A 57,671-nucleotide genomic window follows, 5' to 3' on the forward strand; every position below is an offset into this window, starting at 1 on the left:
TAACCGGCGGCGACCTGCTCGGTGCCTGGCTGCAGGAAGGCATTTTCGTTCAGGCTTTCGTTCTGGCTCAGGTACTGGTTAGGGCAACGCAGTACCGAGAAGATGGTGCCGACCGAAACGTTGACGTCGATGTTCGACGAGCCGTCCAGCGGGTCGAAGACCAGCAGGTAGGCGCCTTTCGGGTATTTGCCCGGGATCTGGTAGGCGTTGTCCATTTCCTCGGACGCCATGCCGGCCAGGTGGCCGCCCCACTCGTTGGCCTCGAGCAGGATGTCGTTGGAGATCACGTCGAGCTTCTTCTGCACTTCGCCCTGCACGTTTTCGGTGCCCATGCTGCCCAGCACGCCGCCGAGGGCGCCCTTGGACACGTGGTGGCTGATCTCCTTGCACGCACGCGCCACCACCTCGATCAGGAAGCGCAGATCGGCAGGGGTATTGTTGCTGCGGGTCTGCTCAATCAGATAGCGACTCAGGGTAACGCGGGACATGTATGGCTCCGAAAGGAATAGGGGGAGAAAAACCCCCGCAGTTTACAGGGAGAGTTGCGGGCTAGCGAGCAAAGAGACTCGACTTCGACCCTTGAGTTCATCCACTGCCAGGCCGGTGGTCGGCCGGGCTACCAAACATGCTGCCGCCTGCACGATCTCTGTAGGAGCGGCCTTGTGCCGCGAAAGGGCCGCTAAGCGGCCCCAGCATTTCAGTGTCAATGCGGATATTGCCGGGGCCGCAATGCGGCCCTTTCCGGCCTGTCCGACGCCTCGGCAAGGCCGCTCCTACAGCGATTACGCAGGCTGCGGCCTCAATCCAACGCCTTCCAGATCTCGGTCGCATACTCGCGAATGGTCCGGTCCGACGAGAACCAGCCCATCCGCGCGGTATTGAGCACCGCCATGCGCCACCAGTCCTGCGGCGCGTGCCACAGCTCCTCGACCCGTCGCTGGGCGTCCCAGTAGGCATCGAAGTCGGCGCATACCAGAAAGCGGTCATAGGCGATCAACCCGTCCACCAACCCCGCATAACGCGCCGGGTCGTCCGGCGAGAACACCCCGCTGCGGATCGCCTGCAGCACATCACCCAGGCGATGGGAGGCAGCGACCGCCGCGGCGGCGCCGAAATCGCCACTGCGCTTGCGTGCCTCCACCTGCTGGGCGGTCAGGCCGAAGATGAACATGTTCTCGGCGCCCACCTGCTCGCACATCTCGACATTGGCGCCATCCAGGGTACCTATGGTCAGCGCGCCATTGAGGCCGAACTTCATGTTGCTGGTACCGGACGCCTCGTAGCCGGCGGTGGAGATCTGCTCGGACAGGTCCGCCGCCGGGATGATGCTCTCGGCCAGGCTGACGTTGTAGTTGGGCAGGAACACCACCTTGAGCAGGCCACGCACCGTGGGGTCGTTGTTGACCACCCGGGCGATGTCGTTGGCCAGCTTGATGATCAGCTTGGCCTGGTGGTAACTGGCCGCCGCCTTGCCGGCGAATAGCTTCACCCTCGGCACCCAGTCGGTGCCGGGGTCGTTGCGAATGGCCTGGTACAACGCCACCGTGTGCAGCAGGTTGAGCAACTGGCGCTTGTACTCGTGGATGCGCTTGACCTGGACGTCGAACAGCGCCTCCGGATTGACCGTCACCCCCAGCCGGTCCTGGATGATGCTGGCCAGGGCGCGCTTGCTGTGCAGGCGCTGGGCGGCGAACTGCTTGCGGAAGGTGACCTTGTCGGCAAACGGCGCCAGCCCCTTGAGCTTGCCTTCCGGGTCGTCCAGCACCTCTGGCCCCAACGCCTCGATCAGCATCGCCGTGAGCTGCGGGTTGGACTGGTACAGCCAGCGACGGAAGGTGATGCCGTTGGTCTTGTTGTTGATCCGCTGCGGGTAGAGCTTGTGCAACTCGGCGAACACCGTGCTCTTCATCAGCTTGCTGTGCAGCGCCGACACGCCGTTGACGCTGTGCGAGCCGAGAAACGCCAGGTTGCCCATGCGCACCCGCCGGCCATTGTCCTCCTCGATCAGCGACACCGCGCGCAGCACGTCGAAGTCATGCAGGCCTTTGGCCCGCAGGGCATCGATATGGTAGGCGTTGATCAGGTAGATGATCTGCATGTGCCGCGGCAGCATGCGCTCCATCAGCGCCACCGGCCAGGTTTCCAGGGCCTCGGGCAGCAGGGTGTGGTTGGTGTAGGCCAAGGTACCGACGGTCAGCTCCCAGGCCTTGTCCCAGGAGATTTCGTGCTGGTCCACCAACAGTCGCATCAGTTCGGCCACGGCGATCGACGGGTGGGTGTCATTGAGCTGGATCGCCGCGGCGTCCGGCAGGTTGAGCAGATCCTTGTGCATGTTCAGGTGGCGGCGCAACAGGTCCTGCAGCGAGGCAGAGACGAAGAAATACTCCTGGCGCAGGCGCAGCTCCTGGCCGGCCTCGGTGCTGTCGGCCGGGTACAGCACCCTCGAGATGCTCTCTGCGCGGGCCACCTCGGCCACCGCGCCCAGGTGGTCGCCGGCGTTGAAGCGCTCCAGGTGCAGCTCTTCCAGGGCCCGGGCCCGCCACAGGCGCAGGGTGTTGACGCTGGAGCCGCGCCAGCCGACCACCGGTGTGTCGTAGGCCACCGCCCGCACCGTCTCGCCCGGCCACCAGACCTGGCGCTGCTGGCCATTGCCCTCATGCACGGTCTCGACGCTGCCGCCGAAGCTGATCGGGTAGATCACCTCGGCGCGCTCGAACTCCCAGGGGTTGCCGAAATCCAGCCAGTTCTCGGTCTGCTCCTGTTGCCAGCCATCGACCACCGCCTGGCGGAACAAGCCATGCTCGTAGCGGATGCCGTAGCCATGGGCGGCGATGCCCAGGGTCGACATGCTTTCCATGAAACACGCCGCCAACCGACCCAGGCCACCGTTGCCCAGCGCCGCATCGGGCTCGAGCAGGCGGATGCGCTCGAGGTCCACGTCCAGCCCCTGCAGGGCCTCGCGGGCGATCTCCAGGAAGCCGAGGTTGCTCAGGCTGTCGTACAGCAAGCGACCGATGAGGAACTCGAGGGAGAGGTAATAGACGCGCTTCTGGCTGCGTCGGTAGGCCCGCCGGGTGTGGTCCATCCAGTGATCGACCATATGGTCGCGGGCCGCCAGGGCAATGGCTTCGAACCAGTCGTGGTCGAAGGCGTGTTCCGGGTCCTTGCCGACCGCGTAGGTCAGCTTGGCCAGCACGGCGGCGCGAAAGGCCGCCACCTCTGCACTATGGTCCTTTTCGTCACGGGCTTCGGTTTCCTGGGACATGAGGCATCCTCGGGCAAATGGGCGAAAGCGCAGGGAGATTGTTCAGCCTAGACGCTCTGACACGGAGCGACAGCGACGGTTCGCGGTTTTCATCCACCGCGGGCGAAACCGGCAAAAGGTTGTTCACAAATTGAACAACTCCGGTATCATCGCGCGCCCCAAAACCGTGATTTCCCTTGCAAGAATAAAACCGCAACCATGAAACCGACCCTGATCGCCGCCGCCGAAGTCGACCGCCTGGAGACCTGGCAGCGCTACGCCAGCCACATGTGCGGTGGCTGCCACTCGACCTGCTGCACCCTGCCGGTGGAGGTGAAGATCAAGGATCTGATCCGCATCGGCGTGGTGGACGAGTTCGAGAAGGACGAGCCACCGAAGAACATCGCCAAGCGCCTGCAGAAGGACGGCATCATCGAACGCTTCAACCAGAAGTCGGGGATCTTCACCCTGACCCGGATGAGCAACGACGACTGCCTCTATCTGGACCGCAAGAGCCGGCTGTGCACCATTTATGACAAGCGTCCGGATACCTGCCGCAATCACCCGAAGATCGGGCCGCGGCCGGGGTATTGTGCGTACAAGCCCAAGATGGTTACCCGCTGATCCTGCTTTGCTTTTGAAATCCTGGGGCTGCTTTGCAGCCCATCGCGGCACAAGGCCGCTCCTACAGGGTATTGCGGCTTTCTGTAGGAGCGGCCTTGTGCCGCGAAAGGGCCGCAAAGCGGCCCCTGAATTCTGTAGGCAAACAAACAAAAACGCCCCCGGCCTTTCGACCGGGGGCGTTTTCATTCAGCCTGAACTAATGACTCAGTTCTTGGCTTTCTTGGCAGCGCGGGTACGCTCGCCTTCGTCGAGGATCTTCTTGCGCAGACGGATCGACTTCGGCGTAACTTCGCACAGCTCGTCGTCCTGGATGAATTCCAGGGCCTGCTCGAGGGTGTGGCGAACCGGCGGAACCAGGGCGATGACTTCATCCTTGCCCGAAGCACGCATGTTGTCGAGCTTCTTGCCTTTGGTCGGGTTCACGCCCAGGTCGTTGTCACGGCTGTTCAGGCCGATGATCTGACCGTTGTAGATCTCCTGGCCGTGTTCAACGAACAGCTTGCCGCGAGCCTGCAGGGTTTCCAGCGAGTAGGTCAGTGCCTTGCCGGTCTCGACCGAAACCAGGACACCGTTCAGGCGGCCGGACATCTGGCCCGACTTCATGGTGTCGTAGCGATCAAAGATCGAGGTCAGGATGCCTGCACCGTTGGTCAGGGTCAGGAACTGGTTACGGAAACCGATCAGACCACGGGCTGGAATGTTGTACTCCAGGCGAACACGGCCCTTGCCATCCGGAACCATGTTGGTCAGGTCGCCTTTACGCAGGCCCATCTCTTCCATGACCTTGCCCTGGGATTCTTCAGGGATGTCGATGGTGACGTTCTCGAACGGCTCCTGCTTGACGCCGTCGACTTCGCGGATGATCACTTCCGGACGGCCCACGGCCATCTCGAAACCTTCACGGCGCATGGTTTCGATCAGTACCGACAGGTGCAGCTCGCCACGGCCCGATACCTTGAACTTGTCAGGGGAATCGGTTTCCTGAACGCGCAGGGCAACGTTGTACAGCAGCTCTTTGTCCAGACGGTCCTTGATGTTACGGCTGGTGACGAACTTGCCTTCTTTACCGCAGAACGGCGAGTCGTTGACCTGGAAGGTCATCGAAACGGTCGGCTCGTCAACGGTCAGCGGCTTCATCGCCTCGACGGTATCCGGGGCGCACAGGGTGTCGGAGATGAACAGCTCGTCGAAACCGCTGATGCAGACGATGTCGCCAGCCTGGGCTTCTTCGACGTCGACGCGGTGCAGGCCGTGGTGGCCCATCAGCTTGAGGATACGGCCGTTGCGCTTCTTGCCTTCGGTGTCGATGGCAACAACCGGGGTGTTCGGCTTGACGCGACCACGGGCGATACGGCCAACGCCGATAACGCCGAGGAAGCTGTTGTAGTCCAGAGCGGAGATCTGCATCTGGAACGGGCCGTCACGGTCAACCGACGGTGCTGGTACGTTGTCGACGATCGACTGGTACAGCGCGGTCATGTCTTCGCCCATGGCGGTGTGGTCCAGGCCGGCGATGCCGTTCAGGGCCGAGGCGTAGACGACTTTGAAGTCCAGCTGTTCGTCGGTGGCGCCGAGGTTGTCGAACAGGTCGAAGATCTGGTCCAGAACCCAGTCAGGACGCGCGCCCGGACGGTCGACCTTGTTGATCACGACGATCGGCTTCAGGCCGGCTTCGAAGGCCTTCTTGGTCACGAAGCGGGTTTGCGGCATCGGGCCGTCTTGCGCGTCGACCAGCAGCAGCACGGAGTCGACCATCGACATTACACGCTCGACCTCGCCACCGAAGTCGGCGTGGCCGGGGGTGTCGACGATGTTGATGTGGTAGCCGTTCCAGTTGATGGCGGTGTTCTTCGCCAGAATGGTAATGCCGCGCTCTTTTTCCTGGTCGTTGGAGTCCATGACGCGCTCGTCGTTGAGCTCGTTACGCTCCAGGGTGCCGGACTGGCGCAGGAGTTTGTCGACCAGGGTGGTTTTACCATGGTCAACGTGGGCGATGATGGCGATGTTACGCAGATTTTCGATCACAACTGTATCTCGATCAGAGGATTCGGTTGCCGCCAGTGTAGGCGGCCAATATGTACTGTTTAAGGCTCAGCGGGCCCGGCGGTCGGGAGGGCGATGGCGGATGCTGCCGCCATACAGCCCCGGCGTCTTATGTCGGACGATAAACACGCACATTGGCATGTCCCTCACTGAGCAGGTGGTGTGCGTGCAGACGGCTCATCACACCCTTGTCGCAATACAGCAGGTACTGGCGCGTAGGGTCCAGGTGCTTGAACTTGCTGTTGATCGCGTAGAACGGCATGGCCTGGACTTCGATACCTTCCAGCGCCAGGGGTTCGTCTTCCTGGGCATCAGGGTGACGAATGTCGATGACGATCTGACCGGGCAGCGCCTCGGCCACTTCCTCGACTTCGATGTCCTTGCCCAGCTCATCGATCACGTGGTCGATGGAAATGAACTTGGCGCGCTCCAGGGCACGCTCCAGCACTTCCATCTCGAACTGCTTCTCTTCGTGCTCCATGCGGTGACGCTTGGCATGGGTGGTCGGGTTCACCGAGATCACGCCGCAGTACTCGGGCATGTGCTTGGCGAAATCGGCGGTGCCGATTTCGGTGGCCTGGTCGATGATGTCCTGCTTGTGGCTGGCCAGCAGCGGGCGCAACACCAGCTTGTCGGTGGCCGAGTCGATGATCGACAGGTTCGGCAGCGTCTGGCTGGAGACCTGGGAGATCGCCTCGCCGGTGACCAGGGCGTCGATCTGCAGGCGGTCGGCCATGCGAGCAGCCGCGCGCAGCATCATGCGCTTGAGCGTGACGCCCATGTAGCTGTTGTCGACCTTGTTGAGGATTTCGCCGACCACTTCCTCGAACGGCACGCTGATGAACAGCACGCGCTGGCTGCTGCCGTACTTCTTCCACAGGAAATGGGCCACTTCCATCACGCCCAGTTCGTGGGCGCGGCCACCGAGGTTGAAGAAGCAGAAGTGGGTCATCAGGCCGCGGCGCATCATCTGGTAGGCCGCCACGGTGGAGTCGAAGCCACCGGACATCAGCACCAGGGTCTGTTCCAGGGCGCCCAGCGGATAGCCGCCGATGCCATTGTGCTGATTGTGGATCACGTACAGGCGCTGGTCGCGGATCTCGATGCGCACCAGCACCTCTGGCTTCTTCAGCTCGATGCCGGCGGCGCCGCACTGCTGGCGCAACTGGCTGCCGACGTAGCGGTCGACGTCCATCGAGGTGAAGTCGTGGTGGCCGCCGCGCTTGCAGCGCACGGCGAAGTACTTGCCGGCCAGCAGGTGGCCGAAGTGCTGCTTGCACTTGGCGACGATGTCGTCGAAGTCGCCCAGCGGGTATTCCTCGACCTGCAGGAAGTGAGTGATACCCGGGGTGCAGGACAGGCGCTCGATCATCTCGCGCTGGATCTTCTCGTCCTCGACGCGGGTAACCACCTCGAGATTGTCCCAGACACCGTCAACCGCGAGCTCGGGATCCAGGTCCTTGAGCACGTTGCGGATGTTCTTGGCGAGCTGGCGGATGAAGCGCTTGCGCACCGGCCGGCTCTTGATGGTGATCTCTGGGAAGACTTTGACGATAAGTTTCATTGGTTTAACAGCGCGCGCAGGGCCTGCCGAAAATAGGGGGCGCGAATTATAGCGGAAATCGCTCAAGGTTTGAGCAACTTTTGTACAGAAGGTGCGATTTATGTTGGCCGCACCACGCCTCGTCGGCCTGCTACGTGGGAGCGGGCTTGCCCCGCGATAAGGCCAGCATCGGCACCAAAGCACCATAATGGTGCATCAACACCAAAAAACGCATCTTATGAGTGCAAGGCTACACTCCATATCTTCATGAAATGCCCGCCAACGCCCCCTTTCATCCCACTCTCGCCATTTTTGGGCACTGGCATGCAATTTGCTCCCTTGTGAGGCAGGTACGCTTGGCCGACTATCCGCGCCCAGCGACACCCTTTTTCCAGGGCAGCGGCCAACTGCGCCCTAGACCATCCGGAGGACAACATGTCGAAGTCGGTTCAACTCATCAAAGATCATGACGTCAAGTGGATTGATCTGCGTTTCACGGACACCAAGGGCGTTCAGCATCACGTGACCATGCCGGCGCGCGATGGCCTGGACGAAGACTTCTTCGAAGTCGGCAAGATGTTCGACGGTTCCTCCATCGCTGGCTGGAAAGGCATCGAAGCCTCCGACATGATCCTGATGCCGGTCGACGAAACCGCCGTGCTGGACCCGTTCACCGAAGAGCCGACCCTGATCATCACCTGCGATATCGTCGATCCGTCGAGCATGCAGGGCTATGATCGCGACCCACGCGGCATCGCCAAGCGCGCCGAAGAGTACCTGAAGAGCACCGGCATCGGTGACACCGTGTTCGCAGGCCCGGAGCCTGAGTTCTTCATCTTCGACGAAGTGAAGTTCCAGTCGGACATCTCCGGCTCGATGTTCAAGATCTTCTCCGAGCAAGGCTCGTGGATGACCGGCGCTGACGTCGAAGGCGGCAACAAAGGCCACCGTCCGGGCGTGAAAGGCGGCTACTTCCCGGTTCCGCCGTTCGACCACGACCACGAAATCCGCACCGCCATGTGCAACGCCCTGGAAGAAATGGGCCAGACCGTCGAAGTCCACCACCACGAAGTGGCGACCGCCGGCCAGAACGAAATCGGCGTCAAGTTCAACACCCTGGTGAAGAAAGCTGACGAAGTACAGGCCCTGAAGTACGTCGTGCACAACGTTGCCGACGCCTACGGCCGTACCGCCACCTTCATGCCCAAGCCTCTGTACGGCGACAACGGCTCGGGCATGCACGTGCACATGTCGATCTGGAAAGACGGCAAGAACACCTTCTCCGGTGAAGGCTATGCCGGCCTGTCCGACACCGCCCTGTACTTCATCGGCGGCATCATCAAGCACGGCAAGGCCCTGAACGGCTTCACCAACCCGTCGACCAACTCCTACAAGCGTCTGGTCCCAGGTTTCGAAGCCCCGGTAATGCTGGCCTACTCGGCGCGCAACCGTTCCGCCTCGATCCGTATTCCATACGTCGGCAGCCCGAAAGCCCGCCGTATCGAAGCACGCTTCCCGGACCCATCGGCCAACCCGTACCTGGCCTTCGCGGCCCTGCTGATGGCCGGCCTGGACGGTATCCAGAACAAGATCCACCCAGGCGATGCCGCCGACAAGAACCTGTACGACCTGCCGCCTGAAGAGGCCAAGGACATCCCGCAGGTGTGCGGCAGCCTGAAGGAAGCCCTGGAAGAGCTGGACAAGGGCCGTGCGTTCCTGACCAAAGGCGGCGTGTTCTCCGACGACTTCATCGATGCCTTCATCGAGCTGAAGAGCGAAGAGGAGATCAAGGTCCGCACCTTCGTGCACCCGCTGGAATACGAGCTGTACTACAGCTGCTGATATGGTCGGCGCCCCGCGTCGATGACATCAGGACGGCCTCCCTCGGGAGGCCGTTTCTTTTTCATACCCTCATCATCGAACAACACCTATTAGCCGCCGCAACGCCAAAGGCGACACTCGAGGCTTCATTCCCAAGGAGATCGCCATGCGTGCCACCATCCTCGCCCTCACCTGCGGCTTCGCCCTGTCCGGTTGCGCCACCTCACCGAGCGTCACGCCAACCCTGGATCAGTTGCTTGCCACCATCGACCGGCGCCTGGACCTGGCCGAAGCGGTCGCACTGCACAAGTGGGATCACCAGCAACCCGTGCAGGCCAGCGTCCGCGAGCAGCAGGTATTGCTCGGCGCACGCCAGGCCGCCGTCGCCCACCACCTGGATCCGGCACGCGTCGAGGCCTTCTTTGCCGACCAGATCGAAGCCAACAAGCTCCTGCAGTACCACCTGCTCGACACCTGGCATCGCGCCCGAAAAGCGCCAGCTCTTCCACGCCGCGACCTGGCCAGTGAAGTGCGCCCTGAACTGGACCTGCTGCAGGAACAGCTGCTGAGCGCCCTCGCCCGCTTTGACCAGACCCCGCCGGACAATTGCGCCAACCACTTGGCCGATGCCCTGCAACAACGCACCCAGGACACCACCCGCCACCTCGCCCTGGTTCGTGCCAGCGCCCAGCTGTGCAAATTGCGCTGACCGCCCTATGCTCCATATTGGTGCATGACTGCGCAAAACGCCCCATCATGCATCCCAATTTGGGTCACATGAATCGATAAACCAGGGCTTTCTGGCTCGAATTCGCGCAATTCCAGGTCTCTATCCGGAATTTCCGCTTCTTTTCGGAGCCTTGGTTTGGTTCTTGCATTTTCACTGCATCCAGCACTCTTCCGTGCGCGCCCCAGGCCTGAGCTCTTGGGCGCCACTGTGCCAAAAGAGGTCAACGACGCCTTATGACCATCAGCGATGCACAGCACCGTCTGCTTCTGGACAACCTGACCACGGCCACGCTGCTGCTCAACTCTGAACTGCGCCTGGAATACATGAACCCGGCCGCGGAGATGCTGCTGGCCGTCAGCGGCCAGCGCAGCCACGGGCAGTTCATCAGCGAGCTGTTCACCGAATCGACCGAGGCGCTCAATTCATTGCGCCAGGCGGTGGAGCAGGCGCACCCGTTCACCAAGCGTGAAGCGCAGCTGACCTCGCTGACCGGCCAGACCATCACCGTCGACTATGCCGTCACCCCCATCCTGCACCTGGGCCAGACCCTGCTGTTGCTGGAGGTGCACCCGCGTGACCGCCTGCTGCGCATCACCAAGGAAGAGGCCCAGCTGAGCAAGCAGGAGACCACCAAGATGCTGGTGCGCGGCCTGGCCCACGAGATCAAGAACCCCCTCGGCGGCATCCGCGGCGCGGCCCAGTTGCTGGCCCGCGAACTGCCGGACGAGAGCCTGCGCGACTACACCAACGTGATCATCGAAGAGGCCGACCGCCTGCGTAACCTGGTCGACCGCATGCTCGGCTCGAACAAGTTGCCGTCGCTGGCCATGACCAACATCCACGAGGTGCTCGAGCGCGTGTGCAGCCTGGTCGAGGCCGAGAGCCAGGGCTGCATCACCTTGGTGCGCGACTACGACCCGAGCCTGCCGGACGTGCTGATCGACCGCGAGCAGATGATCCAGGCCGTGCTCAACATCGTGCGCAACGCCATGCAGGCCATCGGCGGGCAGAACGAGCTGCGCCTGGGCCGCATCACCCTGCGCAGCCGCGCCGTGCGCCAGTTCACCATCGGCCATGTGCGCCACCGCCTGGTCGCCAGGATCGAGATCGTCGACAACGGCCCCGGCATCCCCGCGGAACTGCAGGACACCCTCTTCTATCCCATGGTCAGCGGCCGCCCGGACGGTACCGGGCTGGGCCTGGCCATCACCCAGAACATCATCAGCCAGCACCAGGGCCTGATCGAGTGCGAAAGCCACCCCGGCCACACCACCTTCTCGATCTACCTGCCCCTGGAACAAGGAGCCACTGCCCCATGAGCCGAAGTGAAACCGTCTGGATCGTCGATGATGATCGTTCCATCCGCTGGGTCCTGGAAAAGGCCCTGCAGCAGGAAGGCATGACCACCCAGAGCTTCGACAGCGCCGACGGCGTCATGGGTCGGCTGGCCCGCCAGCAGCCGGACGTGATCATCTCGGACATCCGCATGCCGGGTGCCAGCGGCCTCGACCTGCTCGCCCAGATCCGCGAACAGCACCCGGGGTTGCCGGTGATCATCATGACCGCCCACTCCGACCTGGACAGCGCCGTGGCCTCGTACCAGGGCGGCGCCTTCGAGTACCTGCCCAAGCCGTTCGATGTCGACGAGGCGGTGTCGCTGGTCAAGCGCGCCAACCAGCATGCCCAGGAGCAGCAAGCCCTGGAAGTGCCCCAGGCGCTGGCCCGCACGCCCGAGATCATCGGCGAGGCGCCGGCGATGCAGGAGGTGTTCCGCGCCATCGGTCGCCTAAGCCACTCCAACATCACCGTGCTGATCAACGGTGAGTCCGGCACGGGCAAGGAGCTGGTGGCCCACGCCCTGCACCGCCACAGCCCGCGTGCGGCGTCGCCGTTCATCGCCCTGAACATGGCGGCGATCCCCAAGGACCTGATGGAATCCGAGCTGTTCGGCCATGAAAAAGGCGCCTTCACCGGCGCCGCCAACCTGCGCCGCGGCCGTTTCGAGCAGGCCGACGGCGGCACGTTGTTCCTCGACGAGATCGGCGACATGCCCGCCGACACCCAGACCCGCCTGCTGCGGGTACTGGCAGATGGCGAGTTCTACCGGGTCGGCGGCCATGTGCCGGTGAAGGTGGACGTGCGCATCATCGCCGCCACCCACCAGAACCTCGAGTCGCTGGTGCAGGCCGGCAAGTTCCGTGAAGACCTGTTCCACCGCCTCAACGTGATCCGTATCCATATCCCGCGCCTGGCGGATCGACGCGAGGACATCCCGGCCCTGGCCCGCCACTTCCTCGGCCGCGCCGCCCAGGAGCTGGCGGTGGAACCCAAGCTGCTCAAGCCGGAGACCGAGGAGTTCATCCGCAACCTGCCGTGGCCGGGCAACGTGCGCCAGCTGGAGAACACCTGCCGCTGGATTACGGTGATGGCCTCCAGCCGCGAAGTGCTGGTCGGCGACCTGCCGCCGGAATTACTCAACCTGCCCCAGGACGCCGCGCCGGTGACCAACTGGGAGCAGGCCCTGCGTCAGTGGGCCGACCAGGCCCTGGCCCGTGGCCAGTCGAGCCTGCTCGACAGCGCCGTGCCCAGTTTCGAGCGGATCATGATCGAGACCGCACTCAAGCATACGGCCGGGCGGCGTCGTGATGCGGCGTTGTTGCTGGGGTGGGGGCGTAATACCTTGACGCGCAAGATCAAGGAGTTGGGGATGAAGGTGGATGGAGGGGATGATGATGACGGGGAAGAGCACTGATTAATGAGTGTGCTTCGGTGAAGAGAGGGCCACACATGGCCCTCCTGACTCAGGTGCACCCATAAGCTAGTTCGCTCGCGAACGCCTGATGAAACAGGCACACTAGGCTAAATTCCTCAGTTCCTCTCCGACCTCCAACACCGCATTGAATGACTTATCAATCGAGCTCTCGTTTTTATCGGGGGATGGCCACACTCCTCGGCTGATGTCTTGATTGATCCTATCCTTAACATCATTAAACACAGCGGCAACCCTATTAGCTTCCTGACCTGTACTGTGATTCAGGTAGTAGTATTCATCTTTTGCTAATTTATTCTCACGGCGCTTTGCACCCTTCGAAAAGACCAACGCCACAACTCCAGCAATTGTACCAACCGTCCCTAACAGCGCTGGAGCGGCCCCTCCAGTGGCTAAACTTACTCCCGTCCCAACAGCTGCAACCACAGGTACCACAACTGCCGACGTCTCACCAATCTGCCTTGACAGTGTTGGCTTCACCTTATTCAGAACATTGGGATCAGTGGAGTGGCGCTGTTCAGCGACAATTGCGCGCCCCGAGGTATTTGTCTGGTGAACAGTCTTCCCTGCGTCGCGAGCAGCGAACAAGGCCAGCGTGATATTTAATCCAGATTCAATAACTTGACCGCTAGGATCCCACCGATTTACAGGATCGCCACCACAATAGGCATACGCATTTATACCACCCTTACCAAATGGACTTAACTGATCTGGAGATTGAAACCGAAATAGCCCTGGAGAATAGCAACGGTGGCCATTACCCAGCAGATAACTGCCGGTCACCTTATCACTAGGTTGTCCGCAAAAGCCGAGCATCGGTCCATCTGAAACGGCAGTGGCACCATATGGCGTATACGCTCTGGAGAAATTGCTTCCCCAAAACGGTGATCGCTGGTGATCGAGTATCGGCAAGTACAGGCTCATAAACAGTCGCTCCCACAGGACCATGGAATCATGAGACGAAAGCTAACCGAGGCTACTCAGTGTCCGATACTGGCAAAATTATCAGGTCCCGGTAGAAGCCTCCCCCGCCTGATGTCTACTTCTACCGGATAGAGCCCCTTTGCACCGTTGCTGTGCCATATGCACCAGCAAAAGGCAGATTAGTCCTCATAACCCCTCGAAAAATGACCAGAACACCGCATTTCTGGGCCGACCAGACCTGGCACGCTCCCTGCTAAGTACCCAGTACCTCCAGTTTTGGGGACCTCGGTACAGGCAGGCCGGGAAATCCCCTCTTTTATTCGTGCAGCCTCACCTGCACCCGCCAGCGCCCCGCCTCCTCCGTCGCGTTCCACTCGCCGCGCAGGGGGCGGGCGGCCACCACGGTCAGCACCAGCCCCTCCTCACTCTTCTGCAGGCGCCAGCCCACCGGTTTGTCCTGCAGCGTCAGCTGACCCCGCTGGGTCTTGCCCTGGGCTTCGAACACGATGGCCACGGTGCCCTGGACGTTCTCGCCATGCAGCCTGGGCTCTTCGTTGAACCACAGGTCCAGGCCATCCTGCACCACCTGCACCTGCTCGAGCACCCGTTCCTCCGGAGTGGTCAGGCGGCCGATCATCATGCCGACCATCAGCCCGACAATCGCCAGCGACAGGATCACCCGCGGGAAGGCCTTCGAACGCGGGTCGGGTTCGGGGGTAGAATGCCCGTCATCTTCATGCTTGGAGCCGTGCATGTTTCACGTCATCCTTTTTCAACCAGAAATTCCGCCGAATACCGGCAATATCATCCGCCTGTGCGCCAACAGCGGCTGCGACCTGCACCTGATCGAGCCGATCGGCTTCGAACTGGACGACAAGCGCCTGCGCCGGGCAGGGCTGGACTACCACGAGTATGCCACGCTCAAGCGCCATCAAAGCCTGGCCGACTGCCTGGAAAGCCTGAACCAGCCACGGCTGTTCGCCTTCACCACCAAGGGCTCGCACCCGTTCCATGAGGTCGAGTACCAGCCCGGTGACGCCTTCCTGTTCGGGCCTGAAAGCCGTGGCCTGCCGGCCGAGGTGCTGGACAGCCTGGCGCCCGAGCAGCGCTTGCGCCTGCCGATGCGGCCGGGGTGCCGGAGCCTGAACCTGTCCAATACCGTGGCGGTGACGGTGTACGAGGCGTGGCGGCAGCAGGGGTTTGCCTGAAAGGGCCTATCGCGGGGCAAGTCGCATCGGCGCACCGCCGCTCCCACGAAGCTAAGCCTTGCTAAAAGACGAACAAAAAAGGGCGACCGAAGTCGCCCTTTCTTGTTACAGCGATTACTGCACGGTCGGCACTTCGCCGGCTTCCTGCATGCGCTGCATTTCTTGCGCGTACAGGGCGTCGAAGTTGACCGGCGACAGCATCAGCGCCGGGAACGAGCCACGGGTCACCAGGCTGTCCAGGGTCTCGCGGGCGTACGGGAACAGGATGTTCGGGCAGAACGCGCCGAGGGTGTGGCTCATCGAGGAGGCGTCCAGATTGGCGATCAGGAAGATGCCGGCCTGCTGCACTTCAGCGATGAAGGCCACTTCGTCGCCGTTCTTGACGGTCACCGACAGGGTCAGCACGACTTCGTGGAAGTCGCCTTCCAGGGCCTTCTGGCGGGTGTTCAGGTCCAGCGAGACGCTCGGTTCCCACTGCTGGCGGAAGATCTGCGGGCTTTTCGGGGCCTCGAACGACAGATCGCGCACGTAGATGCGCTGCAGGGAGAATTGTGGAGCGTTGGCGTCAGTGGCGCCGTTGGTCTGTTGCTCGGTCATGGCAGATCCTTTTCCTAATGTTCTTGAATGCAGTGCGAATCAGGCCGCCAGCAGCGCGTCGAGCTTGCCCGCGCGCTCCAGGGCATAGAGGTCATCGCATCCACCGACGTGCGTGCTGCCGATCCAGATCTGCGGCACCGAGGTACGGCCGGCCTTCTGGCTCATTTCGGCGCGAACCTGGGGCTTGCCGTCGACCTTGATCTCCTCGAACGCCACGCCCTTGCTCTCGAGCAGGTACTTGGCGCGCATGCAGTAGGGGCAGTAGTCGCTGGAATAGACGATGACGGGCTTCATATCACTTCACCAGGGGCAGGTTATCGGCTTTCCAGCTGGAAACGCCACCGCTGAGCTTGGCGGCGGTGTAACCAGCCTTGAGCAGTTCGCGGCACAGGGTGCCGGACTGCTGGCCCATCGCGTCGACGACGATCAGGGTCTTCTCTTTGTGTTTTTCCAGCTCGCTCATACGGCCGGCGACTTTGTCCTGGGGAATGTTCAGCGCACCGACGATATGCCCGGCCGAGTATTCCTTGGCGGTACGGATATCGATCACCACGGCCTTGTCGGCGTTGACCAGGGCGGTCAGCTGGCCGTTGCTCAGGCTCTGGCCGCCACGGCGGACTTCGTTGATCAGCAGCAGGACCAGCAGGACGACGAAAATGGCCACCAGGATGTAGTGATCTGTCGCGAATTGAATCAGGTGAGCAACCATCAGGGGTGTTCCAGGCGATTGAAAATGGCGGCCAGTATACACAGCGCCCCATGACCGCCAAAGCCCACTGGGCTTGCGGCAAACGCGTCTTCATGTTGCATGCCTGACCGCGCTGGTCGGGCAAGGGGAGGAATATTCGCCGTCGCTGGCGGATTTGCCCTAAAATGCGTGTCTTTATCATCTTTGAACAACCGTGAGTTTGATTGATGACGAGTACGCCTAAACCCCTGGTCCTGATCATCCTGGATGGCTTCGGTCACAGCGAAAGCCCCGAATACAACGCCATCTTCGCTGCCAACACGCCGGTCTACGACCGCCTGCGCGCCACCCAGCCGCATGGCCTGATCTCCGGCTCCGGCATGGACGTGGGGCTGCCCGACGGGCAGATGGGCAACTCCGAAGTCGGTCACATGAACCTCGGCGCCGGCCGCGTGGTGTACCAGGACTTCACCCGGGTGACCAAGGCCATCCGTGACGGCGAGTTCTTCGAGAACCCCGTGCTCGGCGGCGCGGTGGACAAGGCCGTCGGCGCCGGCAAGGCCGTGCACATCCTCGGCCTGCTCTCCGACGGCGGCGTGCACAGCCACCAGGATCACCTGATCGCCATGGCCGAGCTGGCCGCGCAGCGTGGCGCCGAGAAGATCTACCTGCACGCCTTCCTCGACGGCCGCGACACCCCGCCGCGCAGCGCCCAGTCGTCGATCGAACTGCTCGACGCCACCTTCGCCCGCCTGGGCAAGGGCCGCATCGCCAGCCTGATCGGCCGCTACTACGCCATGGACCGCGACAACCGCTGGGACCGCGTCAGCGCCGCCTACAACCTGATCGTCGACAGCGCCGCCGAATACACCGCCGACAGCGCCCTTGCCGGCCTGCAAGCCGCCTACGCCCGCGACGAGAACGACGAGTTCGTCAAGGCCACGCGCATTGGTGAAGCCGTCAAGGTCGAGGATGGCGACGCGGTCATCTTCATGAACTTCCGCGCCGACCGCGCCCGCGAGCTGTCCCGGGCATTCGTCGAGCCGGACTTCAATGAATTCCCACGCGCACGCCTGCCCAAGCTGGCGGCGTACATCGGCCTGACCCAGTATTCGGCGAAAATTCCGGCGCCAGCCGCCTTTGCCCCGTCCAGCCTGGACAATGTCCTGGGCGAATACCTGGCGAAAAACGGCAAGACCCAACTGCGTATCGCCGAGACCGAGAAGTACGCCCATGTCACCTTCTTCTTCTCCGGCGGTCGTGAAGAGCCGTTCGAAGGCGAAGAACGCATCCTGATCCCGTCGCCGAAGGTCGCCACCTACGACCTGCAGCCGGAAATGAACGCTCCCGAGGTCACCGACCGCATCGTCGAGGCCATCGAGCAGCAGCGTTATGACGTGATCGTGGTCAACTATGCCAACGGCGACATGGTCGGCCATACCGGCGTGTTCGAAGCGGCGGTCAAGGCCGTCGAGGCCCTGGACGTCTGCGTCGGCCGTATCGTCGAGGCCCTGGACAAGGTCGGCGGCGAAGCGCTGATCACCGCCGACCACGGCAACGTCGAGCAGATGGAAGACGAGTGCACCGGCCAGGCGCACACCGCCCATACCAGCGAGCCGGTGCCGTTCATCTATGTCGGCAAGCGTCAGGTCAAGGTCCGCGAAGGCGGCGTGCTGGCCGATGTGGCGCCGACCATGCTCAAGCTGCTGGGGCTGGAAAAGCCGGTCGAGATGACCGGCACCTCGATCTTGATCGATCAGTAACAGCCCGTGGGAGCGGGCTTGACCCGCGATGGCGTCATCTGCGCCAGTGATGATCCAGCGCAAGACGCTATCGCGGGGCAAGCCCGCTCCCACGAGGGTTTTAACCCGCTTTACCCATGATTTCCAGACCAACGCCCCGCCGCCCACGCCGCGGGGCGTTTTTTTTGCAGGCCCGCAAGGGCATACTAGGCCAGTCTCCATCCCCGGTACGCCAAACCCCATGCTCCGCGCCCTCTTCTTACTAGCCCTGTCATGCCTGCTCACCCCGGCCTTCGCCGACGAGCGCGCGCAGACCCAGCAGCAGCTGGACGCCACCCGCCAGGACATCGCCGAGCTGAAGAAGATGCTGGGCAAGCTCCAGGAGGAGAAAGCCGGCGTGCAGAAAGACCTCAAGTCCACCGAGACCGACATCGGCACCCTCGAGAAACAGGTGGAGGCACTGCAGCAAGAACTAAAAAAGACCGAGGGCGAGCTGGAGCGCCTTGATCACGAGAAAAAAAAACTCCAGAGCGCCCGCGTTGAACAGCAACGCCTGATTGCCATCCAGGCCCGTTCGGCCTACCAGAACAATGGCCGCGAAGAATATCTGAAGCTGCTGCTGAACCAGCAGAACCCCGAGAAGTTCGCCCGTACCCTCACGTATTACGACTACTTGAGCAAGGCGCGCACGGACCAGTTGCGCGCCTTCAACGAGACGCTGCGCCAGCTGGCCAACGTCGAGCAGGACATCGCCCGCCAGCAGGAACAGCTGCTGACCCAACGCGCCGACCTCGACGGTCGCCGTCAGGCGCTGGTGGCCGAACGCGACAAGCGCCAGCAGGTGCTGGCCAAGCTCAACAGCGACATGAAAGAGCGCGACCAGAAGCTGCAGAGCCGCGAGCAGGACCAGGCCGACCTGGGCAAGGTGCTCAAGACCATCGAGGAAACCCTGGCCCGCCAGGCCCGCGAGGCCGAGGAAGCACGCCAGCGCGCCCTGCTGGCCAGGCAGGAAGAAGAAAAACGCCGCAAGGAGCAGGCCCTGGCCGCGGCGGCCCGTGCCCAGGAGCCCGAGGAGGCGCCGAAGAAGGCCCGCACCACCCTCGGCCCGGTGGTTTCCAGCGATGGCGCCAGCTACGGTGGCGCTTTTTCTGCGGCCCGGGGCAAACTTCCATGGCCGGTCAATGGTCGATTGCTGGCACGCTTCGGCGATACCCGCGGTGGCGATGCCCGGGCCAAGTGGGACGGGGTGATGATCGGCGCCAGCGCCGGCACCCAGGTACGCGCCGTGCACGGCGGGCGCGTGGTGTTCGCCGACTGGTTGCGCGGCGCTGGACTTCTGGTCATTCTCGACCATGGCAATGGCTACCTGAGCCTGTACGGCCACAACCAGAGCCTGCTCAAGAGCGCCGGCGACATCGTCAAGGCCGGTGATGCCATCTCCACCGTCGGCGACAGCGGTGGCCAGGACAACGCCGGTCTGTATTTCGCTATTCGCCAGCAGGGGCGGCCCACCGACCCCGCGCAATGGTGCCGAGGCTAGTGTCCTGTCTCGGAAATACGTTCTCTTTTGGCGAGTGGCTTGGGTGTTCGGCCAAGGCGCCGCGACGAGTCATAGCGGGGCTATGGCGAGGAGTGGCAACGCCGGCCGGGCGCCCAAGACGCCGCCAAAAGTGAACAGCTTATTTCCGAGACAGGACACTGGATAATGCTACTTTTACGGCGCTGCCCACGAAACGGCGGCGCCGATGCTCCCGACGGGAGCACCAACAGGATCAGGAGTTCGTTCGACATGCTGCACTCGCCTCGCCTCACCCAGCTGGCCCTGACCATTGCCCTGGTCATCGGCGCGCCCCTGGCCGTTGCTGCCGAGCCGGCCAAGCCAGCGGCCAAGTCGGCTGCGGTGCCGGCCACCGAGGTGACCGCCAAGGCGCCCCTGCCGCTGGAAGAACTGCGCACCTTCGCCGAGGTCATGGACCGCATCAAGGCCGCCTATGTGGAGCCTGTCGACGACAAGACCCTGCTGGAGAACGCCATCAAGGGCATGCTCAGCAACCTCGACCCGCACTCGGCCTACCTTGGCCCCGAGGACTTCCAGGAGCTGCAGGAAAGCACCAGCGGCGAGTTCGGCGGCCTGGGCATCGAAGTGGGCATGGAAGACGGCTTCGTCAAGGTGGTCTCGCCCATCGACGACACCCCGGCCTCCCGCGCCGGCATCGAGGCCGGCGACCTGATCGTCAAGATCAACGGCGCGCCGACCCGCGGCCAGACCATGACCGAGGCCGTGGACAAGATGCGCGGCAAGATCGGCGAGAAGATCACCCTGACCCTGGTGCGCGACGGCGGCACGCCGTTCGACGTGACGCTGGCCCGCGCGGTGATCCAGGTCAAGAGCGTCAAGAGCCAGCTGCTGGAGAACGACTACGGCTACATCCGTATCACCCAGTTCCAGGTCAAGACCGGCGACGAGGTGGGCAAGGCCCTGGCCAAGCTGCGCAAGGACAACGGCAAGAAGCTGCGCGGCGTGGTCCTGGACCTTCGCAACAACCCCGGCGGCGTGCTGCAGTCGGCGGTGGAGGTGGCCGACCACTTCCTGACCAAGGGCCTGATCGTCTACACCAAGGGCCGCATCGCCAACTCCGAGCTGCGCTACTCCGCCGACCCGGCCGACGCCAGCGAAGGCGTGCCGCTGGTGGTGCTGATCAACGGCGGCAGCGCCTCGGCCTCGGAAATCGTCGCCGGCGCCCTGCAGGACCAGAAACGCGCCGTGCTGATGGGCACCGACAGCTTCGGCAAGGGCTCGGTGCAGACCGTGCTGCCGCTGGCCAACGACCGTGCATTGAAGCTCACCACCGCGCTGTACTTCACCCCCAACGGCCGCTCGATCCAGGCCCAGGGCATCGTCCCGGACATCGAGGTGCGTCCGGCCAAGCTCACCGCCGAGGCCGACAACGACAACTTCAAGGAAGCCGACCTGCAGGGCCACCTGGGCAACGGCAACGGCGGCGCCGACCGCCCGAGCGGCAGCAGCAAGCGCAAGGATCGCCCGCAGGACAACGACTTCCAGCTCAGCCAGGCCCTCAGCCTGCTCAAGGGCCTGAACATCACCAAGGGCGACTGACCGCTTCCCATGCGTTACCTGCTGTTCACGCTGTTCTGCCTCATGTTCGGTGCCGCCCAGGCGGCGCCGGGCAAGGCCTACCTGAGCATCATCATCGACGACCTGGGCCAGAGCAGCGAGCGTGACAGCCGCACCCTCGCCCTGCCCGGCCCGGTCACGATGGCGATCATGCCCGACACGCCCCACGCCACCGACTTCGCCCGCCAGGCCCACAAGGCCGGGCGCACGGTGATCCTGCACATGCCCATGGACCCGGCCAACGGCCCCTACGCCTGGCACCCCGGCACGGCGATCGAGGAACTGGCCCGGCGCCTGGACGCCGCCTTGGCCAAGGTGCCCTACGCCGCCGGCATCAATAACCACATGGGCAGCCGCATGACCGCCCAGCGTGAACCAATGCGCTGGCTGATGGAGGAACTGCAACGCCGCCACCTGTTCTTCGTCGACAGCCGCACCAGCGCCGCCACCGTGGCGGCGGCCGAGGCCCAGGCGGTTGGCCTGGCCCATGTTTCAAGGGATGTATTTCTCGATGACGTGCGCACCACGGAGGCGATAAGCGGACAGCTTCAGCTAGGCATCGCCCAGGCCCGCAAGCAAGGCTCTGCGGTGCTGATCGGCCACCCCTATCCGCAGACGTTGGAGGTGCTGGCTCGTGAAATCCCCCGACTCAAGGCCCAGGGCATCGAGTTGATCGGTCTGCCGCAGATGATCGCCGAACGCGGCAACCAGGCCATGCCCGCCCATGGCCACCAGGGCCGCTACAGCAATCGCTGAAGCGTCGCCCGATCCAGACCAACGTGGGAGCGGGCTAGCCCCGCGATCACCGGCGAAGCCGGTGCTGGCAGGGCATCGCGGGCCAATCCCGCTCCCTCGCTGGTGATACCCATGCCGCCTATCACGCATATCCATAAGCACCACCTGACGCCCCATCCCCCTAGGCACGCTCGCATCGGTCATCCCTACAGGAGCTCACCCGATGCCAACGTTAACCACCACTCTCCTTGCCCTGGCCATGCCCTGGGCCATAACCACAACACTCGCAGACACCACCGATACGCCGACACTGCTGGACAATGCCCACGGCGAGCACGCCCACTGGAGTGGCATCGGCCGTCTGAACCTGGCGAATGGCGACCAATGCATTGCCACACTGATCGATAGCGGCGGCACCGAACCCACCAAGACAGGTCCCGCCTACCTGCTGACCAGCGGCCACTGCCTGGACACCCGCAATGGCCGGATCATCCACGATCAGCCGGCCCAGGGCACGATCACCTTCAACTACTTCGCCGACACCCCGAACACGCGCCCAAGCTTCGCACTCAAGCGCACGCTCTGGAGCAGCATGCAGGGCAGCGACCTGGCGCTGGTGGAACTGGACGCCAGCCTCGCCCAGGTAATGGCCGCAGGTATCCAGCCGCTGAAACTGGGTTCCAGCTCAGCCCCAGGCAGCGCGGTGGTGATGGTAGGTGAGGCCAGCAACCCAGACTCAGGACTGCGCGCGGTCCAGTGCACAGAGCAGGACCAGGCCAGCGTGACCGAGTTTCCCTGGGTCTGGCGCAAGCTCAAGGTGAACGACTGCCCAAGCAGCGGCAAAGGCGCCTCGGGCAGCGCGGTAATCGACCAGGCGAGCGGACACCTGGTCAGCGTCGTCAACAGCGCGCCCTTCGGCGCAACGCAGAACAACTACGCCATCCCGGTCCAACGTGTGCTCGGCTGCTTTCACCAGGGTCACGCCGACCTGAGCTTCGAACAATGCGCCCTGCTACCCGGCTTCCAGATCACCCAGCAAGGACCGGCCCGCCTGCTCAGGCGACTTGGCAACGACTTATCGGCCGCCACCTGGGACCTGACCCTCAAGATCGATACTCCGCGCTACCGCTACAAGCAGGTGCGCGACGCGCTCGAGTGCGAGGACGCGGTTGGCTACAGCGGCACGATCTCCGCCAGCGAACGGCGCATCGACGACCCGATCGGCAGCGAGCCTGGCCGCTACTACCTGTGCCTGGTCGGCGTGCAATCGCCTGAGCAGCGTCCCTTTCCGGCGCTGCTGGCCAACGCCCTGAGCTTGCCCGTCGAAGTGATTCCGGCGGGGCTTCCTGAGGTCCGCTACAGCCTTGATCGTCACGAGCAGGGCCACGTCATCGTCGACTGGCATTCCGAGCAGCCCTACCTGAGCCACTACCTGGTCAAGTACGGCGCTGCGGACCGGATGGACTGCGACAGCGACTTCGGTTACCGCCGCGCCCTGACACCCACCCAGGTCATTCAGGCATCACGGTTGCCGGCGATACTCTGTAGCCGCGCCATCGATCTCGACAGGCAGGTGGCGTCGACTCACCGCGAGTTGTTGCCCGCGCAGGAGCGATGACCCAGGGCCCTGCCTGCTTGCAGACAGGGCCGCTCCGTCAGCTCAGGGGAATGATTCCCGCCACATCGGCTGCAGTAAGTCGCCCCCTGTGCACCCGCTCGCCACTGACCGCTTCGTACTGTCGCCCCATGAAACGCTGGCTCCAGACCTTCAGATGCCCATGGATAAACGCATCCAAAGGCGCGGACTGTGATGCCAGATGGAAATGCGCCGCCCAGAGGCTACGACCCTTCGTTGCCCCTGGGGCATTCAGGCGAGTGATCCTGAACTCGTCGAAGGGACTGGTAGCAATCGACGTGTCCCGCCTGACGTAATCCACCTTGATCAGCCCCTGATCATGGAGGAAGCGCAACCCCTGCGCGGTCGGGTAGCGGGTCTTGCCGTACAGTTCAGTCAGCAGGCGAATACGCTGTACCTCGAAATCGGTCACAGCGGCGCTCAGAGGTGCGGTCCGCACCTCACTCACGCCCTGCTCGGCCAGCACGGCAGCCGCTTCCTGCATTTTTTCGATCTGGCGCTTCAACAAGCGCTCTATGGCCTGGCCGTTGACGTCATCCCTCACATAGGCCTCGGCGATGGCGAGCACATCCTGTTTATCCTCGAGCAATGACGACAAGAGCCCTTCGATATCCTCCGCCTCGCCCTCGACCGGCGGCACCTCGGCTGTCTCCTCACGCTGGTGCCATTCACCATCCGTCAGTTCAAACACCTGTAGCGCTTTCTTGCTGAGCGGATCCTGAACCTCCCACGCCGCCTGTCCCTCCACCTGCGTGGCAACGACCAACAGACCGTCGTTATTGCGCAACGCCCGCTGGGGGACCGCCGCCCTCGGATAAGGCACTCTCCTGGGCGCTGTCAGTGCGCCATCCTGTTCGCAGAGCGCATCCACCAGACGGCGTCCGGCATCATCCTTGAGCAACTGCATGTGGGTCCGGTAACGCTGGAGCATGTCAACCTCGACCAGGGCCCCGCCCGTGCGTTCCAGGTGCTGGGCGTTGACGATCGCCGCTGCATAGGCGTCCCAGGCTTGCTGGAGAATGCTGATCCTGTCGGCTACGCCCAGGCTCGACATCAGTGACTCACCGTGAGCGGTGGCCGCCCCTCGAAGCGTGTCGGCTGCGAGGTCTTCCCGGTACCTGAACAACTGGCGCTGACCGCCATCCAGGTGCAGCGCGAGGTCGGCCAGATTCAGGGCGTGGTGAAAGCGCAGGTCGATGGTGGTAAAGCTGCGCTTGGCGACCACTTGTCCAACCGTCCACTGTATGCCACCCAGGCCAAGATTCAGTTCGTCCGGCACGCCAGCAAGCAACTCGTCCAGAGCGCCCTGGGCGACCAGCATGCGTTCCTGAATCTCTATGACCTTTGCAAGCTCTGCACGAAATTGCCGGTACTGCTGACGTACCTGCGCTCCCACACCCGCGTCGAACTGCGCGGCCAATTCAGTCATCCGCGGAAAATTCGCCAGGTGCTGCAACTCACTGAGAATGAAATCGCTGTTACGGATCAGCCCGGCGATCAACGTCTCTCTTTGCAGCTGGAGCGTCTGGGCGAACCCCGCTTTTCGGTAGCTGCCGTACTTGGGCTCGAGCATGGACTGCAGGATGTCGCACTGCTCGCGATCCAGCCGCACCACCTGCTCAGCCTGGGCGACTGCCTGCAGACGCAGGTGATCCTGCTCGATGTCGAGCGCGGCATATCGCTGCTCGTAGGAAGCCATGATCCTGTCGGAGCTGGCCATGTCGAATGTGCCGTCCTTGATCTGCTCGGCCTCCAGCCGCCGACGCGCTTCCTCCTCCTTCAGCCCGCCCAGGTGCCTGATTCGCTCCTCGGCCTTGATAACCTCGCGCGTGAGCCGATGGAATTCCTTCATTTCGACATTGGCCGTTTCGGCCAGCCCATCGGTTCTAGATTGCAACTTGGCAAACTGTTGCGCCAGGCGTTCCCTTGGCATGCCACCACTGAGGCGCAAGCGGGCATCGATTCGCCAGGCGCCTTGCTCGAACACCAGCCACGGCCCCTTCTTGCGGGCCGCACCGATGACCCTGACTTCTTCACCTGCCACTTGCACGGCGAACACCTCGCCGAGCATGGCGACATACTGTTGACCGCCAATCTCATACAAGCCTGTCGACGAAGGTGACAGCCCCTCCACCACGATGCTCGCGCGCATCGCCATCAACGCCTTGCGCTGCTCTGGAGCCAGCCAGTTGAACCCCTGGTTGCCCCGCCAGGAAAAGTCGATAGCCAGCCCATCCGGCATGGCGAGCGGTCCCGGCATACCCACCTTGCCTTGCGTCGGCTCGACCCTGGCTGCCGCATGGCCACCCTCCTGCGCCGGTCGCCCGTCGAACGCCTTGGCATCGGGCGTCGAAATCGTCCCAGCCACCTCTGCGCGCGGCAGCCGTGCATGCAGCAGCGTCATGCCCAGGTTGACAAGCAGATCGACGGTGGCCGCCTCCCGCTCGAACTCACTGCCCCGCTCCAGGGCCTGGCCGTCACCCTGCAGGCTGGCGAGGGTCTGAACCAGCCAGGCCACAGTGGCCACTGGCCCCCGGACCAGCAAGGTGGCCACATCAAACAGCAGCCAGGCGCCTTTTCCAAGGGTCGCCCAACGCTGCTCGGCATTGGATGTGCTCTGGCGATCGGCAAGGGTCACCAGCACCGCCCGGTTCGCTGCGTAGAGTTTCTCGTCCACATCACTCAACCAAAGGTGCGCGTCGAATCGAACAGGCCCTGGCCGCTCGGGCAACTGATAGGGGTCGATACCGACATGGGTGATGTGTGGCTCGGCAAATCCACCGTTGTCATAGACAGGGCGAACATCCGGGTCCATCCAGGTCAGGATGCTCTGCTGCAACGTATCCAATGTGCGAATCGCCGCCATCATCGTGTCGATATCGGCATACTGGCGCAGCGGATCGGTCTGGTAGAGCGGGCGGTAGAGCAGCACCAGTGAAGGCGCCGTGGAAAACAGCACGTACATCCCCTGCACCAGATCGTAACGAACCGACGACTGCTGCCGCTTGAAGGCGAGCGGTATCAACCCGCCGGATTGCGTCGCCGCGTCGAAGCTGCCTTTGCACAGGTCGAGGACGCACTGCAGGCCTGCTTCGGTAATCTTGCGGTCGAGTTTTGCCTGCAGGGCGGTGAACCGCAGGGACTGGCGCCATTCCCGGGCGAAACGCCGGGTACGTTCGGAGCGGCTCGCCGGATCGTCCAGTGCATTGGCCACGTAAGCTGGATAACGGCCACCGATGTCGACAGCCTGCACGAGCCTCTTCAGGTACGCGGCGTTCATCCAGGACGTGACCAATTGATCGTGGGTGTGCCTGATGCGCTTGATGGTGGCATCGCCCAGGGCGCCGAGATTGGCAATGGCGAACTCGGTCAGCGTCATCTCGCCCGCCGGCACCAGAGGTTCTCCACCGCCGCTGCCAATGCCTGCACCACCCGGCATGCCTTTGCCGACCTGAAGTTCCAGGACCAGCTCATCGGGGAAGTAGTTGGCATCCACCGGATAGTCCTCGAGCATCTGCTTGCGCAGTTGCTGACGGGCATAGGCCCGCAGGTCGAGCACGCCGTCCAGGGCCGCCACACCTTCTGCGTCAGCCTGGTCCAGGGCCAGGTCCAACAACCCCGACTGATAGGCAAAGCTGTCGCTCGCCGACGCAAGGCCTATGCCTGGCGGCACCGCAGACGAACTGTCCTCTTCGACGAAGTAGCCGCCCACGAACCACTGCGCAGGGTCGCTCAGATCCGCGAACAGGTCTTCCAGCCGGGCCAGGGTCAATCCCTGCAAGCGCAGTTGCCCGATACCTTCAAGCATATGCCCGAGCAGCAATGCGCTCAGCTGGGCGAAAACATTGCCTTCGAGCTCGTGACGATCCCAGGTCATGGCGGTGAACCGGTAACGCAATGCAAGCTCGTCACGCAACGCCAGGGCGAAATCATCCAGCGCCGCGAAAGCCCTGACCTGACTCGACGGCGCGCACCACAGCACGACCTCACGCTCATCCCACTCTCCCGCCAACAGCAAGCCAGGCTGCATCAGCGGGTACTGCTGTCCATCCGCGGTCAGCTTCGCCTCCACGACGAACACCGAAGGTTGGTCATCGCCGCCGCGGATCAAGCCTCGGACACAGGCTTGCTGCTGGTCGTCCAGCCCATGCAGCGGCAGATTGCGCAACAGCGCCATTTTCAGCATCAGCTGAAACCAGCTGTCGCGACTCTTGCCTGAGCTGCCCGGCTCGCGCCAGTAGTCGACCTGAGCCTGGCAGAAGTGCTCGATCACTGCTGCCGGCAATGCGTTGAGCGCCGGAGAAATACCCGTGAGGCGACGCGTGTCCAGCGCGTTGTGCGAGCCGGGGAAACGGTGTAGACCTGCCAGGCCGAGGTTGTGATGACGCCCGTCGATAGCTTCCAGGTCCAACGGTGTGCCGTCGAGCATCGCCTGCAGCACGACATCCACCAGCGAGGCGGTGGTCCAGTACTCGCTATCGGGATCAGGGCTGTCCAGGATCAGCGGATCGGCTGATTCCAACGCTGGCTCGACGAAAGCCAGCCAGGGCAGCTCCGTCAGCAGTACTTGCAGCAGTTGCCGGCTGACAACCTGACGCAGGGTCGGGCGGTCTGCGAACTGCCTGGCAACGGCGCGCTTGAAGTCGAAGATCTGGGTCGAGGTATTGCTCATGCAAGGGCTCCGCTCATGGATGAGCCGCCACCATGCCCCCGCCCCCGCACGGGGCAGGCACTACATATTGCCCACCCGAAACGACAAGGGGCCCGACGCTTGCGCGCCGGGCCCCTCGCTCACTTCAGCCGTGATCAGCTATACACGCGCCCCAGCAGCTGGCGGTGGCTTTCGAACTGATCGAGCACGTCACGCACGATCTGCTCACGGGTGAAGCCCATCAGGTCGTACTCCTGGCTGCCGTCGTGCAGGTAGACCTCGGCACGGTAGAAGCGCTGGCGCACTTCCGGCTCGCCCTCGACCGGCGCCTCGCTAGGCGCGGCCATGTAGCCGTCCAGGCTGGCTTCGTAGACGAACGGGTTGCCCTCTTCCATCATCACCCGCAGGCCCATCATGTTGCGCGACTGGCCAACACGGGTCTCGACCTCGAAGCCCAGGGTGCGCAGCTGCTCGGCGGCCTCTTTCAGCGCCGGGCTGACCTGCTTGTCCATGAAGCGCTGGACCACGGCCTGGGTCGGTTGCAGGTCCAGCTGGCTCAGGCGCTCGCTGAAGCCGCGACGGCCACGGGCGGCCAGTTCGGCGCGCTCACTCTCGACCGCGACGTCCTGCTTCATGGCCTTCATCAGGCCGAACATGAACAGCACCAGGACCACCGAGAACGGCAGGCCGGCCAGCACCACCATGGTCTGCATGGCTTCGAAGTTACCGGCGAACAGCAGGCCGATGGTGACCAGGGTGATGACCACCGACCAGAACACCACCATCCAGTGCGGGGCGTCTTCGTCGACCTTGCCGCCCTTGCACGACAGGTTGGCCATCATCACCGCGCCGGAGTCGGCCGGGGTCAGGAACAGCACGAAGCCGACGAACACTGCCACACCGATGACGATCTTGGCCGCCGGGAAGAACTCCAGCAGCTGGTAGATCGACATCGACGGCTGTTCGAGCGCCGTCTTGCCCAGCTCCACGGCGCCCTGGTTGATCACCAAGTCCAGCGCGGTGTTGCCGAAGATCGACAGCCAGGCCAGGGTGAAGCCCAGCGGGATCAGCAGCACGCCGCTGACCAGCTGGCGCACGGTACGGCCCTTGGAGATACGGGCGATGAACATGCCGACGAACGGGCCCCAGGAGATCCACCAGGCCCAGTAGAACACGGTCCACAGGCCCAGCCAGCGCTCGGATTTGTCGTTGTCGCCTTCATAGACGTAGAGGTCGAAGGTCTTGAGCACGACACCGTTGAGGTAGTCACCGATGTTCTGCACGAAGCCGTTGAGCAGGTGCAGGGTGTTGCCGGCCAGCAGCACGAAGATCAGCAGGCCGCTGAACAGCAGGATGTTCAGGTTGGACAGGCGACGGATACCGTTCTCCACGCCCGACACCGCGGCCACGGTGGCAACGCCGGCCATGACCAGGATCACCACCAGCAGGTTGGTCTTGCTGTGGTCCATGCCGAACAGGTATTCCAGGCCCGAGGCGACCTGCATCGAGCCGATGCCGAGGTTGGTCACCAGGCCCAGCAGGGTGACGAACATGCCGAAGATGTCCACGGCATGACCCGCGCCACCCTTGACCCAACGCTCACCGACCAGCGGGTACAACGCCGAACGCAGCGCCAGCGGCTGGTTGTGACGGTAGGCGAAGTAACCCACGGCAAGACCGACCAGGGCGTAGATCGCCCAGCCGTGCAGGCCCCAGTGCAGGAAGGTCAGCTGCAGGCCCTGGCGCGCGGCCTCGAGGCTGGCTGGGGTGCCTTCTGGCGGGTTGAAGTAATGGTCCAGCGGCTCGGAGGCGCCGAAGTACAGCAGCGAGATACCGATGCCCGAGGAGAACAGCATGCCGGCCCAGGCGCCGTAGCTGAAGTCGGGGGTATCGTCCTTGCCGCCAAGCTTGAGCTTGCCGTAGTCGGAGAAGGCCAGGTAGACGACGAACAGCAGGTAACCGCAGATCACCAGCATGTAGTACCAGCCGAAGGTACGGGTCAGCCATTTCTGGGCGACGCCCAGCGCCTGGCCAGCGGCTTCGGGGACAGCGATCAGCAGGGCAGTCAGAACGAGGATCATCAGCGCCGAGGTGTAGAACACCACGCGGTTGACCCGTACCCGCTCGGCGGGGGGGGTTGTCAGGGAGGCAGAACTCATTGCACGAATGCTCCGGGCAGTGCGGCAGTGGAGGCTAAACAGTTATGTCCCGCGCAATTGGTGCAATAGCCCTACTGCGCAAGGTGTTATAAAAGGCACCTGGAAACCGTGATCCCGAATCGAAACGCTGCAAAAAAAACAGACCGGCCGCCTGTCGCCTTGCCACGCACTCAGCAGAAGGTGCGCGCATTCGCCACAGACCACCTGGCCCGCTCCAAGGGCCGACCGCGCAGTCCATGACCGCTCGGCAGAATCTGTCCTTTGCATCGCTCATGCCCGTCAACGCCTTGTATTCCGGGGGTTACACGATTTCCTGGGGTGTCGATTCGTGTCCCTTTGACGGCCTGAAAAACTGTCAATGGCACAAATTGTCGCAGAGCTTATTCTTTATTGATTGAACGTTCAATCAAAACAAAATAGACTGGCCTCGCCGAGGCAGCCGCTCGTCGTCTGCCCGCAGGCCTGAGGAGATAGCAAGATGCCCAAGGTCGGTATGCAACCCATCCGCCGCCAGCAGTTGATCGAAGCCACATTGCAGGCGGTCGATCAGGTCGGACTGGGCGATGCCAGCATTGCGCTGATTGCCCGTTTGGCCGGCGTGTCGAACGGCATCATCAGTCACTACTTTCAGGACAAGAACGGCCTGATCGCAGCGACGATGCGCCACATCATGAACATGCTCAACGAGGGTGTGATCGCGCGTCGTCAGGCACTCACGGACGACAGCCCGCGTGCCCACCTGAAGGTGATCATCGAAGGCAACTTCGATGCGAGCCAGGTGAATGGCCCGGCAATGAAAACCTGGTTGGCCTTCTGGGCCTCCAGCATGCACCAACCGTCTTTGCACAGGTTGCAGCGGATCAACGATCACCGTCTGTATTCCAACCTGTGCTGTCAGTTCCGCCGCGCCCTGCCGCTCTACCATGCGCGCAAGGCTGCCCGCGGGCTGGCAGCCCTGATCGACGGCCTGTGGTTGCGTGGCGCCCTGTCGGGGGATGCATTCGACACCGACCAGGCGATACGCATCGCTTACGAATACATGGATCTACAACTGGCGAAACAGCAGTCCCTGGGCACAACCGACCAGGCCTCTGAACAGCCGCGCGCAGCGACCAGCCAACCGGCAGGAGCGTGACGCGGCAGCCAACCACACACTGCACTTGCGAGGACACTATGGCCCGTTTCGGAACGCAAAAACTCTACATTGATGGCGCTTACGTCGACGCTGGCAGCGACGCCACCTTCGAAGCCATCAACCCGGCCACCGGCGAAGTCCTCGCCCATGTGCAGCGCGCGACCCAAGCCGACGTCGAAAAAGCCGTCGAAAGCGCCGAGCGCGGCCAGAAAGTCTGGGCGGCGATGACCGCCATGCAGCGTTCGCGCATCCTGCGCCGCGCCGTCGACATCCTGCGCGAGCGCAACGATGAGCTGGCCATGCTGGAAACCCTGGACACCGGCAAGTCGTACTCCGAGACCCGCTACGTCGACATCGTCACCGGCGCCGACGTACTGGAGTACTACGCAGGCCTGGTACCGGCCATCGAAGGCGAGCAGATCCCGCTGCGCGAATCGTCCTTCGTCTACACCCGCCGCGAGCCGCTGGGCGTGACCGTCGGTATCGGCGCCTGGAACTACCCGATCCAGATCGCCCTGTGGAAATCCGCCCCGGCCCTGGCCGCCGGCAACGCGATGATCTTCAAGCCGTCGGAAGTCACCTCGCTGACCACCCTGAAACTGGCCGAGATCTTCACCGAAGCCGGCCTGCCGAACGGCGTGTTCAACGTCCTGACCGGCAGCGGCCGCGAAGTCGGCACCTGGCTGACCGAGCACCCGCGCATCGAGAAAGTCTCCTTCACCGGCGGCACCACCACCGGCAAGAAAGTCATGGCCAGCGCCTCCAGCTCGTCGCTGAAGGAAGTGACCATGGAACTGGGCGGCAAGTCGCCACTGATCATCTGCGACGACGCCGACCTGGACAAGGCCGCCGACATCGCCATGATGGCCAACTTCTACAGCTCGGGTCAGGTCTGCACCAACGGCACCCGCGTGTTCATCCCAGCCTCGATGAAAGCCGCCTTCGAAGCCAAGATCGCCGAGCGCGTCGCCCGCATCCGTGCCGGCAACCCGGAAGACGAGAACACCAACTTCGGCCCGCTGGTCAGCTTCCAGCACATGGAAAGCGTGCTGTCGTACATCGCCAAGGGTAAAGAAGAAGGCGCCCGCGTACTGTGCGGCGGTGAGCGTCTGCTGGACGGCGACTTCGCCAAGGGCGCGTTCGTGGCCCCGACCGTGTTCACCGACTGCAGCGACGACATGACCATCGTCAAGGAAGAGATCTTCGGCCCGGTGATGAGCATCCTCAGCTACGAGACCGAGGAAGAAGTCATCCGTCGTGCCAACGACACCGAATACGGCCTGGCCGCCGGCGTCTGCACCAACGACATCAGCCGCGCCCACCGCATCATCCACAAGCTCGAGGCCGGCATCTGCTGGATCAACGCCTGGGGCGAGTCGCCGGCCGAAATGCCGGTTGGCGGTTACAAGCAGTCGGGCGTCGGCCGTGAGAACGGTGTCAGCTCGCTGGCTCAATACACTCGCATCAAGTCGGTCCAGGTCGAGCTGGGCGGCTACAACTCGGTTTTCTAAACCCCGTTTAGCCACGCCCGTGCCTTCGCGCACGGGCGTTTCCGCTCCCTGACAACCGCCAACGAGGGTACTTTTCATGTCCCAAGAATTCGATTACATCATCGTCGGTGCCGGCTCGGCCGGTAACACCCTGGCCACCCGTCTGACCGAAGACGCCAGCGTCACCGTGCTGCTGCTGGAAGCCGGTGGCCCCGACTATCGCTTCGACTTCCGCACCCAGATGCCGGCCGCCCTGGCCTTCCCGCTGCAGGGTCGTCGCTACAACTGGGCCTACGAGACCGATCCGGAGCCGCACATGGACGGTCGCCGCATGGAATGTGGCCGCGGCAAGGGCCTGGGCGGCTCGTCGCTGATCAACGGCATGTGCTACATCCGTGGCAACGCCATGGACTTCGACGGCTGGGCGGAACTGCCAGGCCTCGAGGACTGGACCTACCTGGACTGCCTGCCGTACTTCCGTAAAGCCGAAACCCGCGACATCGGCCCGAACGACTACCACGGCGGCGACGGCCCGGTCAGCGTGGCCACGCCGAAAGCCGGCAACAACCCGCTGTTCCACGCCATGGTCGAAGCCGGCGTGCAGGCCGGTTACCCGCGCACCGAAGACCTCAACGGCTACCAGCAGGAAGGCTTCGGCCCGATGGACCGTTCGGTGACCAAGAACGGCCGTCGCTCCAGCACCGCCCGCGGCTACCTGGACCAGGCCAAGAAGCGCCCGAACCTGACCATCGTCACCCACGCCCTGACCGACCGCGTGCTGTTCGACAACAAGCGCGCCGTTGGTGTGACCTACCTGGTGGGTGACAGCGAAGAGCGCGTCGAAGCCCGCGCCCGCAAGGAAGTCATCGTTTCCTCCGGCGCCATCGCCTCGCCGCAGCTGCTGCAGCGCTCCGGCGTCGGCCCGCGCGCGCTGCTGGAAAGCCTCGACATCCCGGTGGTCCACGACCTGCCAGGCGTCGGCGAGAACCTGCAGGACCACCTGGAACTGTACCTGCAGTACGCCTGCACCCAGCCGGTGTCGCTGTATCCGTCGCTGCTGTGGTGGAACCAGCCAGCCATCGGCGCCGAGTGGCTGTTCAACGGCACTGGCATCGGCGCCAGCAACCAGTTCGAGGCCGGCGGCTTCATCCGCACCCGTCCTGAATTCAAGTGGCCGAACATCCAGTACCACTTCCTGCCGGTAGCGATTAACTACAACGGCTCGAACGGTGTGAAGGAACACGGCTTCCAGGCGCACATGGGTTCCATGCGCTCGCCGGCCCGTGGTCGCATCCAGGCCAAGTCGAAAGACCCGCGCCAGCACCCAAGCATCCTGTTCAACTACATGTCCACCGAGCAGGACTGGCAGGAATTCCGTGACGGTATTCGCCTGACCCGCGAAATCATGGCCCAGCCGGCGCTGGACCCGTACCGCGGTCGCGAGATCAGCCCAGGCGCCCACGTGCAGACCGATGAAGAGCTGGACAAGTTCATCCGCGAGCACGCCGAAACCGCCTTCCACCCGTCCTGCTCGTGCAAGATGGGCACCGACGACATGGCAGTGGTCGACGGCGAAGGTCGCGTCCATGGCATGCAGGGCCTGCGCGTGGTCGACGCCTCGATCATGCCGCTGATCATCACCGGCAACCTGAACGCCACCACGATCATGATCGCCGAGAAGATCTCGGACAAGATCCGTGGTCGCAAGCCGCTGCCGCGCAGCACCGCCAAGTACTACGTGGCGGGCGATGCACCAGTGAAGGGCAAGCCGATGCGTGAAGTGAAGCAGGCCTGATCAGGCCCGTGGGAGCGGGCTTGCCCCGCGATAGCGAGAGATCTGCTGACATCGCTGTTCTGACGGACACCATCGCGGGGCAAGCCCGCTCCCACGCTCCCCCCTGATCCAAAAGGCACCTCTCGAGGTGCCTTTTCTACATATGCAGAAACGCTTTACAGCCTGCCAATTCATCAGGTTAGAATCGATTGGCACGTGACCTGCTAGTTCATGCTGCAAGTCTTATTCCCCGCTGTCCCGGAGTACCTGCCTTTGGATGCGAGCACCATAAACAGTCTGTTCCTGATCGGCGCGCTGCTGGTCGGGGCCAGTATCCTGGTCAGCTCGCTGTCGTCACGCCTGGGCATCCCCATTCTGGTCATCATCCTCGCGGTCGGCATGCTCGCCGGGGTCGATGGTGGCGGCATCATCTTCAACAACTACCCGACCGCCTACCTGGTGGGCAACCTGGCACTCGCCGTGATCCTGCTCGACGGCGGCCTGCGCACCCGGGTGGCGAGCTTCCGCGTGGCGCTGTGGCCGGCCCTGTCGCTGGCCACGGTCGGCGTCTTGATCACCACCGGCCTGACCGGCATGGTCGCCGCCTGGCTGTTCGACCTGAGCCTGATCCAGGGCCTGCTGATCGGCGCCATCGTCGGCTCCACCGATGCCGCGGCGGTGTTCTCGCTGCTCGGCGGCAAGGGCCTGAACGAACGGGTCACCGCCACCCTGGAGATCGAGTCGGGCAGCAACGACCCGATGGCGGTGTTCCTCACCGTCACCCTGATCGACATGATCGCCAGCGGCCAGACCGGCCTGCACTGGAGCCTGCTCACCCACCTGCTGCGCGAGTTCGGCATCGGCGGGCTGATGGGCCTGGGCGGCGGCTGGCTGATGCTGCAACTGGTCAACCGCATCAACCTGGCCAGCGGCCTGTACCCGATCCTGGTGGTGGCTGGCGGCCTGGCGGTGTTCTCCCTGACCAACGCCCTGCACGGCAGCGGCTTCCTCGCCGTCTACCTGTGCGGCCTGGTGCTGGGCAACCGGCCGATCCGCAGCCGCCACGGCATCCTGCACATGCTCGACGGCATGGCCTGGCTGGCACAGATCGGCATGTTCCTGGTGCTCGGCCTGCTGGTCACGCCCCACGACCTGCTGCCCATCGCCCTGCCGGCCCTGGGCCTGGCGCTGTGGATGATCCTGGTGGCCCGGCCGCTGTCGGTGGTGGCCGCCCTGCTGCCGTTCAAGGCCTTCCATGGCCGCGAGAAGGGCTTTATCAGCTGGGTCGGCCTGCGTGGCGCGGTGCCGATCATCCTGGCGGTGTTCCCGCTGATGGCGGGGCTGCCCCAGGCCCAGCTGTTCTTCAACCTGGCCTTCTTCATCGTGCTGGTGTCGCTGCTGGTGCAGGGCACCAGCCTGCCGTGGATGGCCAAGCTGCTGAAGGTCACGGTACCGCCTGACCCGGCGCCGATTTCCCGCTCCGCGCTCGAAGTACACGTCACCAGCGAGTGGGAGCTGTTCGTCTATCGCCTGGGCGCCGAGAAATGGTGCATCGGTGCCGCCCTGCGCGAGCTGAAGATGCCCGAGGGCACGCGCATCGCCGCGCTGTTCCGCGGTGAGCAACTGCTGCACCCGTCGGGCAGCACCGTGCTGGAAATCGGCGACATGCTCTGCGTGATCGGCCACGAACATAACCTGCCGGCGCTGGGCAAGCTGTTCAGCCAGGCACCGCAGCGTGGCCTGGACCTGCGCTTCTTCGGCGACTTCGTCCTCGAAGGCGATGCCGAGCTGGGCGCGGTGGCCGCGCTGTATGGCCTGAAACTCGATGGCCTGGACGCGAAGATGCCGCTGGCGCAGTTCATCCGACAGAAGGTCGGAGGCGCTCCAGTAGTGGGCGACCAGATCGAATGGCACGGCACGATCTGGACCGTCGCGGTCATGGACGGGAACAAGATCCAGAAAGTGGGCGTCAGATTCCCCGAAGGTACCCGCCCCGGACCCGGGCTGTTCCTCTAAACTCCGATTTGCCGCGTAACACAAGAACTCTGCCTATGTCCCTGCGTGACCATTGCCGCGCAGCCCTGCTGGGGCTGTGCCTGACCTTCTCGTTCGCCGCCGGCGCGGTGGAAATCCCGACCACCCCGGGCATCCAGAGCAGCCTGAGCAAGATCGCCGAGCGCAAGCTGCCGGAAACCGAGCAGAAAGCCGTGCAGCAGGTGCTGGAGCAGACCCTGGCGCTGCTCAACGCCCGCGACGACAGCGAAAAGAAGCTCGAAGCCCTCAAGCAGCAGCTGGCCAGCGCGCCCCAGGAAATCCGCGACAGCCAGCGCGAGCTGATCAAGCTCAAGGCCAGCCCCACCCTGCCGGTGGCGCAGCGCTATGCCAGCCTGACGGTGCCGCAGCTCGAACAGATGCTCAGCGAGCGCAGCACCCAGCAGGGCGACCTGCAGAAGGCGCTGTCCGAAGCCAACAGCCTGATCATCAATTCGCAGACCCGCCCTGAACGCGCCCAGGCCGAGATCAGCAACAACCAGATGCGCGTCCAGCAGATCAACAACAGCCTCAAGAGCGGCAAGGACAACGGCAAGTCGATCAACGCCGACCAGCGCAACCAGCTCAACGCCGAACTGGCCTCGCTCAACGCCCTGACCCTGCTGCGCCGCCAGGAGCTGGCCGGCAACAGCGTGCTGCAGGACCTGGGCAATGCCCGCCACGACCTGCTGATCGAGCGCGCCACCCGCCTGGAACAGGAAATCCAGGACCTGCAGACGCTGATCAACGAAAAGCGCCTGGCCCAGTCGCAACAGACCGTCACCCGCCAGTCGATCGAGGCGCAGAAGGCCGGCGGCAGCAACCTGCTGGCCACGGAGAGCACCGCCAACCTGCAGCTGTCCGACTACCTGCTGCGCAGCACCGACCGCCTCAACGAGGTGACCCAGCAGAACCTGCGCACCAAGCAGCAGCTCGACAGCCTTACCCAGGCCGACCAGGCCCTGGACGAGCAGATCAACGTGCTCAAGGGCAGCCTGCTGCTGTCGAAGATCCTCTACAAGCAGAAACAGGCCCTGCCGCACCTGAAGCTTGACCGCGACCTGGCCGACCAGATCGCCGATATCCGCCTCTACCAGTTCGAGGTCAACCAGCAGCGCGAACAGATGAGCAGCCCGTCCAACTACGTGGACAAGCTGCTGGCCAGCCAGCCCGAGGAAGATGTCACCCCGCAACTGCGCAAGGCCCTGCTGGAAGTGGCGATCACCCGCGGCGACCTGCTCGAACGGCTGAACCGCGAACTGTCGGCGCTGCTCAACGAGTGCATCACCCTGCAACTGAACCAGAAACAGTTGCTGAGCACCGCCCAGAACCTGCGCACCACGCTGGAAGAGCAGATGTTCTGGATCCCCAGCAACAAGCCGCTGGACTGGCAGTGGCTGCGCGAAGTGCCCGAGCGCCTGACCTACCAGGTGGCCAGCCTGCCGTGGGGCGCGGGTATCAAGGAGCTGGGCGACGGCCTGGTGCAGCAACCGCTGCTATTCCTGCCGCTGATCCTGGTGATCGGCGCCCTGCTGTGGCGGCGCAAGGCGCTGTACCGACGGCTGGGCAAGGTCCACCAGGACATCGGCCACTTCAAGCGCGACAGCCAGTGGCACACGCCCCAGGCGATCCTGATCAACATCCTCCTGGCCCTGCCAGTGGCCCTGGCCCTGACCCTGGGCAGCTACGCCCTGCAGCTCGATGCCCGTGGGCAGAATGCCAACCTCGGCGCCGCCCTGTGGCAGATCGCCCAGGCCTGGCTGGTGTTCTACACCGCCTACCGCATCCTCGCCCCGGGCGGCGTGGCCGAGATCCACTTCCGCTGGCACAAGCCGCAGGTCGAGTTCCTGCGCGGCTGGGTACGCCGGCTCGGCACCGTGGTACTGGCCCTGGTCGGCGTGGTGGCGGTGGCCGAGCACCAGCCGTCGGCCCTGGCCGACGACGTGCTGGGCATCGGCGTGGTACTGACCTGCTATGCGCTGATGGCCTGGCTGCTCAGCCGCCTGCTGCTGAGCAGCCCGGCGCACCAGAACACCTCGCTGTTCCGCAAGGCCGTCGGGGTTGCTTTCACCGCCCTGCCCATCGCCCTGTTCGTGGCGGTGTGCTTCGGCTACTACTACACCGCCCTCAAGCTCACCGACCGGCTGATCTACACCCTCTACCTGCTGCTGTTCTGGCTGGTGATCGAGGCCGCGTTCGTGCGTGGCCTGTCGGTGGCAGCGCGGCGCCTGGCCTACCAGCGCGCCCTGAGCAAACGCCAGGCGGCCAAGGAAGGGCTCGACGGCGAGGTGGTGGTCGAAGAGCCGACCCTGGACATCGAGCAGGTCAACCAGCAGTCCCTGCGCCTGATCCGCCTGGCCCTGCTCGGCGGCTTCATCGGCGGGCTGTACTGGGTATGGGCGGACCTGATCACGGTATTCGCCTACCTCAACAACATCACCCTTTACGAGTACAGCAGCGGCACCGGCGCGGCGGCCAGCATGGTGCCGATCAGCCTCGGCGACCTGCTCGGCGCCATGGTCATCGCCGGTATCGCCGTGGCCCTGGCCAGCAACCTGCCGGGGCTGCTCGAAGTGCTGGTGTTGTCGCGCCTGAACCTTGCCCAGGGCAGCGCCTACGCCATCACCACGTTGCTGTCCTACGTGATCGCCGGCGTCGGCATCGTCAGCACCCTGGCCACCCTCGGGGTCAGCTGGGACAAGCTGCAATGGCTGGTAGCGGCACTGTCGCTGGGCCTTGGCTTCGGCATGCAGGAGATCTTCGCCAACTTCATCTCCGGCATCATGATCCTGTTCGAGCGCCCGGTGCGCATCGGCGACACCATCACCATCGGCAACCTGTCCGGCACAGTGAGCAAGATCCGCATCCGCGCCACCACCATCACCGACTTCGACCGCAAGGACATCATCGTCCCCAACAAGACCTTCATCACCGGCCAGCTGATCAACTGGTCGCTGACCGACACGGTCACCCGGGTGACGCTGAAGCTGGGCATCGACTACGGCTCGGACCTGGACCTGGTGCGCGACCTGCTGCTCAAGGGCGCCCACGAGAACCCGCGGGTGCTCAAGGACCCGGAACCGCTGGTGTACTTCCTCAACTTCGGCGAAAGCTCGCTGGACCACGAGCTGCGCATGCACGTGCGCGACCTGGGCGACCGCAACCCGACGCTGGACGAACTGAACCGGTATATCAACCGCGAGTTCAAGGCGCACAACATCAAGATCTCGGTGCGCCAGGTGGAGGTGTTCCTGATGGATACCAAGGGTGACAAGCAGCAGTTGATCCCGATGGAGCGCAAGCCGGACAGCACGCCGCCGAGTTGAGTGGACGCCAAGGGGCATGCACCCTGACAATGTCCTACCGCATCGCGGGGCAAGCCCGCTTCCACACTGCTGCGTGGGAGGGGGCTTGCCCCGCGATCATTCCAATCGCGGAGCCGGCCTGTGAAAAACCTCGACCACCTGACCTTCGACAACCGCTTCGCCCAACTCGGCGACGCCTTCTCCACCCAGGTCCTGCCCGACCCGATCGCCGATCCACGCCTGGTCGTCGCCAGCGAATCAGCCATGGCCCTGCTCGACCTCGACCCGGCCCAGGCCGAGCTGCCGGTGTTCGCCGAGCTGTTCAGCGGCCACAAGCTCTGGGAAGAGGCCGACCCACGGGCGATGGTGTATTCCGGCCACCAGTTCGGCTCCTACAACCCGCGCCTGGGTGACGGCCGCGGCCTGCTGCTGGGCGAGGTCCTCAACGATGCCGGCGAGCACTGGGACCTGCACCTCAAGGGCGCCGGCCAGACGCCCTATTCGCGCATGGGCGACGGCCGCGCCGTGCTGCGCTCGTCGATCCGCGAATTCCTCGCCTCCGAGGCCCTGCACGCCCTGGGCATTCCCAGCAGCCGCGCGCTGTGCGTGATCGGCTCGAGCACCCCGGTATGGCGCGAGACCCGCGAGAGCGCCGCCATGCTCCTGCGCCTGGCCCAGAGCCACGTGCGCTTCGGCCACTTCGAATACTTCTACTACACCAAGCAACCGGAACAGCAGCGGGTGCTGATCGACCATGTGCTGGAGCAGCACTACCCCGAGTGCCGCGACGCCGAGCAGCCCTACCTGGCCATGTTCCGCACCATCATCGAGCGCAACGCCGAACTGATCGCCCGCTGGCAGGCCTACGGCTTCTGCCACGGGGTGATGAACACCGACAACATGTCGATCCTGGGCATCACCTTCGACTTCGGCCCCTACGCCTTCCTCGACGACTTCGACGCCAACTTCATCTGCAACCATTCCGACGACCGGGGTCGCTACAGCTACGCCAACCAGGTGCCGATCGCCCACTGGAACCTCAGCGCGCTGGCCCAGGCCCTGACCACCGTGATCGAGGTCGAGCCGCTGAAGGAGGCGCTGGGACTGTTCCTGCCGCTGTACCAGGCGCACTACCTGGACCTGATGCGCCGCCGCCTGGGCCTGACCACCGCCGAGGACGACGACATGGCGCTGGTCGAGCGCCTGCTGCAATGCATGCAGCGGGGCGGCGTGGACTACACCTTGTTCTTCCGCCGCCTGGGCGAGCAGCCCGTGGCCGAGGCCCTGCAGGTGGTGCGGGAAGACTTCATCGACCTGGCCGGTTTCGACGCCTGGGGCGCCGAGTACCAGGCGCGCTGCGCGCGCGAAGCGGGCAACGCAGAAGGGCGCCGCGAGCGCATGCATGCGGTCAACCCGCTGTATGTGCTGCGCAACTACCTGGCGCAGAAGGCCATCGAAGCCGCCGAGGCGGGCGACTACAGTGAAGTGCGGCGGCTGCACCAGGTGCTGGGCAAGCCATTCGAGGAACAGCCCGGGATGCAGGCCTATGCCGAGCGTCCGCCGGAGTGGGGCAAGCACCTGGAGATCAGCTGTTCGTCATGAACCCCGGGGCGGCCCTTTCGCGGCACAAGGCCGCTCCTACAGGAAACGCATCCCCATGTAGGAGCGGCCTTGCCGAGGCGTCGGACCGGCCGGAAAGGGCTGCACAGCAGCCCCAGCAATATCAAGGAGATAAAATGTCCGAACCCCTGGTAATCCCCTGCCCCCACTGCAACGGCCTCAACCGCCTGCCCGCAGAGCGCCTGGGCGACAGCCCCAAATGCGGCCGCTGCAAGCAGGACGTACTGCTCGCTCAGCCCTTCGAACTGAATGAGGGTGCCTACGCCGCCCAGATCAAGGGCGACCTGCCGCTGTTGCTGGATGTCTGGGCCGACTGGTGCGGCCCCTGCAAGAGTTTCGCCCCGGTGTTCGAACAGGCCGCGCGCCAGCTCGCCGGTCGCTGCCGTCTGGCCAAGCTCGACAGCGAGGCCAACCGCAACCTCGCCGGCCAGCTCGGCATCCGCTCGATCCCCAGCTTGATCCTGTTCAGGAATGGCCGCGAAGTGGCTCGCCAGGCTGGGGCGTTTCCGCTGCAGTCGTTGCTGGAATGGTTGCGCAGCCAAGGAGTCTAGATACGCTCACACACTGGCCAGAAGGGACTCATAGGGAATCCTCAGACCATCATGCAAGCGTTTGATCATCAAGAGACTCAAGCCTCGCTTGCCGTTCAATACTTCGGAAACGCGACCGCTCGGACCGATATAGCGCTCAAGATCACGCGGCGTCAGCCCTTGCTGGTCCATGCAGAACTTGATCGCTTCGATCGGCCCCGCTGAATGAATCGGATAGTGCTTGTTCTCATAAACTTCGATCAATGTCACAAGCACTTCCATTTCATCCGCCTCCGGTGTCCCGGCTTCGGCCTGGAAAATGGCTTCCAGCCGCTTGAAGGCGGCCTGCAGGTCATCATCACTGCGAATGGGCTTAATATTCATTGATCGTCTCCACGTCGATCTCGTCATAGCGCTTGTGCGTTCCGACGAATTTCACCCAGGCAATACCTGCCCGATACTGCATTTCCACCACGAGCCGGTACTTGTTGCCTCCGATGTTGAACACCACACGATTGTTCGCGCAGATGCTGGCATTGCCAATCTGCGCCTTCACGTCCTGTGGAGAACACCAATCGGCCTTGAGCACCAGGTCATGCCAGCTTTCCAGCGGCGCCTTGGCATCCTCATGCCCGGGCAGCTCCCAGAACCGGACCAATGATCGCTTTGCAATAATTCGCATCCCGGCGAAATCTCCCGTTTTGGGAGATACTAGTCAGGATAAGTACTGCTCGCAAGTACCGTCTAGGCACTACGCTCCAATAGATCATGCAACTCGACGAACTGCTGGGTCAGCTTGTGCCGTGGCTCCAGGTGGATCAGCGGCAGGCTGGCATGGTGGGATTCGCGCATCTTCACCGAACTGCCCAGGTACACCGGCAGCACCGGCAGGCCCTCGGCCAGCAGCTCGTCGAGCATCTGCTGGGGCAGGCTGGCCCGTGACTGGAACTGGTTGACCACGATGCCCTCGACCATCAGCTCGTCGTTGTGGTCTTCCTTGAGTTCATCGATCTCGGCCAGCAGGCCGTACAGCGCCTGGCGCGAGAAGCTGTCGCAATCGAAGGGAATCAGCACGCGATCTGCGGCGATCAACGCGGAAACCGCGTAGAAGTTCAACGCTGGCGGCGTATCGATGTAGATCCGCTCGTAGTCTTCGTCCAGCTCGTCGAGCAGTTTGCGCAGCTTGTTGATCTTGTGCTTGGCCTCGAGCTTGGGCTGCAGGTCGGCCAGCTCCGGGGTGGCGGTCACCACGTGGAGGTTATCGAAGGGGGTTTCGTAGATATCGACCTTGTTCTTCTTGGCGAACGGCCCACTGGACAGCGACTGCTTGAAGAAGTCGGCGATGCCCATGGGAATGTCGTCGCCGGTCAGGCCGGTGAGGTACTGGGTCGAGTTGGCCTGGGCATCCAGGTCGATCAGCAGGGTCCGATAGCCTTCATTGGCACTGACCGCCGCAAGATTGCAGGCAATGCTCGACTTGCCCACGCCACCTTTCTGATTGAACACCACGCGCCGCATGACAGACCTCCGTGTATCAACGAATGCCCGAGTATGTGGCGCCGCACCGCTTATGACCAGCACTTCGCTCAAGTTGGGCGGCCAGCGACCGACAACCTGTCACTGACCAGCCGTCGGAAAACCCTTACGCAGCAGATCCGATTCGATACTTCTGCGCAAATGCAATGTCTGACTGGCAGGAATGTAACGACTAATTGCTACACACCTCCGTCACCGGGATAATGCGCGCCACTCGGCAAAGCGTCACCCCGCAAGGTCTGTGTTCCGAGTCATCCCCAAGGCAAGGAAGTCCCACAGGGCGGGAAGTAACAAGCACCGTGATCACCTTTGATATCAGCCAATGGCGCGCCTGGGCGCCCGGCCTGCAGACGCCCGACGACTGGCAGTCCTGGGCCGACCATGACCTGCACCCATGCGCCGTGGAGCAGGTGCCGGACGTCTCGTTCCTGCCCGCCATGCAACGCCGCCGCCTGAGCCCGCTCGCACGCATGGCGTTCGCCGTGGGCTGGCCGCTGGCCGAGGGTTGCGAACCGATGCCACTGGTGTTCGTATCGCGCCACGGCGAAACGCCGCGCACCTTGTCGATCCTCAGCGACCTGGCCGCACGGCAGCCGCTGTCGCCCACCCAGTTCAGCCTCTCGGTGCACAATGCCGTGATCGGCCTGTGGTCGATCCTGCGCGGCGAGACGTGCGAGATGACCGCCCTGGCCGCGGCTGGCGACGGTTTCGAGCAAGGCCTGCTGGAAGCCGCAGCCTTGCTGCGCGAAGGGGCGCCGGCGGTGCTGCTGATCATCGCCGAGGAACAACCGCCGTCGGTCTACGGCCCCTGGATCGACGACGTGCCGTTTGGCTACGCCCTGGCATTGCGCCTCACGCCTGGGCGACAATGGCAGTTGGCACTAGGCCACCCCTCATCACCCGATGCTCCCCGCCCCGCGCTGCCCCACGCCTTGAGCTGGCTGCAAGCCACGCTGGGTGGTGCCCGAACCCTTTCCCATACCTGGAACCGCCGCACATGGAACTGGCAACGACAGCCATAGAGCGCCCCCGGGACGCCTACCTGTGGCGCCTGCTGGCAACCGCCCTGAGCTTTGGCCTGTTCGGCCTGGGTGGCCTGTGCCTGCGCCTGTTGGTATTCCCCCTGCTAGCCTGCCTGCCGGGTGACCCCGCGCGCCACCGCCAGCGCGCCCGGCGCACCATCGGCTGGCTGTTCTGGCGCTTCATCCGTTTCATGCAGGTGGCCGGCGTGCTCACCTACGAGATCAAGGGCGCCGAGCGCCTGGGCCGCCCCGGGCAGATGATCATCGCCAACCACCCGTCGCTGATCGACGTGGTGTTCCTCATCGGCCTGGTGCGCCAGGCCAACTGCGTGGTCAAGCACAGCCTGTTCGCCAACCCGTTCACCCGCGGCCCGGTGAGCGAGGCCCAGTACATCGGCAACGACGGCAGCATGGACATGCTCGACAGTGCCGTCGCCACCTTGCAGCAAGGCCAGCCGCTGATCATCTTCCCCGAAGGCACGCGCACCGCGCCCGGCCATGTCCCCGCCTTTCATCGCGGCGCCGCGGCCATCGCCCTCAGGGGTGCGAAGATCATCACGCCCGTGACCATCCGGGTCAGCCCCACCACCCTGACCAAGAACGAGCCCTGGTACCGCATTCCCTGGCGCCGCGTGCATTTCTGCTTCAGCGTCGGCGCCGACATCGACCCCCAGGCCTTCGCCGCCATGGGCCCGGCGCCGATCGCGTCGCGCCGACTCAACGATTTCCTGCACCAGCACTACACAAAGGAGCTCGCCGCCGATGAGCGATCCACAGCAAGACCTGAACCGTGACCTCAAGCAACTGATCATCGACGCCCTGGGCCTGGAAGACATCAGCGTGCAGGACATCGACGACCAGCAGACCCTGTTCGGCGAAGGCCTGGGCCTGGACTCGGTGGACGCCCTCGAGCTCGGCCTGGCGATCCAGAAGCGCTACGGCATCAAGATCGACGCCGACGCCAAGGACACCCGCAACCATTTCAGCAACGTCGCCACCCTCGCGGCGTTCGTCACCGCTCGTCAGGCAGCCTGAGACCGCACCATGCAAACCCGTGAAGACATCTTCAACATCCTGCGCGACGCCCTGGTCGAGCTGTTCGAACTGGAATCCGAGCGCGTGACCCTGGACGCCAACCTGTACCAGGACCTGGAAATCGACAGCATCGATGCCGTCGACCTGATCGACCACATCAAGCGCCAGACCGGCAAGAAGATCGCCGCCGACGACTTCAAGTCGGTACGCACCGTCGGTGACGTGGTCGAGGCGGTGCACCGCCTGGTCAACCCGGCGGCATGAAACGCCTGATCGGCCTCGGCCTGCTGCTGGCCGGGCTGCTGTACCCCTTCGCGGTGCACTTCGGCATGGCCCATTTCGCCCCCTGGCAATTCGGCCTGCTGCTCGGCGGCCTGTGGCTGGCCCGTGCCCTGAGCACGCCGCGCCGCCCGGGCAGCCTGTGGATGGCGCTGGCGGCGCTGGCGTTCTGCGCCCTGCTGGGTCTGTCCGACAGTCCGCATCTGCTGCGCTGGTACCCGGTGCTGATCAGCGCCTTCATGCTGGCCCTGTTCGGCGCCAGCCTGCTGCGCGGCATGCCGGTGGCCGAACGCCTGGCGCGTCTGCGCGACCCCGACCTGCCGCCCCATGCGGTGCGCTACACGCGGCGGGTGACGCAGGTGTGGTGCCTGTTCTTCCTGGTCAATGGCGTGGTCGCCGCGGGCCTGACCCTGTGGGCGCCGCTGGCCTGGTGGACCCTGTACAACGGCCTGATCGCCTATGCCGCGATGGGCCTGCTGTTCGCCGTCGAATGGCTGATAAGACAACGTGTGCGAGGACGCTCATGAAATGGATCAACCTCGAACACCTGCTGCGCCCGCTGGACGCCCCGCGCCAGGTGACCCACGCACCATCCCTGGACCACGCCCAGCTCAGCCTACAGGCCCTGCGCCTGGCCGGCGGCCTGCGTGAGCGTGGGATCCGCCGCCTGGCCGTGCATCTGGAAGACGCCGCGTCGCTGGCCATCGCCCTGCTCGGCGCCTGGCGCGCTGATGCCGAAGTGCTGCTGCCCGCCGACCTGCAGCCCGCCACCCGGGAGCGCTGGCAGGCCCATGTCGACCTGTGGCTGACCACCGACGAGCAGCTCGACGACCTGCTGGGTGAGGCCCTCGACCCCACCGACCTCGACCTCGACACCTGCCGCATCAGCCTGTGCACCTCCGGCTCCAGCGGCGAGCCCAAGCGCATCGACAAGCAGCTGCGCCAGCTGGCCAACGAGGTCAATGCCCTGGAGCAGCTCTGGGGCAAGGACCTCGGCACGGCCTGGATCATCGGCAGTGTCGCCACCCAGCACATCTACGGCCTGCTGTTCCGCGTCCTCTGGCCACTGTGTGCCGGGCGTGGCTTCGAGCGCCGCCAACTGCCATTTCCCGAAGACCTGCAACGCGCCAGCCGCGAGCACCCGGCGTTCGCCTGGGTGGCCAGCCCGGCACTGCTCAAGCGCATGGGCGACAACCTCGACTGGCCGGCCCTGGGCCCGGTGCGCAGGGTGTTCTCCTCCGGCGGCGAACTGCCGTCGGTCGCCGCCGAAAGCCTGCAACAGCGCCTGGGACAATGGCCCACCGAGATCCTCGGCAGCTCCGAGACCGGCGGTATCGCCTGGCGCCAGGGCGAGCCGCTGTGGCAACCCTTTGCCGACGTGCAGTTGAGCCAGGATGACCAGGGCGCCCTGCGCATCGCTTCGCCCTACCTGCCCGCCGGTCATGTCGAACAGAGCGCCGACGCCGCCGAGTTCAGCGACGACGGGCGCTTCCGCCTGCTCGGTCGACTGGACCGCATCGTCAAACTCGAAGAAAAACGCATCTCGCTGCCCATGCTCGAACAGGCACTGTGCGCCCATGCCTGGGTCGCCGAAGCACGCCTGGGGGTGATCGAGAAAGGCCGCGCCTACCTCGGCGCCCTGGTGGCCCTGGCCCCGGCCGGGCTGCACGCCCTGCGCAACCAGGGCCGCCGCGCCGTGATCGACGGCCTGCGCCAGCACCTGGCCGGCCATTGCGAGGCGCTGGCCCTGCCACGGCGCTGGCGCCTGGCCCGGCAGTTGCCGCTCAACACCCAGGGCAAGCTGCCCCAGGCCGAGCTGCAGGCCCTGCTGCTGGCCCCACGCAGCATGGCACCAGAGGTGCTGGGCCAGACGCAGCAAGGCGAAGAACTGCATCTGCGCCTGGCCATCCCCCTGGACCTCGCCTGCTTCCCCGGGCACTTCCCGCAAACGCCCGTGCTCCCGGGTGTGGTCCAGATCGATTGGGCAATCGCCCTGGCTGCCTCGCGCCTGCAACTGGCCCAGCGCTTCGCCGGTATGGAAGTGCTCAAGTTCCAGCAGCTGGTGCGCCCGGGCGACGAACTGCTGCTGACCCTGCGCTTCGACGCAACACGCGGCAAACTCTACTTCGCCTACACCTGTGCCGGACAACCCTGCTCCAGTGGCCGCATCGTGCTGGAGGCCGCCCATGCATAAGCCCTGCGCGGTGATCCCGGTGTACAACCACGAGCAGGCGCTGCCCAAGGTGGTCGACGACCTGCTGCGCGCCGGCCTGCCCTGCGTGCTGGTCGACGACGCCAGCCACGCGGCCTGCGCCCGGGTACTGGGCCAGCTGGCCGAGCGCGACGACGTTCACCTGGTCACCCTGGCGGTCAACCAGGGCAAGGGCGGCGCGGTGATGGCCGGCCTGCGCGAAGCTGCGCGACTGGGCTTCAGCCACGCCCTGCAGGTGGACGCCGACGGCCAGCATGACCTGGCCGATGTCAGCCTCTTCCTGACCCAGTCGCAGGCTTATCCGCAGGCGCTGGTGTGCGGTTATCCACAGTACGATGCCAGCGTGCCCAAGGGCCGCCTGTATGCCCGCTACCTGACCCACGTGTGGGTGTGGATCAACAGCCTGTCGCTGCGCATCCCCGATTCTATGTGCGGTTTTCGTGTCTACCCGCTGCCCGCGACCCTGGCGCTGATCGACAGCGTCAGCCTCGGCCGGCGCATGGATTTCGACCCGGAGATCCTGGTGCGCCTGGCGTGGCGCAACCAGCCGATGCGCTGGTTGCCGACCAAGGTCCATTATCCCCAGGACGGCCTGTCGCACTTTCGCCTGTTCCACGACAACGCACTGATCTCGAAGATGCACGCCAAGCTGTTCTTCGGCATGCTCGTGCGCGCCCCGCTGATCCTCTGGCGCAGGTGGCAGGCATGAGCGAGCGCCCGCAACACTGGGCCGAGCACCAGGAACGCGGCAGCTTCTGGCTGATGAAGCTCACCGCCACCCTGGCCCGCCTGCTCGGGCGGCGCGTGCTCAGCCCGCTGATCCATGTGATCGTCGCCTACTTCTTCGTCTTCGGCGGCCGCGCCCGGCGCAGCGCCTGGCAGTACCAGCAGCGCCTGCACCGCTGGAGCGCCGGCCAGGTCCAGGCGCCCGGCCAGTGGCGCGTGTTCCGCCAGTTCATGTCATTTGCCGAAGCCCTGCTGGACAAGCTCGACGTGTGGAACGGTCGGCTGGCGCTTTCGCAGATCGACATCGTCGACCCGGCCAACCTGCGCCAGCAGTTGCGCGGCGAACGCGGGCAAATGCTGGTGGGCGCGCACCTGGGCAACCTGGAAGTGTGCCGGGCCCTGGCCGAGATCGGCGAAAAAGTGACCATGAACGTGCTGGTGCATACCCGCCATGCCGAACACTTCAACCGCCTGCTGGGCGAAGCCGGCGCCAGCCACCTGCGGCTGATCCAGGTCAGCGAGCTGGACCCGGCAGTGATGCTGCAACTGTCGGAGCGCCTGGAGCGTGGCGAGTGGCTGGCGATTGCCGGCGACCGCGTGCCGCTGCATGGCGGTCGCACCGTGGAGGTGGACTTCCTCGGCCACCCGGCGGCGTTCCCCCAGGGGCCATGGCTGCTGGCCGGGCTGCTCGGCTGCCCGCTCAACCTGCTGTTCTGCCTCAAGCTTCAGGGCCGCTACCAGGTCACCCTCGAGCCGTTCGTCGAGCGCCTGCAGTGGCGCCGTGGCCAACGCGACGCGGTGATCGCCGAATGGACCGCCCGCTACGCCGAACGCCTGGGCCACTACTGCGCCCAGGCACCGCTGCAATGGTTCAATTTCTACCCCTTCTGGAAGACCGATGACGATGCATCCGCATGAGCCTGTAACCTTCGGCGAAGCGCCGCTGGCGATCGAAGACGTCCTGGCCCTGGCCGAGCGCCGCGCGCCGTCGCGCCTGCAGGCTGACGCCACCTACCGCGAGCGCATTGCCCGTGGCGCGCGCTTCCTCGACACCTTGCTGGACAAGGAAGGGGTGATCTACGGCGTGACCACAGGCTACGGCGACTCCTGCGTGGTGGCCGTGCCGCTGGAGCACGTCGAGGCCCTGCCCCGCCACCTCTACACCTTCCACGGCTGCGGCCTGGGCCGGCTGCTCGAGGCGCCGGCGACCCGCGCCGTGCTGGCGGCGCGCCTGCGCTCGCTGAGCCATGGCGTGTCGGGCGTGCGCCTGGAGCTGCTGGAACGCCTGCAGGCGTTCATCGAGCACGACATCCTGCCGCTGATCCCGGAAGAAGGCTCGGTTGGTGCCAGCGGCGACCTGACACCGCTTTCCTACGTGGCCGCGGCCCTGTCGGGCGAGCGCGAAGTCATGTACCGGGGCGAGCGCCGCAGCAGCGCCGACGTGCACCGCGAACTGGGCTGGCAGCCCCTGGTGCTGCGCCCCAAGGAAGCGCTGGCGCTGATGAACGGTACGGCGGTAATGACCGGCCTGGCCTGCCTGGCCTTCGCCCGTGCCGATTACCTGCTCAAGCTGGCCACGCGCATCACCGCGCTCAATGTCGTCGCCCTGCAGGGCAACCCCGAACACTTCGACGAGCGCCTGTTCGCCGCCAAGCCACACCCGGGGCAGACCCAGGTCGCCGCCTGGCTGCGCCAGGACCTGGCCATCGAAGCCCCGCTGCCGCCGCTGCACCGCCTGCAGGACCGCTACTCGCTGCGCTGCGCGCCCCATGTGCTGGGCGTGCTGGCCGACAGCCTGGGCTGGCTGCGCGGGTTCATCGAAACCGAGCTCAACAGCGCCAACGACAACCCGATCATCGACGGTGATGCCGAGCGCGTGCTGCACGGCGGGCATTTCTATGGCGGGCACATCGCCTTCGCCATGGACAGCCTGAAGAACCTGGTGGCCAACGTCGCCGACCTGCTCGACCGCCAGCTCGCCCTGCTGGTGGACGTGCGCTACAACCACGGCCTGCCAAGCAACCTCTCGGGCGCCCCCGCCGAACGCGCCATGCTCAACCACGGTTTCAAGGCCGTGCAGATCGGCGCCAGCGCCTGGACCGCCGAGGCGCTCAAGCAGACCATGCCCGCCAGCGTGTTCTCCCGCTCCACCGAATGCCACAACCAGGACAAGGTGAGCATGGGCACCATCGCCGCCCGCGACGCCCTGCGCGTGCTGGAGCTGACCGAACAGGTTGCCGCCGCCACCCTGCTGGCCGCCAACCAGGGGGTCTGGCTGCGCCAGCGCCTAGCCGACGCGCACGCTTTGCCGCCTACCCTGGCGCAGATGCATGCGGCCTTGCTGGAGGACTTCGCCCCAGTCATCGAGGACCGCGCCCTGGAGCAAGACCTGCGCCTGTGCCTGGCCCGTATCGGCCAGCGCCACTGGAGGCTGCATGCGTAATCCCGGGGTGTTCCACGTCGACAGCGAGATCGTCGTGCCATTCTTCGACGTCGACAGCATGCACATCGTCTGGCACGGCCACTATGTGAAGTACCTGGAAGTCGCCCGCTGCGCGCTGCTCGACCGCCTGGAGCACGACTATCTGCGGATGCAGGCCAGCGGCTATGCGTGGCCTGTTATCGATCTGCAGCTGCGCTACATCCGCGGCGCCACCTTCGGCCAGCGCCTGACCGTGCGCGCCAGCCTGGTGGAATGGGAAAACCGCCTGAAGATCCACTACCTGATCAGCGACGCCGCCAGCGGCGAGCGCATGACCCGCGCCAGCACCGTTCAGGTGGCGGTACACCTTGAAAGCGGCGAAATGCAGCTGGCCTCGCCCCAGGTGATGCTCGATGCCGTCGCCAAGGTGCTGCCATGAGCGCCGCGCTGTGCACTGGCATTGCCGGCCTCTTCGCGGGTAAACCCGCTCCCACAGGCACCGCGAAACCTGTGGGAGCGGGTTTACCCGCGAAGGTCCCGACACTGCTCGCCCTGTTGCTGCTGTTCATAAGCCCCCTGGCAATGGCCTTCACCCTCGACGACCTGCAAAAGCAGCTCAGCGAACCCGCCGTGGTCAGCGGCCCGTTCATCCAGGAAAAGCACCTGCGCGCCCTGCCCCAGCCGCTGACCAGCAAGGGTCGCTTTGTCCTGGCCCGCGACCACGGCCTGCTCTGGCTGTTGCAGTCCCCGTTGCGCCAGGACTACCGAATCGACGCCCAAGGCATCGCCCGCCGCGACCTAAGCGGCTGGCAAACCCTGCCCGCGCGCAGTGCCGGCGCCGAGCAGAACCGCCTGTTCTTCGCCGTGCTGCAAGGCGACAGCAGCGGCCTGCAACGCGATTTCGAACTGGCGCTTTCAGGCGACGCCGCGCACTGGCAATTGCGCCTGACCCCACGCTCGCTGCTGCTCAAGCAAGTCTTCACCCGCATCGACATCGTCGGCGGGCGCTACGTCGAGCGCATCGAGCTAAGCGAAACCCAGGGCGACAGCACCGTGCTGCGCATGCCCGGAAGCCGTGGCGCCAGCGCCCTCAGCGACGCGGAGCGCAGCGATTTTGCCGACTGAACGCCTGCTGCCGCGCCTGTTCGCGGGCCTGCTGCTGATCATGCTTGCCGTGGCCGGCTGGCAATGGCATCGCGGCGCGCCGCTGTCGGCCGACCTGATGACCCTGGTGCCCGGCGCCACCCAGGACCCGCTGGTCAAGCAGGCCGAGCAGCGCATGCAGGAGCCGCTCAACCGCGAGCTGCTGGTGCTGGTCGGCCATTCCCAGCGCGAGCAGGCCGTCGCCCTGGCCCAACGCCTGGCCGGGCAATGGCAGGCCAGCGGCCTGTTCGAGAAGGTGCAATGGAGCCTGCAGACCGACCTGCAAACGCTACGCAGCCAGTTGCTGCAGGGCCGCGTGGCCATGCTCTCGACCCACGACCGGCAGCTGCTGGCCGAGCAGCCCGACGCCTTTGTCGAGCAACGCCTGCAAAGCCTGTTCGACCCCTTCGCCGGCTTCAGCCTGGTGGCAAGCCAGGATGACTGGCTCGGCCTGACCGGTCGCATCCAGCAGAGCCAGCCCAAGCCGGTCAACGTGCAGCTGGACACCGCCAGCGGCGCCCTGGTGGCCGAAGCCGACGGCCAGCAGTGGGTGCTGCTGCGCGCCCGCACCTTGGGCAACGCCTTCGACATGCACCTGCCCTTGCAGGTGGCCGACCTGCTGGCCCGCGCCCGCGACGACGCCGGCCAGCAAGGTGCCCGACTGCTGGCGGCCAGCGGCCTGCTGCATGCCGCGGCCGGCCAGCAACAGGCCAGCCGCGAGATCACCTGGGTCGGCGGCGGCGCCACCGCGGGCATCCTGCTGCTGTTGCTGCTGGCCTTCCGCCGCTGGCGCGTGCTGCTGGCCTTCGTGCCGGTGCTGGTGGGCATGCTGTTCGGCTCGGTGGTGTGCGTGGCGTTGTTCGGGCAGATGCACGTGATGACCCTGGTACTCGGCTCCAGCCTGATTGGCGTGGCCGTGGACTACCCATTGCACTACCTGTCCAAGAGCTGGAGCCTGCACCCCTGGCGCAGTTGGCCGGCCGTGCGCCTGACCCTGCCAGGGCTGAGCCTGAGCCTGGCGACCAGTTGCATTGGCTACCTGGCCCTGGCCTTCACGCCGTTCCCCGCGCTGACCCAGATCGCCGCATTCTCGGCCGCCGGCCTGGTCGGCGCCTACCTCAGCGCCGTGTGCCTGCTGCCGGCGTTGCTCGGCGGTGTCGAGCTGCGCCCGGCGCGGTGGCCACTGCGGGTCGCGCAATGGCTGACCGAACTGCGCGCCGGCCTGCTGCGCCGAGTCCCCAGCGCCGCGCTGCTGGCCCTGCTGGTGCTGTTCTGCGCCGCCGGACTGTGGAGTCTGGACAGCCGCAACGACGTGCGCCAGTGGGTCGGCAGCCCGCCGCACCTGCTGGAAGAAGCCCAGGCCGTGGCGCGCATCACCGGCTACCAGCCCACCAGCCAGTTCTACCTGGTACGCGCCGCCGATCCACAGCAACTGCTGGAACGCCTGGCGGCGCTGTCGGAAAAGCTCGACGAGCTGGTCGACCTGGGCAAGCTCAAGGGCTACATGTCCCTCGATCGCCTGGTCGCCAGCTCCGCCGAGCAGGCGCGCACGCTGCAGGCGCTGGATCGCCTGCCCGGACACTGGCAACCACTGCTGGCCCAGGGCGTGCCGGAAACCGCGCTGCTGGCCGAACTCAAGCAATTGCACCAGCTGCCGATCCAGTCCATCGACGATGTCCTCGCCGGCCCCCTGGGCGAAGCCTGGCGCCCCTTGTGGCTGGGCCAGGTGGACCAGGGCGTGGCCGCCATCGTCAGCCTCCAGGGGCTGAACGATACCGCCTTGCTGCGCCTGCAGTCCGAGGGTCTGCCTGGCGTGCAACTGGTGGACCGGCTGGGTGAGCTGAACCAACTGTTCGCCGCCACCCAGATCAGCGCCGCCGAGCTCAAGCTGCTGTCGTGCGTGTTGATCCTGGTACTGCTGGTGCTGCCGTTCGGCCTGCGCGGTGCCTTGCGCATCGTCGCCCTGCCGCTGCTCGCCGCGCTGTGCAGCTTGGCCCTGCTGGGCTGGCTCGGGCAGCCGCTGACGCTGTTCAGTCTGTTCGGCCTGCTGCTGGTGACCGCCATCGGCGTCGACTACGCGATCCTCATGCACGAGCGCGTCGGCGGCGAGGCGGTGAGCCTGCTGGGCACCCTGCTGGCAGCGCTGACCACCTGGCTGTCGTTCGGCCTGCTGGCCCTGTCGAGCACTCCGGCGGTAAGCAACTTCGGCCTGGCGGTGAGCCTGGGCCTGGCAATGAGCTTCATCCTGGCCCCCTGGGCCGCGTCGCGCGAAGGAGCGCACAGCTGATCATGACCGTGTTGTTGTTCTGGGCCCTGGCCCTGATGCTGTTCGCGCTGGCCTGCGCGCTCGGCAAGCGCGTGGGGTTGATCCCGATCGTCAGCCAGCTGCTGCTGGCGACCCTGGCGCTGCCGCTGCTGATGCTGCTGTGGATCGAGCCACATTGGCAGCTCGACGGCGCCATGCTGGTCGCGCCGAGCTGGTTCAAGACCCTGTATGGTTGCAGCTTCGCCCTGCTGCTGGGGCACATCCTCGCTGACGTCGCCGAGCTGCGCATCGACCGCGAGGCGTTGAAACTCGCCGTGCCCAGCTTCCTGGTGCCCTTCTCATGCGGCCTGGCCTGCGCGCTGTGGCTGCTGGACCAGGGCGGCCTTACCGCGCTGGCCCTGGGCCTGGTGTTCGCCATTACCGCGATCCCGGTGCTGTACCTGTACCTGCGCGCCATCGACTATCCACCCGCGGCCAGCCGACGGCTGCTGCAGGCGGCGATCCTCATCGACCTGGCCTGCTGGCTGCTGCTGGGCCTCGGCCAGGGCAGCCTGCAACCGGGCAGCCTGGCCTGGCCGCTGCTGGCGGCGGCCCTGCCGCTGCCGCTGCACTTCGCCGGCCTGCGGGCCCCCAGGGTATATGGTGCGCTGTTCCTGGTGCTGCTGTTCGTTGCCGAGCACTACCGGCTCAATGCCCTGGTCTTTGGCATCGGCTACCTGGCTTGCCTGGCCTGGCTCAAGGTCCCGGTGCGGATGCCGTTGCCCGAGGCCTGGAGCCGCCGCCTGCAGCAAGGCATGGCGGTCCCGCTGATCCTGACCTACGGCGTGGTGCAGATCGACGTGCACCATGCCCTGCAAGGCTTCGATGCGCTGCAACTGGCCGCCCTGCTGGCCCTGCCGATCGCCAGCAAGCTGCTGGGCAACTGGCTGGGCCTGTGCTGGGCCGCGCCATCGTTCCCCGGCGCGAGCAAATGGCGCGAGAGCCTGCTGCTGAACATTCGCGGCCTGAGCGAAATCGTCTTTCTCAACCTGCTGCTGCAGCAGGGCCTGATCGGCCCGGCGCTGTACTTCGCCCTGATGCTGATGAGCCTGGTTGCCACCCTGATGCCGGCGATGGCCGGCCTGCACCGGATTCCCCTGAATACTGTCCCGACGCCAAGGAGGCCTCATGCCGAACTGTGAACTGCAACAACGCCAGGTGCTGGTGATCGGCGCAGGGCCTTCCGGCGCCATCGCCGCCGCCCTGCTCAAGCGCAAGGGCCACGATGTACTGGTAATCGAGCGCCAGCGTTTCCCGCGCTTCTCCATCGGCGAGAGCCTGCTGTCCCACTGCCTGGACTTCGTCGAGGAGGCCGGGATGCTCGAAGCCGTCGAGGCCGCGGGCTTCCAGCACAAGAACGGCGCCGCCTTCGCCTGGGGCGAGGAATACAGCGCGTTCGACTTCGGCCTGACCTTCTCCCAGGGCAAGCCAAGTACCTTCCAGGTGCAACGTGCGCAGTTCGACCAGTTGCTTGCCGACCAGGCCCAGGCCCAGGGCGTGGAGATCCGCTACGAGCACGAGATCGTCAGCGTCGACGTGGGCGGTGACTGCCCGCGCGTGCGGGTGCGCCGCCCCGAGGGTGACGAATACGAAGTGGAAAGCGCCTTCGTGCTCGACGCCAGTGGCTACGGCCGCGTGCTGCCACGCCTGTTGGAGCTGGAAGCGCCGTCGAACTTCCCGGTGCGCCAGGCGGTGTTCACCCATATCGAAGACCGCATCGACCACCCCGGCTTCGACCGCGACAAGATCCTCATCACCACCCACCCCGAGCACCGTGACATCTGGTTCTGGACCATCCCGTTCAGCAACGGTCGCACCTCCCTGGGCGTGGTCGCCGCCGCCGAGCGCTTCGCCGAGGCGCCGACCGACCTGGACGCCTGCCTCAAGTACTTCGTGGCGCAGACCCCGAGCCTGTCCAAGGTGCTGGCCAATGCCGTCTGGGATACCCCGGCCCGCACCATCGGTGGCTACTCGGCCAACGTCAGCACCCTGCACGGCCCGGGTTTCGCCCTGCTGGGCAACGCCGCCGAATTCCTCGATCCGGTATTCTCCTCGGGGGTGACCATTGCCATGCGCTCGGCGAGCATGGCCGCCAACCTGCTGCACCGCCAGCTGGAGGGCGAGGCGGTGGACTGGCAAACCGAGTTCGCCACGCCGCTCAAGCGCGGCGTCGACACCTTCCGCGCCTATGTCGAAGGCTGGTACGACGGCAGCTTCCAGGACGTGATCTACCACCCCGGCAGCTCGCCGGAGATCCGCGCCATGATCAGCTCGATCCTCGCCGGCTATGCCTGGGACCTGCGCAATCCGTTCGTCGCGGAACCCAAGCGCCGCCTGCGCACCCTGGCCGAGCTGTGCGCGAGGACGCCGGCATGAGCCAGCAACCTTACCTGAGCGACACCTACGTCGAAGAGACCCGCATCGGCTTCTGGTTCCTGCGCAGCCACACCTGGCAGCACCATGTGCTGCGCGTGGCCATCAATGACCTGCGCCGGCTGTTCGACGGCGAGCCACCCCAGGCGCCGGTGCTGCTCGATGCCGGCTGCGGCCAGGGCAAGTCGTTCAAGCACCTGCTGCAGGTGTTCGCCCCGTCGCGCCTGCTGGGCACCGACGCCGACCCGCACAGCCTGGCGCTGAGCGCCGCCGAGGCGCAGCGGCTGGGTGTCGAGGTGGAACTGCGCGGCAGCGATTGCGCGGCGCTGCAGTTCCCCGACGCCAGCGTCGACATCCTGTTCTGCCACCAGACCTTCCACCACCTGGTGGAGCAGGAGAAAGCCCTGGCCGAGTTCCATCGAGTGCTCAAACCCGGTGGCTACCTGCTGTTCGCCGAGTCCACCGAGGCCTACATCGACACC

At 64.8% G+C, this 57,671-nt stretch carries 47 protein-coding genes (2 of these 47 only partly in view); 33 read left to right on the forward strand and 14 right to left on the reverse strand.

Annotation, left to right across the window (positions count from 1 at the left end; translation table 11 throughout):
• On the reverse strand, positions 1–488 hold the 5' portion of the coding sequence (locus VUG52_RS25175) for a class 1 fructose-bisphosphatase (RefSeq protein WP_050707287.1). The gene continues 523 nt to the left of window position 1, outside the view; the window shows 488 of its 1,011 coding nt (coding positions 1–488); its start codon is at positions 486–488; its stop codon lies beyond the left edge, outside the window.
• Positions 489–799: 311 nt separating this feature from the next.
• Complete coding sequence (locus tag VUG52_RS25180) at positions 800–3,265, reverse strand: glycogen/starch/alpha-glucan phosphorylase (protein WP_050707288.1); 2,466 nt, start codon at positions 3,263–3,265, stop codon at positions 800–802.
• A gap of 198 nt (positions 3,266–3,463) precedes the next feature.
• Here VUG52_RS25180 and VUG52_RS25185 point away from each other — a divergent pair, with 198 nt between their 5' ends.
• Positions 3,464–3,868, forward strand: coding sequence for a YkgJ family cysteine cluster protein (locus VUG52_RS25185; protein ID WP_331832221.1), 405 nt, complete (start codon positions 3,464–3,466; stop codon positions 3,866–3,868).
• 204 nt (positions 3,869–4,072) lie between these two features.
• Here the strand turns inward: VUG52_RS25185 and typA are convergent, their stop codons facing one another.
• Together typA and thiI are read right to left on the reverse strand one after the other, a co-directional pair.
• Positions 4,073–5,893 carry a translational GTPase TypA gene (typA, locus tag VUG52_RS25190; protein WP_050707290.1) on the reverse strand — a complete coding sequence of 607 codons (1,821 nt, stop codon included), beginning with the start codon at positions 5,891–5,893 and terminating at the stop codon, positions 4,073–4,075.
• Between the two features lie 127 nt (positions 5,894–6,020).
• Positions 6,021–7,475 carry a tRNA uracil 4-sulfurtransferase ThiI gene (gene thiI / locus VUG52_RS25195; protein WP_331832222.1) on the reverse strand — a complete coding sequence of 485 codons (1,455 nt, stop codon included), beginning with the start codon at positions 7,473–7,475 and terminating at the stop codon, positions 6,021–6,023.
• A gap of 414 nt (positions 7,476–7,889) precedes the next feature.
• Here thiI and glnA point away from each other — a divergent pair, with 414 nt between their 5' ends.
• From glnA to ntrC, 4 genes are all read left to right on the forward strand, one after another.
• On the forward strand, positions 7,890–9,296 hold the full coding sequence (glnA, locus tag VUG52_RS25200) for a type I glutamate--ammonia ligase (protein ID WP_050707292.1): 1,407 nt from the start codon (positions 7,890–7,892) through the stop codon (positions 9,294–9,296).
• Between the two features lie 145 nt (positions 9,297–9,441).
• Positions 9,442–9,984: a gamma subclass chorismate mutase AroQ gene (gene aroQ, locus VUG52_RS25205; protein WP_050707293.1), complete on the forward strand. Its 543-nt coding sequence runs from the start codon at positions 9,442–9,444 to the stop codon at positions 9,982–9,984.
• A gap of 254 nt (positions 9,985–10,238) precedes the next feature.
• Positions 10,239–11,324, forward strand: a complete 1,086-nt coding sequence (glnL, locus tag VUG52_RS25210) for a nitrogen regulation protein NR(II) (RefSeq protein WP_050707294.1) — start codon at positions 10,239–10,241, stop codon at positions 11,322–11,324.
• Positions 11,321–12,757 carry a nitrogen regulation protein NR(I) gene (ntrC, locus tag VUG52_RS25215; protein ID WP_050707295.1) on the forward strand — a complete coding sequence of 479 codons (1,437 nt, stop codon included), beginning with the start codon at positions 11,321–11,323 and terminating at the stop codon, positions 12,755–12,757. The genes glnL and ntrC overlap by 4 nt, the downstream gene beginning before the upstream one ends.
• A gap of 102 nt (positions 12,758–12,859) precedes the next feature.
• Here ntrC and VUG52_RS25220 read toward each other — a convergent pair whose 3' ends face one another.
• Together VUG52_RS25220 and VUG52_RS25225 are read right to left on the reverse strand one after the other, a co-directional pair.
• On the reverse strand, positions 12,860–13,699 hold the full coding sequence (locus VUG52_RS25220) for an RHS repeat-associated core domain-containing protein (RefSeq protein WP_256206035.1): 840 nt from the start codon (positions 13,697–13,699) through the stop codon (positions 12,860–12,862).
• 316 nt (positions 13,700–14,015) lie between these two features.
• Positions 14,016–14,453 (reverse strand): hypothetical protein, encoded by a 438-nt coding sequence (locus VUG52_RS25225; RefSeq protein ID WP_050707296.1) that lies wholly within the window; start codon positions 14,451–14,453, stop codon positions 14,016–14,018.
• Between VUG52_RS25225 and trmL the strand changes: the two genes are divergently transcribed.
• Positions 14,452–14,907 (forward strand): tRNA (uridine(34)/cytosine(34)/5-carboxymethylaminomethyluridine(34)-2'-O)-methyltransferase TrmL, encoded by a 456-nt coding sequence (gene trmL / locus VUG52_RS25230; protein WP_050707297.1) that lies wholly within the window; start codon positions 14,452–14,454, stop codon positions 14,905–14,907. The two genes, VUG52_RS25225 and trmL, sit on opposite strands and share 2 nt — an antisense overlap.
• A 114-nt stretch (positions 14,908–15,021) precedes the next feature.
• Here trmL and secB read toward each other — a convergent pair whose 3' ends face one another.
• Genes secB through VUG52_RS25245 form a run of 3 tightly spaced genes read right to left on the reverse strand, consistent with a single transcriptional unit; the run spans position 15,022 to position 16,213 of the window.
• Entirely contained in the window at positions 15,022–15,504 is a 483-nt protein-coding gene (gene secB, locus VUG52_RS25235; RefSeq protein ID WP_050707298.1) for a protein-export chaperone SecB, read from the reverse strand.
• A 39-nt stretch (positions 15,505–15,543) separates the two neighbouring features.
• Positions 15,544–15,798, reverse strand: a complete 255-nt coding sequence (gene grxC / locus VUG52_RS25240; RefSeq protein ID WP_003249204.1) for a glutaredoxin 3 — start codon at positions 15,796–15,798, stop codon at positions 15,544–15,546.
• A gap of 1 nt (position 15,799) precedes the next feature.
• Entirely contained in the window at positions 15,800–16,213 is a 414-nt protein-coding gene (locus VUG52_RS25245; protein WP_028688411.1) for a rhodanese-like domain-containing protein, read from the reverse strand.
• A gap of 206 nt (positions 16,214–16,419) precedes the next feature.
• Here VUG52_RS25245 and gpmI point away from each other — a divergent pair, with 206 nt between their 5' ends.
• The 5 genes from gpmI (at position 16,420) to VUG52_RS25270 (ending at position 23,423) form a co-directional block, all read left to right on the forward strand.
• Entirely contained in the window at positions 16,420–17,955 is a 1,536-nt protein-coding gene (gene gpmI, locus VUG52_RS25250; RefSeq protein ID WP_050707299.1) for a 2,3-bisphosphoglycerate-independent phosphoglycerate mutase, read from the forward strand.
• A gap of 220 nt (positions 17,956–18,175) precedes the next feature.
• Positions 18,176–19,474, forward strand: coding sequence for a murein hydrolase activator EnvC family protein (locus tag VUG52_RS25255; RefSeq protein ID WP_050707300.1), 1,299 nt, complete (start codon positions 18,176–18,178; stop codon positions 19,472–19,474).
• Positions 19,475–19,723: 249 nt separating this feature from the next.
• On the forward strand, positions 19,724–21,052 hold the full coding sequence (locus tag VUG52_RS25260; RefSeq protein WP_050707301.1) for a S41 family peptidase: 1,329 nt from the start codon (positions 19,724–19,726) through the stop codon (positions 21,050–21,052).
• Positions 21,053–21,061: 9 nt separating this feature from the next.
• A complete protein-coding gene (locus tag VUG52_RS25265) occupies positions 21,062–21,826 on the forward strand; it encodes a divergent polysaccharide deacetylase family protein (protein ID WP_050707302.1) in 765 nt (254 codons plus the stop codon).
• 202 nt (positions 21,827–22,028) lie between these two features.
• Positions 22,029–23,423: a trypsin-like serine peptidase gene (locus VUG52_RS25270; RefSeq protein WP_050707303.1), complete on the forward strand. Its 1,395-nt coding sequence runs from the start codon at positions 22,029–22,031 to the stop codon at positions 23,421–23,423.
• 37 nt (positions 23,424–23,460) lie between these two features.
• On the opposite strand, the gene VUG52_RS25275 is transcribed toward VUG52_RS25270, so the two are convergent.
• Positions 23,461–28,113, reverse strand: coding sequence for a dermonecrotic toxin domain-containing protein (locus tag VUG52_RS25275; RefSeq protein ID WP_050707304.1), 4,653 nt, complete (start codon positions 28,111–28,113; stop codon positions 23,461–23,463).
• Between the two features lie 134 nt (positions 28,114–28,247).
• Positions 28,248–30,251, reverse strand: a complete 2,004-nt coding sequence (locus tag VUG52_RS25280) for a BCCT family transporter (protein WP_050707305.1) — start codon at positions 30,249–30,251, stop codon at positions 28,248–28,250.
• Positions 30,252–30,729: 478 nt separating this feature from the next.
• Here VUG52_RS25280 and betI point away from each other — a divergent pair, with 478 nt between their 5' ends.
• The 7 genes from betI to trxC all read left to right on the forward strand — a co-directional run bounded on the left by betI (position 30,730) and on the right by trxC (position 42,157).
• Positions 30,730–31,386: a transcriptional regulator BetI gene (gene betI, locus VUG52_RS25285; RefSeq protein WP_050707306.1), complete on the forward strand. Its 657-nt coding sequence runs from the start codon at positions 30,730–30,732 to the stop codon at positions 31,384–31,386.
• Between the two features lie 38 nt (positions 31,387–31,424).
• Entirely contained in the window at positions 31,425–32,897 is a 1,473-nt protein-coding gene (gene betB, locus VUG52_RS25290; protein WP_050707307.1) for a betaine-aldehyde dehydrogenase, read from the forward strand.
• A 76-nt stretch (positions 32,898–32,973) separates the two neighbouring features.
• Entirely contained in the window at positions 32,974–34,671 is a 1,698-nt protein-coding gene (betA, locus tag VUG52_RS25295; protein WP_050707308.1) for a choline dehydrogenase, read from the forward strand.
• A 252-nt stretch (positions 34,672–34,923) separates the two neighbouring features.
• Positions 34,924–36,666 (forward strand): potassium/proton antiporter, encoded by a 1,743-nt coding sequence (locus VUG52_RS25300; RefSeq protein WP_050707309.1) that lies wholly within the window; start codon positions 34,924–34,926, stop codon positions 36,664–36,666.
• 35 nt (positions 36,667–36,701) lie between these two features.
• A complete protein-coding gene (mscK, locus tag VUG52_RS25305; protein ID WP_050707310.1) occupies positions 36,702–40,007 on the forward strand; it encodes a mechanosensitive channel MscK in 3,306 nt (1,101 codons plus the stop codon).
• A gap of 120 nt (positions 40,008–40,127) precedes the next feature.
• The gene (gene selO / locus VUG52_RS25310; protein WP_331832233.1) at positions 40,128–41,588 is read left to right on the forward strand and encodes a protein adenylyltransferase SelO; all 1,461 of its coding nucleotides are present in this window, start codon (positions 40,128–40,130) and stop codon (positions 41,586–41,588) included.
• Positions 41,589–41,722: 134 nt separating this feature from the next.
• Positions 41,723–42,157, forward strand: coding sequence for a thioredoxin TrxC (trxC, locus tag VUG52_RS25315; RefSeq protein WP_050707312.1), 435 nt, complete (start codon positions 41,723–41,725; stop codon positions 42,155–42,157).
• A 6-nt stretch (positions 42,158–42,163) separates the two neighbouring features.
• Here the strand turns inward: trxC and VUG52_RS25320 are convergent, their stop codons facing one another.
• The 3 genes from VUG52_RS25320 to VUG52_RS25330 form a co-directional block, all read right to left on the reverse strand.
• A complete protein-coding gene (locus tag VUG52_RS25320) occupies positions 42,164–42,520 on the reverse strand; it encodes a helix-turn-helix domain-containing protein (RefSeq protein WP_050707313.1) in 357 nt (118 codons plus the stop codon).
• Positions 42,510–42,818 carry a type II toxin-antitoxin system HigB family toxin gene (locus VUG52_RS25325; RefSeq protein ID WP_050707314.1) on the reverse strand — a complete coding sequence of 103 codons (309 nt, stop codon included), beginning with the start codon at positions 42,816–42,818 and terminating at the stop codon, positions 42,510–42,512. The genes VUG52_RS25320 and VUG52_RS25325 overlap by 11 nt, the downstream gene beginning before the upstream one ends.
• A gap of 62 nt (positions 42,819–42,880) precedes the next feature.
• A complete protein-coding gene (locus VUG52_RS25330; protein WP_262974119.1) occupies positions 42,881–43,654 on the reverse strand; it encodes a ParA family protein in 774 nt (257 codons plus the stop codon).
• 317 nt (positions 43,655–43,971) lie between these two features.
• Here VUG52_RS25330 and VUG52_RS25335 point away from each other — a divergent pair, with 317 nt between their 5' ends.
• The 15 genes from VUG52_RS25335 to VUG52_RS25405 all read left to right on the forward strand — a co-directional run.
• Complete coding sequence (locus tag VUG52_RS25335) at positions 43,972–44,694, forward strand: beta-ketoacyl synthase chain length factor (RefSeq protein ID WP_050707316.1); 723 nt, start codon at positions 43,972–43,974, stop codon at positions 44,692–44,694.
• The gene (locus tag VUG52_RS25340) at positions 44,670–45,488 is read left to right on the forward strand and encodes a lysophospholipid acyltransferase family protein (protein WP_050707317.1); all 819 of its coding nucleotides are present in this window, start codon (positions 44,670–44,672) and stop codon (positions 45,486–45,488) included. The genes VUG52_RS25335 and VUG52_RS25340 overlap by 25 nt, the downstream gene beginning before the upstream one ends.
• The gene (locus VUG52_RS25345; RefSeq protein ID WP_186711983.1) at positions 45,457–45,729 is read left to right on the forward strand and encodes a phosphopantetheine-binding protein; all 273 of its coding nucleotides are present in this window, start codon (positions 45,457–45,459) and stop codon (positions 45,727–45,729) included. The genes VUG52_RS25340 and VUG52_RS25345 overlap by 32 nt, the downstream gene beginning before the upstream one ends.
• Before the next feature lie 9 nt (positions 45,730–45,738).
• Positions 45,739–45,993, forward strand: coding sequence for an acyl carrier protein (locus VUG52_RS25350; protein WP_050707319.1), 255 nt, complete (start codon positions 45,739–45,741; stop codon positions 45,991–45,993).
• Positions 45,990–46,535, forward strand: coding sequence for a hypothetical protein (locus tag VUG52_RS25355; RefSeq protein WP_050707320.1), 546 nt, complete (start codon positions 45,990–45,992; stop codon positions 46,533–46,535). The genes VUG52_RS25350 and VUG52_RS25355 overlap by 4 nt, the downstream gene beginning before the upstream one ends.
• Positions 46,532–48,202, forward strand: a complete 1,671-nt coding sequence (locus VUG52_RS25360) for an AMP-binding protein (protein WP_331832235.1) — start codon at positions 46,532–46,534, stop codon at positions 48,200–48,202. The genes VUG52_RS25355 and VUG52_RS25360 overlap by 4 nt, the downstream gene beginning before the upstream one ends.
• Positions 48,195–48,929: a glycosyltransferase family 2 protein gene (locus VUG52_RS25365; RefSeq protein WP_262951388.1), complete on the forward strand. Its 735-nt coding sequence runs from the start codon at positions 48,195–48,197 to the stop codon at positions 48,927–48,929. Before VUG52_RS25360 ends, VUG52_RS25365 begins: the two co-directional genes overlap by 8 nt.
• A complete protein-coding gene (locus VUG52_RS25370) occupies positions 48,926–49,864 on the forward strand; it encodes an LpxL/LpxP family acyltransferase (protein WP_050707323.1) in 939 nt (312 codons plus the stop codon). The genes VUG52_RS25365 and VUG52_RS25370 overlap by 4 nt, the downstream gene beginning before the upstream one ends.
• A complete protein-coding gene (locus VUG52_RS25375) occupies positions 49,845–51,389 on the forward strand; it encodes an HAL/PAL/TAL family ammonia-lyase (protein ID WP_050707324.1) in 1,545 nt (514 codons plus the stop codon). The genes VUG52_RS25370 and VUG52_RS25375 overlap by 20 nt, the downstream gene beginning before the upstream one ends.
• Positions 51,382–51,807 carry an acyl-CoA thioesterase gene (locus tag VUG52_RS25380; RefSeq protein WP_050707325.1) on the forward strand — a complete coding sequence of 142 codons (426 nt, stop codon included), beginning with the start codon at positions 51,382–51,384 and terminating at the stop codon, positions 51,805–51,807. Before VUG52_RS25375 ends, VUG52_RS25380 begins: the two co-directional genes overlap by 8 nt.
• Before the next feature lie 143 nt (positions 51,808–51,950).
• Positions 51,951–52,493: an outer membrane lipoprotein carrier protein LolA gene (locus tag VUG52_RS25385; protein ID WP_262974124.1), complete on the forward strand. Its 543-nt coding sequence runs from the start codon at positions 51,951–51,953 to the stop codon at positions 52,491–52,493.
• Positions 52,483–54,798, forward strand: coding sequence for an MMPL family transporter (locus VUG52_RS25390; RefSeq protein ID WP_262974125.1), 2,316 nt, complete (start codon positions 52,483–52,485; stop codon positions 54,796–54,798). Before VUG52_RS25385 ends, VUG52_RS25390 begins: the two co-directional genes overlap by 11 nt.
• Positions 54,799–54,800: 2 nt before the next feature.
• A complete protein-coding gene (locus VUG52_RS25395) occupies positions 54,801–55,958 on the forward strand; it encodes a sodium:proton antiporter (protein WP_331832236.1) in 1,158 nt (385 codons plus the stop codon).
• Entirely contained in the window at positions 55,945–57,192 is a 1,248-nt protein-coding gene (locus tag VUG52_RS25400; protein WP_050707328.1) for an NAD(P)/FAD-dependent oxidoreductase, read from the forward strand. Before VUG52_RS25395 ends, VUG52_RS25400 begins: the two co-directional genes overlap by 14 nt.
• Positions 57,189–57,671: the 5' portion of a class I SAM-dependent methyltransferase gene (locus VUG52_RS25405; protein ID WP_050707329.1), read on the forward strand. The gene runs 249 nt beyond the window's last position; 483 of the gene's 732 nt are visible here — the first part of the coding sequence; it begins with the start codon at positions 57,189–57,191; its stop codon lies off the right edge, out of view. Before VUG52_RS25400 ends, VUG52_RS25405 begins: the two co-directional genes overlap by 4 nt.

It is taken from the genome of Pseudomonas sp. LH21, from assembly GCF_036549575.1.
Lineage (GTDB): Bacteria > Pseudomonadota > Gammaproteobacteria > Pseudomonadales > Pseudomonadaceae > Aquipseudomonas > Aquipseudomonas peradeniyensis.

Excerpts from the sequence above, each read along its gene's own strand:
- VUG52_RS25355 (WP_050707320.1), top strand. The coding sequence starts at position 45,990 with ATGAAACGCCTGATCGGCCTCGGCCTGCTGCTGGCCGGGCTGCTGTAC.
- VUG52_RS25380 (WP_050707325.1), top strand. The coding sequence starts at position 51,382 with ATGCGTAATCCCGGGGTGTTCCACGTCGACAGCGAGATCGTCGTGCCA.
- VUG52_RS25270 (WP_050707303.1), top strand. The coding sequence starts at position 22,029 with ATGCCAACGTTAACCACCACTCTCCTTGCCCTGGCCATGCCCTGGGCC.
- VUG52_RS25275 (WP_050707304.1), bottom strand. The coding sequence starts at position 28,113 with ATGAGCAATACCTCGACCCAGATCTTCGACTTCAAGCGCGCCGTTGCC.
- aroQ (WP_050707293.1), top strand. The coding sequence starts at position 9,442 with ATGCGTGCCACCATCCTCGCCCTCACCTGCGGCTTCGCCCTGTCCGGT.
- VUG52_RS25260 (WP_050707301.1), top strand. The coding sequence starts at position 19,724 with ATGCTGCACTCGCCTCGCCTCACCCAGCTGGCCCTGACCATTGCCCTG.
- VUG52_RS25330 (WP_262974119.1), bottom strand. The coding sequence starts at position 43,654 with ATGCGGCGCGTGGTGTTCAATCAGAAAGGTGGCGTGGGCAAGTCGAGC.
- glnL (WP_050707294.1), top strand. The coding sequence starts at position 10,239 with ATGACCATCAGCGATGCACAGCACCGTCTGCTTCTGGACAACCTGACC.
- VUG52_RS25340 (WP_050707317.1), top strand. The coding sequence starts at position 44,670 with ATGGAACTGGCAACGACAGCCATAGAGCGCCCCCGGGACGCCTACCTG.
- VUG52_RS25245 (WP_028688411.1), bottom strand. The coding sequence starts at position 16,213 with ATGGTTGCTCACCTGATTCAATTCGCGACAGATCACTACATCCTGGTG.
- VUG52_RS25345 (WP_186711983.1), top strand. The coding sequence starts at position 45,457 with ATGAGCGATCCACAGCAAGACCTGAACCGTGACCTCAAGCAACTGATC.
- glnA (WP_050707292.1), top strand. The coding sequence starts at position 7,890 with ATGTCGAAGTCGGTTCAACTCATCAAAGATCATGACGTCAAGTGGATT.
- mscK (WP_050707310.1), top strand. The coding sequence starts at position 36,702 with ATGTCCCTGCGTGACCATTGCCGCGCAGCCCTGCTGGGGCTGTGCCTG.
- gpmI (WP_050707299.1), top strand. The coding sequence starts at position 16,420 with ATGACGAGTACGCCTAAACCCCTGGTCCTGATCATCCTGGATGGCTTC.
- VUG52_RS25370 (WP_050707323.1), top strand. The coding sequence starts at position 48,926 with ATGAGCGAGCGCCCGCAACACTGGGCCGAGCACCAGGAACGCGGCAGC.
- VUG52_RS25225 (WP_050707296.1), bottom strand. The coding sequence starts at position 14,453 with ATGCACGGCTCCAAGCATGAAGATGACGGGCATTCTACCCCCGAACCC.
- trxC (WP_050707312.1), top strand. The coding sequence starts at position 41,723 with ATGTCCGAACCCCTGGTAATCCCCTGCCCCCACTGCAACGGCCTCAAC.
- grxC (WP_003249204.1), bottom strand. The coding sequence starts at position 15,798 with ATGAAGCCCGTCATCGTCTATTCCAGCGACTACTGCCCCTACTGCATG.
- VUG52_RS25360 (WP_331832235.1), top strand. The coding sequence starts at position 46,532 with ATGAAATGGATCAACCTCGAACACCTGCTGCGCCCGCTGGACGCCCCG.
- VUG52_RS25185 (WP_331832221.1), top strand. The coding sequence starts at position 3,464 with ATGAAACCGACCCTGATCGCCGCCGCCGAAGTCGACCGCCTGGAGACC.
- VUG52_RS25375 (WP_050707324.1), top strand. The coding sequence starts at position 49,845 with ATGACGATGCATCCGCATGAGCCTGTAACCTTCGGCGAAGCGCCGCTG.
- betI (WP_050707306.1), top strand. The coding sequence starts at position 30,730 with ATGCCCAAGGTCGGTATGCAACCCATCCGCCGCCAGCAGTTGATCGAA.
- secB (WP_050707298.1), bottom strand. The coding sequence starts at position 15,504 with ATGACCGAGCAACAGACCAACGGCGCCACTGACGCCAACGCTCCACAA.
- VUG52_RS25325 (WP_050707314.1), bottom strand. The coding sequence starts at position 42,818 with ATGCGAATTATTGCAAAGCGATCATTGGTCCGGTTCTGGGAGCTGCCC.
- VUG52_RS25280 (WP_050707305.1), bottom strand. The coding sequence starts at position 30,251 with ATGAGTTCTGCCTCCCTGACAACCCCCCCCGCCGAGCGGGTACGGGTC.
- ntrC (WP_050707295.1), top strand. The coding sequence starts at position 11,321 with ATGAGCCGAAGTGAAACCGTCTGGATCGTCGATGATGATCGTTCCATC.
- trmL (WP_050707297.1), top strand. The coding sequence starts at position 14,452 with ATGTTTCACGTCATCCTTTTTCAACCAGAAATTCCGCCGAATACCGGC.
- VUG52_RS25320 (WP_050707313.1), bottom strand. The coding sequence starts at position 42,520 with ATGAATATTAAGCCCATTCGCAGTGATGATGACCTGCAGGCCGCCTTC.
- VUG52_RS25255 (WP_050707300.1), top strand. The coding sequence starts at position 18,176 with ATGCTCCGCGCCCTCTTCTTACTAGCCCTGTCATGCCTGCTCACCCCG.
- VUG52_RS25180 (WP_050707288.1), bottom strand. The coding sequence starts at position 3,265 with ATGTCCCAGGAAACCGAAGCCCGTGACGAAAAGGACCATAGTGCAGAG.
- VUG52_RS25400 (WP_050707328.1), top strand. The coding sequence starts at position 55,945 with ATGCCGAACTGTGAACTGCAACAACGCCAGGTGCTGGTGATCGGCGCA.
- VUG52_RS25220 (WP_256206035.1), bottom strand. The coding sequence starts at position 13,699 with ATGAGCCTGTACTTGCCGATACTCGATCACCAGCGATCACCGTTTTGG.
- VUG52_RS25265 (WP_050707302.1), top strand. The coding sequence starts at position 21,062 with ATGCGTTACCTGCTGTTCACGCTGTTCTGCCTCATGTTCGGTGCCGCC.
- betA (WP_050707308.1), top strand. The coding sequence starts at position 32,974 with ATGTCCCAAGAATTCGATTACATCATCGTCGGTGCCGGCTCGGCCGGT.
- betB (WP_050707307.1), top strand. The coding sequence starts at position 31,425 with ATGGCCCGTTTCGGAACGCAAAAACTCTACATTGATGGCGCTTACGTC.
- VUG52_RS25395 (WP_331832236.1), top strand. The coding sequence starts at position 54,801 with ATGACCGTGTTGTTGTTCTGGGCCCTGGCCCTGATGCTGTTCGCGCTG.
- VUG52_RS25350 (WP_050707319.1), top strand. The coding sequence starts at position 45,739 with ATGCAAACCCGTGAAGACATCTTCAACATCCTGCGCGACGCCCTGGTC.
- VUG52_RS25385 (WP_262974124.1), top strand. The coding sequence starts at position 51,951 with ATGGCCTTCACCCTCGACGACCTGCAAAAGCAGCTCAGCGAACCCGCC.
- VUG52_RS25365 (WP_262951388.1), top strand. The coding sequence starts at position 48,195 with ATGCATAAGCCCTGCGCGGTGATCCCGGTGTACAACCACGAGCAGGCG.
- thiI (WP_331832222.1), bottom strand. The coding sequence starts at position 7,475 with ATGAAACTTATCGTCAAAGTCTTCCCAGAGATCACCATCAAGAGCCGG.